General features: G+C 36.4%; 38 protein-coding genes. 10 read left to right on the top strand and 28 right to left on the bottom strand.

Features of this window, described 5'->3' with window-relative positions; translation table 11 throughout:
* Nucleotides 1-1,689: hypothetical protein (locus VMW81_02010; GenBank protein ID HUU49718.1), on the bottom strand; the 1,689-nt coding region annotated here is incomplete at its 3' end.
* Between the two features lie 355 nt (nucleotides 1,690-2,044).
* The gene (locus VMW81_02005) at nucleotides 2,045-3,007 is read right to left on the bottom strand and encodes a hypothetical protein (protein ID HUU49717.1); all 963 of its coding nucleotides are present in this window, start codon (nucleotides 3,005-3,007) and stop codon (nucleotides 2,045-2,047) included.
* A 393-nt stretch (nucleotides 3,008-3,400) separates the two neighbouring features.
* Between VMW81_02005 and VMW81_02000 the strand changes: the two genes are divergently transcribed.
* From VMW81_02000 to uppP, 4 genes are read left to right on the top strand one after another with little or no spacing between them, the layout of a single operon-like run.
* A complete protein-coding gene (locus tag VMW81_02000; GenBank protein HUU49716.1) occupies nucleotides 3,401-4,762 on the top strand; it encodes a phosphomannomutase/phosphoglucomutase in 1,362 nt (453 codons plus the stop codon).
* Between the two features lies 1 nt (nucleotide 4,763).
* Entirely contained in the window at nucleotides 4,764-5,378 is a 615-nt protein-coding gene (locus VMW81_01995; protein ID HUU49715.1) for a YqaA family protein, read from the top strand.
* A gap of 13 nt (nucleotides 5,379-5,391) precedes the next feature.
* A complete protein-coding gene (locus VMW81_01990) occupies nucleotides 5,392-6,462 on the top strand; it encodes a mannose-1-phosphate guanylyltransferase (protein HUU49714.1) in 1,071 nt (356 codons plus the stop codon).
* On the top strand, nucleotides 6,462-7,313 hold the full coding sequence (gene uppP, locus VMW81_01985) for an undecaprenyl-diphosphatase UppP (protein HUU49713.1): 852 nt from the start codon (nucleotides 6,462-6,464) through the stop codon (nucleotides 7,311-7,313). Before VMW81_01990 ends, uppP begins: the two co-directional genes overlap by 1 nt.
* Here the strand turns inward: uppP and VMW81_01980 are convergent.
* The 13 genes from VMW81_01980 to VMW81_01920 all read right to left on the bottom strand — a co-directional run bounded on the left by VMW81_01980 (nucleotide 7,264) and on the right by VMW81_01920 (nucleotide 19,129).
* Nucleotides 7,264-8,592: a HEAT repeat domain-containing protein gene (locus tag VMW81_01980; protein ID HUU49712.1), complete on the bottom strand. Its 1,329-nt coding sequence runs from the start codon at nucleotides 8,590-8,592 to the stop codon at nucleotides 7,264-7,266. The genes uppP and VMW81_01980 overlap by 50 nt on opposite strands.
* Before the next feature lie 71 nt (nucleotides 8,593-8,663).
* Nucleotides 8,664-10,016 carry an acetyl-CoA carboxylase biotin carboxylase subunit gene (accC, locus tag VMW81_01975; GenBank protein HUU49711.1) on the bottom strand — a complete coding sequence of 451 codons (1,353 nt, stop codon included), beginning with the start codon at nucleotides 10,014-10,016 and terminating at the stop codon, nucleotides 8,664-8,666.
* A gap of 22 nt (nucleotides 10,017-10,038) precedes the next feature.
* Nucleotides 10,039-10,506, bottom strand: coding sequence for an acetyl-CoA carboxylase biotin carboxyl carrier protein (gene accB, locus VMW81_01970; GenBank protein ID HUU49710.1), 468 nt, complete (start codon nucleotides 10,504-10,506; stop codon nucleotides 10,039-10,041).
* A 22-nt stretch (nucleotides 10,507-10,528) separates the two neighbouring features.
* The gene (gene efp, locus VMW81_01965; protein HUU49709.1) at nucleotides 10,529-11,092 is read right to left on the bottom strand and encodes an elongation factor P; all 564 of its coding nucleotides are present in this window, start codon (nucleotides 11,090-11,092) and stop codon (nucleotides 10,529-10,531) included.
* Complete coding sequence (gene aroQ / locus VMW81_01960) at nucleotides 11,089-11,538, bottom strand: type II 3-dehydroquinate dehydratase (protein HUU49708.1); 450 nt, start codon at nucleotides 11,536-11,538, stop codon at nucleotides 11,089-11,091. The genes efp and aroQ overlap by 4 nt, the downstream gene beginning before the upstream one ends.
* 355 nt (nucleotides 11,539-11,893) lie before the next feature.
* Nucleotides 11,894-12,970 carry a 3-dehydroquinate synthase gene (aroB, locus tag VMW81_01955; GenBank protein ID HUU49707.1) on the bottom strand — a complete coding sequence of 359 codons (1,077 nt, stop codon included), beginning with the start codon at nucleotides 12,968-12,970 and terminating at the stop codon, nucleotides 11,894-11,896.
* A gap of 3 nt (nucleotides 12,971-12,973) precedes the next feature.
* A complete protein-coding gene (gene pilQ / locus VMW81_01950; GenBank protein ID HUU49706.1) occupies nucleotides 12,974-15,016 on the bottom strand; it encodes a type IV pilus secretin PilQ in 2,043 nt (680 codons plus the stop codon).
* A gap of 7 nt (nucleotides 15,017-15,023) precedes the next feature.
* On the bottom strand, nucleotides 15,024-15,533 hold the full coding sequence (locus VMW81_01945) for a pilus assembly protein PilP (GenBank protein ID HUU49705.1): 510 nt from the start codon (nucleotides 15,531-15,533) through the stop codon (nucleotides 15,024-15,026).
* Nucleotides 15,534-15,538: 5 nt separating this feature from the next.
* Nucleotides 15,539-16,165 carry a type 4a pilus biogenesis protein PilO gene (gene pilO / locus VMW81_01940; GenBank protein HUU49704.1) on the bottom strand — a complete coding sequence of 209 codons (627 nt, stop codon included), beginning with the start codon at nucleotides 16,163-16,165 and terminating at the stop codon, nucleotides 15,539-15,541.
* A 12-nt stretch (nucleotides 16,166-16,177) separates the two neighbouring features.
* A complete protein-coding gene (locus tag VMW81_01935) occupies nucleotides 16,178-16,723 on the bottom strand; it encodes a PilN domain-containing protein (GenBank protein HUU49703.1) in 546 nt (181 codons plus the stop codon).
* Nucleotides 16,716-17,783, bottom strand: coding sequence for a type IV pilus assembly protein PilM (gene pilM, locus VMW81_01930; GenBank protein HUU49702.1), 1,068 nt, complete (start codon nucleotides 17,781-17,783; stop codon nucleotides 16,716-16,718). The genes VMW81_01935 and pilM overlap by 8 nt, the downstream gene beginning before the upstream one ends.
* A 15-nt stretch (nucleotides 17,784-17,798) precedes the next feature.
* Nucleotides 17,799-17,993 (bottom strand): helix-turn-helix transcriptional regulator, encoded by a 195-nt coding sequence (locus VMW81_01925; protein HUU49701.1) that lies wholly within the window; start codon nucleotides 17,991-17,993, stop codon nucleotides 17,799-17,801.
* Between the two features lie 278 nt (nucleotides 17,994-18,271).
* Nucleotides 18,272-19,129, bottom strand: a complete 858-nt coding sequence (locus tag VMW81_01920; GenBank protein HUU49700.1) for a site-2 protease family protein — start codon at nucleotides 19,127-19,129, stop codon at nucleotides 18,272-18,274.
* 410 nt (nucleotides 19,130-19,539) lie between these two features.
* Here VMW81_01920 and VMW81_01915 point away from each other — a divergent pair, with 410 nt between their 5' ends.
* On the top strand, nucleotides 19,540-19,779 hold the full coding sequence (locus tag VMW81_01915) for a KH domain-containing protein (GenBank protein ID HUU49699.1): 240 nt from the start codon (nucleotides 19,540-19,542) through the stop codon (nucleotides 19,777-19,779).
* 282 nt (nucleotides 19,780-20,061) lie between these two features.
* Nucleotides 20,062-22,011: a penicillin-binding protein activator gene (locus VMW81_01910; protein HUU49698.1), complete on the top strand. Its 1,950-nt coding sequence runs from the start codon at nucleotides 20,062-20,064 to the stop codon at nucleotides 22,009-22,011.
* A gap of 28 nt (nucleotides 22,012-22,039) precedes the next feature.
* Here VMW81_01910 and VMW81_01905 read toward each other — a convergent pair whose 3' ends face one another.
* Nucleotides 22,040-24,457, bottom strand: a complete 2,418-nt coding sequence (locus VMW81_01905) for a PBP1A family penicillin-binding protein (GenBank protein ID HUU49697.1) — start codon at nucleotides 24,455-24,457, stop codon at nucleotides 22,040-22,042.
* Nucleotides 24,458-24,685: 228 nt separating this feature from the next.
* Here VMW81_01905 and VMW81_01900 point away from each other — a divergent pair, with 228 nt between their 5' ends.
* Complete coding sequence (locus VMW81_01900) at nucleotides 24,686-25,978, top strand: replication-associated recombination protein A (protein HUU49696.1); 1,293 nt, start codon at nucleotides 24,686-24,688, stop codon at nucleotides 25,976-25,978.
* Here VMW81_01900 and VMW81_01895 read toward each other — a convergent pair.
* From VMW81_01895 to VMW81_01870, 6 genes are all read right to left on the bottom strand, one after another.
* Nucleotides 25,971-26,636: a uracil-DNA glycosylase gene (locus tag VMW81_01895; protein HUU49695.1), complete on the bottom strand. Its 666-nt coding sequence runs from the start codon at nucleotides 26,634-26,636 to the stop codon at nucleotides 25,971-25,973. The two genes, VMW81_01900 and VMW81_01895, sit on opposite strands and share 8 nt — an antisense overlap.
* 9 nt (nucleotides 26,637-26,645) lie before the next feature.
* Nucleotides 26,646-27,851, bottom strand: coding sequence for a bifunctional phosphopantothenoylcysteine decarboxylase/phosphopantothenate--cysteine ligase CoaBC (gene coaBC / locus VMW81_01890; GenBank protein HUU49694.1), 1,206 nt, complete (start codon nucleotides 27,849-27,851; stop codon nucleotides 26,646-26,648).
* 13 nt (nucleotides 27,852-27,864) lie between these two features.
* A complete protein-coding gene (gene gmk, locus VMW81_01885; protein ID HUU49693.1) occupies nucleotides 27,865-28,470 on the bottom strand; it encodes a guanylate kinase in 606 nt (201 codons plus the stop codon).
* Nucleotides 28,471-28,523: 53 nt separating this feature from the next.
* Nucleotides 28,524-29,402: a YicC/YloC family endoribonuclease gene (locus VMW81_01880; GenBank protein HUU49692.1), complete on the bottom strand. Its 879-nt coding sequence runs from the start codon at nucleotides 29,400-29,402 to the stop codon at nucleotides 28,524-28,526.
* 238 nt (nucleotides 29,403-29,640) lie between these two features.
* Nucleotides 29,641-30,096, bottom strand: coding sequence for an SH3 domain-containing protein (locus VMW81_01875; protein HUU49691.1), 456 nt, complete (start codon nucleotides 30,094-30,096; stop codon nucleotides 29,641-29,643).
* 228 nt (nucleotides 30,097-30,324) lie between these two features.
* Complete coding sequence (locus VMW81_01870; GenBank protein HUU49690.1) at nucleotides 30,325-30,654, bottom strand: hypothetical protein; 330 nt, start codon at nucleotides 30,652-30,654, stop codon at nucleotides 30,325-30,327.
* Nucleotides 30,655-30,961: 307 nt separating this feature from the next.
* Between VMW81_01870 and VMW81_01865 the strand changes: the two genes are divergently transcribed.
* Nucleotides 30,962-31,747 carry a 4Fe-4S binding protein gene (locus VMW81_01865; protein ID HUU49689.1) on the top strand — a complete coding sequence of 262 codons (786 nt, stop codon included), beginning with the start codon at nucleotides 30,962-30,964 and terminating at the stop codon, nucleotides 31,745-31,747.
* 241 nt (nucleotides 31,748-31,988) lie between these two features.
* On the top strand, nucleotides 31,989-34,613 hold the full coding sequence (locus VMW81_01860; protein HUU49688.1) for a PEP/pyruvate-binding domain-containing protein: 2,625 nt from the start codon (nucleotides 31,989-31,991) through the stop codon (nucleotides 34,611-34,613).
* A 161-nt stretch (nucleotides 34,614-34,774) separates the two neighbouring features.
* Here VMW81_01860 and VMW81_01855 read toward each other — a convergent pair whose 3' ends face one another.
* Nucleotides 34,775-36,022, bottom strand: a complete 1,248-nt coding sequence (locus VMW81_01855) for a Glu/Leu/Phe/Val dehydrogenase (GenBank protein HUU49687.1) — start codon at nucleotides 36,020-36,022, stop codon at nucleotides 34,775-34,777.
* 259 nt (nucleotides 36,023-36,281) lie between these two features.
* Here VMW81_01855 and VMW81_01850 point away from each other — a divergent pair, with 259 nt between their 5' ends.
* Nucleotides 36,282-37,286 carry an NrpR regulatory domain-containing protein gene (locus VMW81_01850; GenBank protein ID HUU49686.1) on the top strand — a complete coding sequence of 335 codons (1,005 nt, stop codon included), beginning with the start codon at nucleotides 36,282-36,284 and terminating at the stop codon, nucleotides 37,284-37,286.
* Between the two features lie 48 nt (nucleotides 37,287-37,334).
* Here VMW81_01850 and VMW81_01845 read toward each other — a convergent pair whose 3' ends face one another.
* From VMW81_01845 to VMW81_01825, 5 genes are all read right to left on the bottom strand, one after another.
* Nucleotides 37,335-37,505, bottom strand: coding sequence for a hypothetical protein (locus tag VMW81_01845; GenBank protein HUU49685.1), 171 nt, complete (start codon nucleotides 37,503-37,505; stop codon nucleotides 37,335-37,337).
* A gap of 86 nt (nucleotides 37,506-37,591) precedes the next feature.
* Nucleotides 37,592-38,692 carry an aminopeptidase gene (locus tag VMW81_01840; GenBank protein HUU49684.1) on the bottom strand — a complete coding sequence of 367 codons (1,101 nt, stop codon included), beginning with the start codon at nucleotides 38,690-38,692 and terminating at the stop codon, nucleotides 37,592-37,594.
* Between the two features lie 82 nt (nucleotides 38,693-38,774).
* Complete coding sequence (locus VMW81_01835; protein ID HUU49683.1) at nucleotides 38,775-39,407, bottom strand: RNA-binding domain-containing protein; 633 nt, start codon at nucleotides 39,405-39,407, stop codon at nucleotides 38,775-38,777.
* Between the two features lie 8 nt (nucleotides 39,408-39,415).
* Nucleotides 39,416-41,590, bottom strand: a complete 2,175-nt coding sequence (locus VMW81_01830) for a LysM peptidoglycan-binding domain-containing protein (GenBank protein HUU49682.1) — start codon at nucleotides 41,588-41,590, stop codon at nucleotides 39,416-39,418.
* A 10-nt stretch (nucleotides 41,591-41,600) separates the two neighbouring features.
* A complete protein-coding gene (locus VMW81_01825) occupies nucleotides 41,601-42,245 on the bottom strand; it encodes a hypothetical protein (protein ID HUU49681.1) in 645 nt (214 codons plus the stop codon).
* Nucleotides 42,246-42,463 lie beyond the last annotated feature (218 nt).

Here is a 42,463-nt window from a genome sequence, read left to right as displayed (position 1 = left end):
TAATTCCTTTAATACTAGGCTCTGATCTTCTGTTGCGCTTTTTAACTCCTGCAATGAAAATTTTTGAAAATCTTTTTTTAGAAAAATAAAGAGAAAGAGATTGGAAAAAACTTCACGGCTTATACATGATAGATTCAATATGCTATAATTTGTTGATAACCTGAATCCTACATCAATCAAGTCTCTCTGTATTCCTTCTATCTCATCCTTTCCTCGCTCCAGCTCTTCCTTGATCCTTTCAAAACATGTCTTTCTTTCACTGACAATCTTTTTCCTTTCCTCTATCTCCTTTTGAAGCTCCTCCATCAATCTCTTATGAGAAGAATCTAAAGTGCGATACTCTTCAATAAGAGGGGATGACTCAAGATCTTCTTCCAGAATCGCTCTGTCACCAAGCTCTCGCTTCTTCTTATGAATGAATGCCTTGATAAGAGGGCAATTTTTGTCCAAAGAAAACCGTAACTCCTTAATTCTCTCATTTGCTCTTTCTACTGTCTCCTTATATGTCCCTTCAGTATCCTTTAATTGATTAAGACCCAAAATAGCATCGGTTAAAGAACCCATTCTCTTTTCAACTGAATTGATATCGATGGCCAGCTCATTGATGGCTTCTTCTAAATATTTTCTACAAGATTCATATGAATCGATAATTTCCTCCAAAGTATCGAGCTTGCCTGATTTCTTTGCTCTCTCTTCCTCTAAACTCTTTAGCTCCTCTTTTAACTTTTTTTCTGTCCTCTTACAGTTTTCGTTAACGTGCTCGAAATATTTAATCATCTTTTCACTGGTCTTAAATTTACTCTTGAGATTAGCTAGACTGATTTCTTTCTTATTCAGCTTTTCCTGCCACTCCTTTTTCTCATCCTTTGCCTGACTGTAAAGCCTTTCAAGCTTTCTATATTTTTCCTGTTTCGATTCAACGATTCTTTGGTCAAGCCTTCTAAAATTGTTATCAACATATATCTTTTTTCCCTGAGAATACATCGTCTGAAAAGACTTTATTGATTCGCTACCAATGGAGAGAACCTTTTCAAGTTTCTTTAGCTTTACATCGATTTCTACTGTTTTTTTCTTAAACTCTTCTTGGAAGGATTGATAATCAGAAAGGGCGGTATAGAATTCCTTTTCAAGATTTTTATGATTTCCATATCTTGGTTCTAAAGAAAAGGATATTTTTTCTATACGACTCTTTAAATCTGCTAATTTTTGTTGAAGACCTAATTTCTCATTCTCAAGAGTTTTATATTCTTTCTCTAAGAGGGTCTTGAGCCTCTTTATGCTATAGATATTTAATATCTTTAAACCTCTTTTCTCAGGGGATAGGATATCATTATGATCCGATATCTGGTGAAACAAAAGCTGGGAGAGGATATTGCCTGAATCTTTTTTATTCTCAATGACTCCTTCTTCCTTTAATCTTCTCCTGATTACAAAGATATCTTCTTTCCTATCTTCAGTAACAAGCCCTTGAAAGTAATCTTTTATTGTCTTGGATTCCAGCTCCTTTTTAAGAAAGTCGAAGAGTTCGGGATTACTGAGAAGGCCTCTGGGTGTAATCTCTATATTATCCAAAAAAGAAGGAATTTGCTCCTCTTTTTTAAGAACCTCTGAGATGTCTCCAGCCTCTCTAAGAAATTTTACTCCCTCTTTTTTTAAGATAACTTTTGATATATCAATATTTTCTGACATACCATCCCTTTCGAATTTCAGCTAATATTCCTCATTATATGAAATATCGACAAAACACACCTTAATCTTGAGGATTATTTACCCCCTTTTTTAGCATTTTTTATGCCATGAAATTCCAAAATCTGTTTATCTGATATAAAGATGTAACTATCTGATATTAAAGATATTAATCTATTTTAAATCGGGGTGTTAATGAAGCGTTAAGAATTTGACAATGAAAAAAAATCCTTAAGTGGGCAATTTTGAACCAGTGAGGGAATATTGAATAAAGATGTGGCACGCACATAAGTAAAAAATTTTAAAAAAAATCGTAGGAATTTTTGAATGATGAGGAGAAAAACAAGGATTCTTTTTATCAGATTTTTTCAGAAGGAGGATTAATCTTTTTATGGCTTTTGGTTTTCCCTTCCATTTCCCAAATCGTTTTGAACGACCTTTTAATAAACCAAGGCCATTCTTTACCTGCAGCATGCCATTTCCTTAACCAATCCAAGGTTTGCTTGTCCCCAGCATTGCCTGAGCCAATTGATAGCCCGTTGATCTGATAATCTGGATTTTCATTGATTTCTCTGATCTCTTTTTCTCGTATTCTCTTGGAGACTAAAGAAGCGACTTTTGCTCCAAGGTATTTATCCTCTGCTTTTTTTGTTATGATTACCTCTGCTCCTTTTTGTGTCAGAGAATTCAGAAATCGGTTAAGGGTTGTACCCACTCCATAGTCATCCAGTACAATCCTGCATTGATTGATTTTTACTTTTTGTAAAAAAAGGGAAAGTATCCTTTGGTATCTTACATCCATTATTCTGTTAAAGTTGTATCTGTCTACTTCAGAAGGGGATATCTTTTCTGTAATAAAATCAAATCCAGAACTTCTAAAATGGTCTAATTCTTCAAAAATCTTGTCCCAGTATTCGAAAGTGTGCCTCTTTTTCGTATCTGCAGGACCAACCAACAAATCAACCTTTTCGAAAATACCTTTAGGGAAAATAACTCCAGCGAGAACGGTATGACCGATAATTTCTCCTTTTCCTGTCTCATCCAGGCCCATGAGAAAATCCTTTTTTGGTCTGCTAAAAGTGAATCCCACCAAAGAATCGATCTTTTTCCATGCCTTGTATACAGCAGGATCATTGGAGGGAGAAGGAGTAGAAAAGAGCGTCCCCTTTGTATAATAGGTAAAGGTTGAATCTGAAAACCTAATCCGCCACTCTTCATACAAACTCTTAACCTCTTCAGAAGTCCCACCATTTTCTGACAGGTAAGATTTAATCTCTTCTGAAGCATTTTTCTCAATATTTTTCCATGTCCGACCTTTCATGATATCTCTCCTCAAAATAATTATAGATTTTAACAAAAAGAAAGGCTTTTTTCCATGAGGTTTTTTTAAAGTTCTTTTTTTAGATATAATTCCCCTTTCGATTTTTTAGGTGTTTGACAGGGGAGCAAGGAAATCATGTTTTTTTAATCCCCCCTCTGCTTTTTAGGGGTTTTTCAAGTGAACGAGGAAAAAAGAGGCAAAGTGTCTGAAGGCGAAGCCAAGTTTTTTGCCTCGGCTGAGTGAACAAAGACAAAACCCTGTTAAGAAAAGCAGGCGGGGCGTCCTTCTTTTCGTCCTTTTCTTGGACGAGCAAGAAAAGGACATAACCGAATAAACTCTTGACCGTCCAAACCCTCAATGTTACTATTACTTATCCTATTTTCGAGATAAATCATGAATCCACAAATATTTAGAGAATATGATATAAGAGGCATCATCGATAAAGAACTCAATCGAGATGTTGCCTACGATATCGGAAGAGCATATGGTACTTATATTACCGAGCAAAAAAAAGGTCCCATAGCTGTTGGCAGGGATTTTAGGTTAAATTCCGAAGAATTGAAGGATGGATTGATTGAGGGGATACTATCTACAGGATGGGATGTCATTGATGTGGGATTGGTTCCTACACCACTTCTTTACTATGCTCTCTTTTATTTTGATGCAAGCGGGGGGATCATGATAACAGGGAGTCATAACCCTCCTGAGTTTAATGGGTTTAAGGTTTGTGTAGGAAAATGGACGATCTCTGGAAATGAAATACAGGATATTCGAAAGATCATTGAAAAAGGAGAGTATTCCAAGGGTAAGGGGGAACTATCCTATTCTGATATTATCCCCGAATACATAGACCTTATTTATACAAAGATTAATCTACAAAAAAAACTAAATGTGGTTATCGATGCAGGAAATGGGACAGCGGGTATCATAGCTCCAAAGCTTTTAAGAAAGCTTGGCTGTTATGTAACCGAGCTTTTCTGTGAGCCTAACGGGAATTTTCCGAATCATTTTGCAGATCCAACAGTCCCCAAAAATCTCAAAGATATGATTTCCAAAGTCAAAGAGAACAAAGCAGATTTGGGCATAGCCTATGATGGAGATGGAGACAGGATAGGGGTTGTTGATGAGAATGGAGAAATTCTCTTTGGAGATTACTTATTAATGATATTCTCAAGAGATATCCTTAAGAGAAATCCAGGAGCAAAGGTCGTATTTGAGGTAAAATGTTCTCAGAACCTGTTTGATGATATTAAAAAACATGGTGGAATTCCTATCATGGGACAAGCGGGCCATTCTCTAATAAAAAAGAGGATGAAAAAAGAAAAAGCCGCTGTTGGAGGGGAGATGAGTGGCCATATGTTTTTTGCTGATGATTACTTTGGATATGATGACGCCATTTATGCCTCAGCCAGGCTTTTGCAGATATTATCGAAAACAGAAAAAAAACTATCAGAACTACTTGATGATGTCCCAAAAACATTTTCTACACCGGAAATCAGGATAGACTGTCCTGATAATATGAAATTTCAGGTTGTTGAAAAGATCAAGGCTTACTTTAAAGAACACTTTGAAGTCATAGATATCGATGGGGTAAGGGTAACTCTTCCTGATGGCTGGGGACTGCTAAGAGCATCAAACACCCAGCCGGTCCTCGTTTTACGCTTTGAAGCCAATAGTAAAGAGAGACTGGAAGAGATAAGAAAGATTTTCAAAACAAAGCTAAAGGAATTGGGAGGGCTCGAGTTAGAGGAATGATATGATTGAAAACCTTCTTACATGGACCATTCAGTGGGCACAGACCCCTTTTGGGAGCTTAGCCCTCTTTTTGATAGCCTTTGCTGAATCCTCATTTTTTCCTATTGCCCCTGATATTTTATTAATAGCCCTATCACTCATCAACCCCTCTTTTAGCCTTATATACGCCCTTATTACCCTTATTGGTTCTGTCCTGGGAGGCATGTTTGGATATTTGATCGGTATAAAGGGAGGTAAGCCGCTACTAAAGAGAGTTGTCTCCAAGGAAAAGATTGAGCTTGCCCATAATTATTTTGAAAGGTTTGAGGCATGGGCTATTATTATAGCCGGTTTTACCCCTATTCCTTATAAGGTTTTTACGATTTCTGCAGGGGCTCTTTATGTAAATTTTAAAACATTTGTTATCGCCTCTATCATCGGTAGGGGAGGAAGATTTTTTATTGTGGGATTTTCAATACTCTTATTTGGCAAAGAGATTGAGAGTTTTCTCAAAAGAAATTTTAATCTTGCCTCAATTGTCTTTATTATCCTTCTCTTTGCTGGATTTATTATCTTAAAAAAGCTCCCTCTATTTAATCCTCAAAAGACATTGAATAAAGGCGGTGAGCCAAAGTAAAAGGAGGAGTTTTATGTTTGGTGTTATTATGGCAGGAGGTAAGGGAACAAGATTCTGGCCACTGAGCAGAGAAGCCCTTCCAAAACAGTATCTTAAGATAAAAGGAAAAGAGTTTCTTGTCCAGCTTACCATCAAAAGATTAAAGCAGCTCATTCCCATAAGAAATATACTTGTCATCTCCAATAAAACTCAGGAAAAAGAGATAAAAAAGCATCTTCCCTCTATCCCAGAAGAAAACTTTATATTTGAACCGGTCGGTAAGAACACAGCTCCATGCATAGCTCTTGCTGCCCTCTATCTCAAAGAGAGAGACCCCAATGGTATTATGGCGGTCTTCCCTTCTGACCATATGATAGAAAATCAAAAGAAATTTGTTAGTGCATTATCCCTTGCTGAGGAGATTGCAAAAAAAGGTGACTATCTGATTACCCTCGGGATAAAGCCCAAGAGGGCCGAGACAGGTTATGGATACATCCATTATGGTAAAAAATTTGCGAGGATGAAAAAAACGAATGTTTACAGCGTTTTGAATTTTACGGAAAAGCCAAGCCAAAAAAAGGCTCAAAGATTCCTTAAAGAAAACTCATATCTCTGGAATGCTGGAATATTTGTCTGGAGCATTAACACCATATTGAGGATGTTTGAAAAACATCTTCCAAAAATCTATCAGAGCTTGTTACCTTTACAGAATTACTTCAATACACCCGAACAGGAGCGGGCTATAGCCAGGTCTTATTCAAAGATAAGTGAGATATCTATCGATTATGGAATAATGGAAAAGGCCGATAATGTATTAGTCATACCGTGTGATTTTCCCTGGAGTGATGTGGGAAACTGGAACAGTCTAAAGGAAATATTGCCTAGAGATAAATCCCAAAATGTAATCATCGGAAAACATATCGGAGTGGGAACAAAAGACACGATCATCTACTCTCCTGATAAGCTCGTTGCTACGGTTGGCCTTGATAATCTGATTATCGTTGAAACAAAAGACGCACTTCTTGTATGCCACAAGGATAAGGCGCAAGATATAAAGAAGATTACTGAATTGCTCTCAAGAAGAGGAAAGAAGAGATATCTTTAATGGATATAATAAAGGCAGTCTTATTGGGAATCATCCAAGGGATTACAGAATTTCTCCCCATTAGCAGCTCCGGGCATTTGGTCGTCTTCCAAAATCTTTTTGGTCTCCATCAACCACAACTCCTCTTTGATATTATGGTTCATTTCGGCACCTTAATGGCTGTCTTTTTGGTCTTCAGAGAAGATATTGTAAATATCGTAAAAGAGCTTTATCTTTATGTATCAAATCGTTTGAAAAAAGAGAGCTCAAAAACCTCTGAGAAAAGTTCTTATAATATCAAACTCCTTCAGTTTATCATTATTGCAACAATTCCTACATTTATCATAGGATATCTCTTTGAAAAAAAAGTGGAGGAGCTTTTCTCCTCTCTCAAAATCGTAGGGATAATGCTCCTTATAACAGGTCTTCTCTTATGGCTAACCAAAAGATTTTCAAAAGATGACAAAGACATTCATAAAATGAGTTTTAAAAATGCTCTTGTGATCGGATTTGTGCAGGGTTTAGCAATCCTGCCTGGCATTTCAAGATCAGGCTCTACAATCGCCTTTGGACTTTTTCAGGGTCTTGAAAAATCACTTGCTATAAGGTTCTCCTTTTTACTATCCATACCAGCAATCTTGGGAGCCATGACATTAAAGTTAGGAGAACTCCTTCATCTCGATTACTCATTAATGATACCAAATATTATTGGAATGATTGTTGCTTTTTTGGCAGGATATCTTTCTCTAAAGTTTCTGATTCGTATCATTATGAAAGGAAATTTTTTCTATTTTGCTTATTATTGCTGGTTGTTTGGGTTGTTTACCTTAATTGTTCCTTTCTTTCTTCCTTTTTCTCCTCCTCCCTTTTAAGGGATCCAATTTTCTTTTGAAGGGCATTCAAGGCCTCCTTTGCTGCCATTGAAACCTCCTCATCCTTTTCCGTGCTTAGGAGTTCTTCTAGTATGGAGATGATCTCTTCATCCTCTAAATTTGCCAATGCCTTAACAGCTTCTATCCTGACTTTTGGTTCACCCCCTTTATATATATTTTTCAAAAGAACGATTGCCTTTCTATTCCTGTGCATTCCCATGGCCTCTACAGCATATGCCCGAATATCAGCACCCATCTCTCTATTGGTTGCCACCCCTTTTAAAAATTCAAAGGCCTTTTCATCTTTAATATTGCCAAGGGCTAAAACGACATCTTTTCTTGTCTGAGTATCCCTTTCAAAAAGAGAAATCAAAGGATCAATAATTCTTCTGTCTTCAAATTCACCGAGGGCGTTAATACTGGCTTTTCTGACCTCAACATCCTTATCTTCTAAAAACTTTATAAAGAGATTGAAGACCTTTTTACTGCCTGTCTTTTGGAGCGACTTGATAATATTTTTCTTAAGGGAAGGATCTCGATTCAATAACTCAACTAAAGAATCAACCGTTCTTTCATCACGTAACATGCCTGCTGCGAGCACAGCTTTCTTGCGGACAAAAGGGTCATTATCTTTCAAGCCTTCGTTAATATATTTATAAAGGTCCCTGTTCCCCAGTCTTGCTATGTCTTCCACAGCATAGCCCCTAATTTCCGGATCTTTATCATTGAGTAATCTCGCATATATATCGATACTTTTTGTCTTCTTCTCCTCTATTCTTCTTAATCCCTCTACTGCTCTTTCTCTAACAAAATAAAATCTATCCTTCGCAGATTTATAGAAAAGAGGAAAAAACTCCTTTTTCTCCAGCTGAGCCAATCCACCAATTCCATAACCCCTTTCAATATAATCATCGCTTTCTACCAGATCTTTAAGAAACTTAACTGCCTCGCTATCCCCTATCTGTCCAATGGCCAATGCCGCTTCTTCCCTGACAGTAAGGTCTTTTTTAAATACTTCTATTAAAGGACCAACAGCTCTTTTATCTTTCAGTTTTCCCAGAGCCTGGACAGAGGACCTTCTAACATAGAAATCATCATCTTTCAGCCCTTTATGAATAAGGGGATCTATGGCCCGTTTATCTTTTGATTCAAGGAGATGATTTACAGCCTTTTGACGAATCCGCCAATCTGGAGAATCTAATGCTTTTATCGATCTTTCTACACTCCCGGAACACCCTGAAATAAGAGAGAAAATCCATAGACAAAGAAAGGCTTTCATAAAAAAAATTATTAAATATAAACCTTTCCTTAATGGGGTAAATTTATGAATGGGGGTCAGAAAAATGGAAGTCATTTAAGGGATGAAGCCACTTCAGGTTTTTCAATAAAATCTGTGCAAAAATCCCCTCTAATAAAATCCTTATCCTCAAATACCTTTTGATGAAAAGGGATAGTTGTCTTGATCCCATCTACCTTGAATTGTTCAAGGGCTACTCTCATCTTGGCCAAAGCCTCTGCTCTGTCCCTTCCGTGAACAATGAGCTTTGCTATCAGAGAATCATAAAAGGGAAGGACATAGTAACCCGGATAGATAGCTGTATCGACTCTTACGCCATTTCCGCCAGGAAGATTGAGACCCGTGATTTTTCCAGGGGAAGGAACAAACTTCTTCGGGTCTTCTGCGTTGATACGACATTCAATACTATGGCCCTGAAATTTTATACCCTTTTGAGTAAATCCAAAGGGCTTTCCCATAGCAATCTTTATCTGTTCCTTTACCAGATCAATACCCGTTATCATTTCTGTGACAGGATGCTCCACCTGAATACGGGTATTCATCTCTAAGAAATAATAATTCTTCTCCTGATCCACTAAAAACTCTACAGTTCCAGCTCCAAAATAATTCACAGACTTTGCCGCCTTAACAGCTATACGCCCCATTTCTTTTCTCAATTTCGCGGTCATAATAGGAGAAGGAGATTCTTCTATCAGCTTTTGATGCCTTCTCTGGATAGAACAGTCTCTCTCGCCAAGATAGACCACATTCCCATCTTCATCCCCCAAAACCTGAAATTCTATATGCTTCGGTCTTTTTAAATATTTCTCGATATAGACCTCTGAGCTGCCAAAGGCTTTATAGGCCTCTGTTTTAGCCATAAGAAAATATTTGGTGAGATTCTCTCCGTCATCCACAATCTTCATACCGTTACCGCCCCCTCCCATAGAAGCCTTTATGATGATAGGAAATCCCATCTTCTCAGCCAGTTTCAGGACTTCCTCTGGATTTTCTATCTTTGAGTCACTCCCAGGGATAATCGGGATCCCGGCCTTTTTCATAGTCTCTCTTGCCATGGCCTTATCTCCCATTAATCTAATGCTCTCAGGAGACGGGCCTATGAATTTAATATTGGATGCCTCACATGCCTCGGCAAAACCTGGATTTTCAGCCAAGAGACCGTAGCCTGGATGAATAGCGTCCGCACCGGTAATCTCAGCAGCAGATATAATATTTGTTATGTTCAAATAGCTGTTTATGGTCTCCGGAGGACCAATACAAACAGATTCATCAGCAAACTTTACATGTAGAGAATCGGCATCGGCATCTGAATGGACAGCAACGGTCATGATTCCCATCTCTTTACACGCCCTCAAAACCCTAAGCGCAATCTCGCCTCGATTGGCAACCAAAATCTTACTAAACATATACAAAAAATCTCCAAAAAAATTACAATGGCTCTATAAGAAACAGGGGTTCTCCATACTCTACAGGCTGGGAGTTCTCCACCAGTATTGATGCTACCTTTCCTTTAAACTCAACTTCTATCTCATTCATGACCTTCATCGCCTCAACAATACAGAGGACCTGTCCTTTCTCCACCATATCACCTACTTCAACATAAGGAGGTGATTCAGGAGAGGGGGCCCTGTAAAAGGTCCCTACAATAGGAGATTCTACAGTAACAAGCTTATCATCATGTTCTGTCTTTTTCTCCAAAACCTCCTCTTTTTCTTTTTTTACAGGAGAAGATGTTGCGCTGCTGCCGACATGAGTAAGAGTAGGGTTAAGAACTACCGATGCCGACTCTCCCCCTTTTTTCAATTTAACTTTAACACCTTCTTTCTCGTATTCTAATTCTAAAATCTCTTTGCTTTCAAAAAGATCTATCAATTCTTCTAACTCTTTTAAATCCATACCTACTCCTTGTAAATATTAGTTATTTAACCCTTTCAATATATTCACCAGTTCTGGTATCGATCTTTACAACATCCCCTTCATTGAGAAATAATGGAACCTGCACAACAGCACCGGTCTCTAAAGTAGCTGGTTTATTTCCTCCACTCACTGTATCTCCTTTGAGCCCGGGGGATGTCTTTATAATCTTGAGTTCGACAAAGGTTGGAAGAGTGGCTTCAATAGGCACTTTGTTATGAAAAAGGAGTGTTACGTTTATATTTTCTCTCAGATAATTTTGACTGCCCCCTAGCTGATCTTCTGCAACTGATATCTGTTCATAAGTTTGATTATCCATAAAGATGTAGTGATCTTTATCCTTATAAAGATACTGCATTTCTTTTTCCTCAATATCCGGCACTTCAATCTTCTCTCCAGACCTAAAGGTCTTTTCTAAAACACTCTTTGTCTTTAAACTCTTAAGCTTTGTTCTTACAAAAGCTCCTCCCTTTCCAGGCTTTACATGCTGAAACTCAATCATTAAAAAAGGCTCTCCTCCCAGCTCTATCTTCAACCCATTTCTAAATTCACTTGTCGAAACCATCATTTTTCTTTCCCTCTATTTATCAGCTCAAGTAGAGCATGAAATCCTAATATATAACTGTTCGGTCCAAACCCTGATATATGCCCTGAAACAACATCAGAAATAAGAGACTTTTTCCTAAACTCTTCCCTTCCAAATATATTGGACAGATGAACCTCTACCACAGGAATATCTAAAGTCAGCAGTGCATCCCTTATAGCGATACTGGTATGGGTATAAGCAGCAGGATTGATGATTAATCCATCTATCCTGCCCCTGGACTTTTGGATTGACTCTACGATTTCTCCCTCATGATTTGACTGGATTATTTCCAGATCTAACCCGTTTTTTTTGGCTAAATCCTCCAGTTTCTTATTAATATCTTTTAAGGCAAGATTACCGTAAATCTCGGTTTCCCTGATCCCTAATAGGTTTAGATTGGGCCCATGAATCACTAATATCTTGACCATCTTTTTAAAAATTACTTTAAATATTATAAGTTACAAAAAAAGGGGAAATATAATTACCTCTTCCCCTCAACAATAAAATTACTATGCTGGTTTTTTTAACTATAGAATATATAATCCTTATTAGTCAAGGAAAAATTTTAAAGTTGGTCAATTAGTTTGGCAAAAGTGACTGACCAGTCATGTTTTCTGTACTCAGTATTTAAAGTTTTAAATTTATATCCTTTTGATACAAAAACTTTAATTTTTTAGATACTTATCAAGAAAGCAAACGTTAAAAGAAAACACTGCTAGATAAGGGCTGGAGAAGATTCAAGGTTGCTTTTTTTAGTCAAGAAAAGTGGTATGAAATTCGTATTTAATGATTCCTTAATACCCTCAAGATAAGATTCCGAGATATATCATTATAAATAGCTACCTTGCCGATCTCTTTCATGAGAATGAGCCTTATCTTTTCATCTAAAATCTTTTTGTCTGTTTCAAGAGTCCTTACGATATCCTCTGGCAATAATCCTTCATCTTTTATGGGTAAGCCCAAGGAGGATAAAAGGCCCTCAATCCTTTGAACATCCTTTTTCTCACACAGACCTTTATCATAAGAGATTTGAGAGGCATAAACCATGCCGATGGAAACAGCTTCTCCATGTTTATACCGATATCCTGAAGCCGTCTCTATGGCATGTCCAATCGTGTGCCCAAAATTCAGAATAGCCCTTATATTTGTCTCCTTCTCATCCCTTTCCACAATTTTGGCCTTAATGGAACAAGACCTGCTTGCGAGATATTCTAATGCTTGATGGTCAAGAGAGAGGACTTTTTGTGTATTCTCTTCTAGATAATGAAAGAGCTTTTTGTCTGCAATAATCCCATATTTTACGACTTCTGCCATTCCATTGAGGAACTCTTCCTTTGGGAGAGTCTTTAAAAAAGAAATGTCGATGAAGACCGAAAGAGGCTGATAAAATGTCCCGATAATATTTTTGCCCTGAGGATGATTTACAGCAGTCTTCCCACCAACGCTGCTATCTACCTGGGCCAAAAGAGATGTAGGAATCTGGATATACGGTATACCTCTCATAAAGGTTGAAGCAACAAACCCTCCTAAATCTCCGACAACACCTCCTCCAAGGGTTATCAGGCAAGAACGCCTATCCATTCGTAAAGAAATGAGCTTATCATATAATTTTCTGGCCCAATCTAAATCCTTCGTCTCTTCACCAGCGGGTACTTCGATCAATTCAGGTTTAAAACCGGCCGTATCAACTGCATGGGAAACAAAATCGCCATAGAGTTCTTTTATCCTTGGATTCGTAATAATAGCTATCTTTTTTCCTATTGGTAACTCTCTTAAGCGAGAACAAATCTCTTCAATGATCTCTGTGCCGATATGGATAGGATAGCTTCTCTCTCTGAGATTGACTTTTATGGTTTTCAAAGATTACATCCTATGTTTTACAATCTTAGGTGTGAGAAAGATTAACAGCTCGTCATTATCATCCTGAACAAGCTTCTTTTTAAAAAGCCATCCAAGGGCAGGAATATCTTTGAGAAAGGGGACCCCATCTACCCTATTTTGCTTGGTATTTTGAAAAATCCCACCTATTACTGTTGTATTTCCATCTCTAACCAATACCTCTGTTTTTACTTCGGTCTTGTTTATCGCAGGCTGGCTACCACCCCCTACCTGGGGGACATTTTCACCCTTTGCATCCCTGGTTGCTGTAATCTTCATAGAAATAAAGTCATCAGGTGTAACATGAGGTGTTACCTTAAGGCTTAAAACCGCATCGATAAATACGGTCTCTGTTCCTTGTTGTGAAACCGTAGAAAAGGGTATTCTCTCCCCTGTCAATATTACAGCTTCTTTATTATCTAGGGTCGTAACCTTGGGTGTTGAGAGCACCTTTGCCCTTCCATTCAATTCTGCTGCTGAAAGCTCTATATCGAGACGCTTCAGGTCGTTAAAGATATTACCAATCCCAAATCCGATGGCTGATAGAGGTCCAGTTATGGCTGTGTCGGTTCCAGCAGGAAGGCTTATGATAAAATTGCCTCCTCCTGGGGTATGGGTATTAGAATCGGCACTAACCCCTCCTAAGGCACCAAAATTGAGTCCTGCTTCACCATCAGCATTAACGGGTATATTCTGTTTACCCCCGGTCTGTTGGAGGGCATTTGGCTGGAGCTGAAAATCATTCCTCTCCAAAAATCCACCCCATCTTATCCCCAGTTCCCTTCCGAAATTCCTATTTGACTCTACTATTCTGGTTTCAATCGATACCTGAGGAGTCTGTTTATCCATGACCTTAATGAGTTTAGAAATCTCTTCGATGTTTTCCTCGACATCCTTTAGAATAAGGACATTTGTCCGTTCATCAATCGTAATATGTCCCCTCTCACTCATAAGTTTCTCTATACTTTCCTTCATATTCTTTACACTGGCATAACTTACAGGATAGATCTTTGTTTGTAAAGGTTTTAACTTTTCTTTTGACTCTTTTTCCTTTACGAGTTCCTCTGCCTCTTTGCTCTTGGCCTTGAGCACTTCCTTTCTTTCCTTATTTAACCTCTCTAAGGTAGCGATTCTGATAATATTTCCTTCTCGTTCTTTTCCCAGTGCTTTTGTCTTTAAGATAACATCCAGTGCCTGATCCCAAGGAACATTAGCCATTCTGATTGTTATCTTTCCCTTTACATCCTCAGATGAGATTATATTGAGACCGCTTACCTCAGATAACAGCCTTAGGATATTATTAATATCCGCATCTTGAAAATCCAAAGAGATCTTTGTTCCTGTATATGCTTTTTCAGGCACCCCCTCTTTTTTCTCTTCTTTTATAACCTTTTTTTCCAAAGGGACCTTTTTCTCTTCCTTAAGCCCCTCTTCTTTTTCCTCTTTCACAACAGGTGCCACCTCTTCCTCAGAAGCCTTTTTCTGAGAAAACTCTTTCCCTTCTTCTATTTCCTTTTTTACCTCTTTAATCTCTTCTCTTTCCTCTTTTATTGCAGCAGCGGCCACCTTTTCTTCTGGGTTATCTAGTTTCAAAACAAGGCTCTTATTTTCAGGATAGAGGTTAAATGATGTTTTCTCAGCCAAAAATATGGTGACTTCTACCCCTTTCTTTCCTTCCTTTTCAAGTGCCTTTATCTCTTTTACTACCTTGTTCTTAAATCCTAATGGCTGTGGGAGTGGACCTAAATTGACATCTGCTACGTCTACAACAATACTTAGAGGTTCTGAATTTTCAAAGGCCGTATATTTCGCTAAGGGCTTTGTTCCTTGAATGGTAATCAAGGTCTTATCAGAAAGGGTCTCTCCTTTTACCTCCGTTACTGTCCCTATTTTTTCTTTCTCTTCCATTTTTGTCTCTTCTTTAATGTTAGGTTTCATCTTTTTGGTTTTAGAGGCACACCCAAAGAGAAGAGAAACAGTTAAAAATATCAATCCTATTGATAAAATTAAAAAACGGTTTTTTTTCATCTTTTCCTCACTCCTCCCTCAATTTCATTACTATGTTGATCTTTTTTACCTTACCAAATAAATCGATATCTTTCTCCTGAATCACAATCTTATCTTTTTCTATATTAATCACCCTTCCACCATTTTTACCCATAAGCGAATTGATTCCTACTGAATAGCCCTTTCCATCAGGAGCAAGAATCATGGCTCTATAACTTACTCCTCCTCCCCATACGATTCCTGTAAGCTTGAGCTCTGATATATCATATCTCTGCAACGGCGTTAGAGGGATCTTTTTATCTTTTTTTAAGATGATCAAAGGAGACTTAAAAGGGTCTCTTCTTCCCTTTGGATTATATAGACGACTCTCTCCTCCTTTATAATCAATTCTCTCTATGAGATGAGAATCGGCCTTTGTACCCAATTCTTCACTAAATGACATCTGAGCTATAGCCTTATTAGTAGGATCTGTATCTATGACGTGAAACATAGCCCATCCAAAAAGTATCATCAGAATCACTGTGCTAATATTTTTCATGTCTTTTATCTTTTTCCCTTTTTCTTTCTCTGCTCTTCTTCTCTTTTTTTGATCTCTTCTATTTCTTTCTCATCTAAAAATCTAAAAGCCGTTGCTGTGTATTTGGCTGTTAAAAAAAACTTATCTTCTTCAACCGTGGGTTCCTCCATGTTCAATTCTGAAACATTCACAATTCTATTGAGCTTTGATATCATATCAAAAAATCTTGCTACATCATGAAATTGCCCAAAAACTTCTATATTAACGGGAACCTCAGCATAAAATTCCTTAAAACGTTCTTTCGCAGGAGAAAAAAGCAAAAACTCAAGTCCAGCTCTTCTTCCCAAGAAAGATATCTGGGTGAGCAAATCAGGAATCTCTTTCTTGCTGGGAAGCTGTGCCAAGGCTAATGTAAGCTTCCGTTTCAGTTCTTCTACCTCAGCCTCTAATTCTGGTAATCTCTTGGCATTGAGCTCTGAGTTTTTCAATAAAAATTCTAGTCTAGAAAATTCTTCTTTTAGCTTATGCATCTCTTTAGAGTTTTTCTGATAGAAGAGATAATAGTATCCAAGGAGCAAAAAAGATATCAAAAGGGCAATCAGCAGCCAGCGTTGATATGTGGGAACCGATTTTGCTTTTTCTAAAATCTCCACTCTTTTCTCTCCTTAGTGTGTCGTGTTCATCTGCATTTTTATAGTAAACTCTTTTACCTTTCGCTTCTCAACCATTGTCTGCTTTGCCTGAATGAGCTCTACATTTTTAAAATATCCTGAACTCTCAACATTTTTCATGAAGGTTGCTATTCCAATATTCGTTAAAGAAAAACCCTTCATTTCAATGCTCGATCCTTTTTCTGATAAAGAAATGAGCCATACCTGAGAAGGGATATTCAAACTTATTTCATCTAATAGGCGTATAGGCCCTTCTTGATTTGATTTAAGTTCTTCAATAATATTAATCCTTTTTTCAAGAAGCCCCTTTTTTTTCTGGAACTCTTCTATCTTTTTTGCAATCTTTTCCAAAGGTGCAAGCCGCTCCTTTATGCTGACTATCTCTTTTCTAAAATGCGACTTTTGATTCTGAGTCACTATCAAATGATAAAAAATACCCAGTATAAACAGGGAAAAAAGTACTCCATAGATAATGAACTCCCGTAGTATCCCAATCTGTCTTCTTCGCTGTCTTACATTTAACAGGTTTATCTTAATCATCTACCCTCCTGATTGCCAAACCAACGCCAACTGCTGCAAGAGGAGCTATCTCTTTAATATACTCTCTATCAAAAAGCTTCTCATCAAAATGAATCTTTTTAAAAGGGTTTACGATTTCGACAGGGATATTCACTCTTTGAGAAAAAAATTGATCCATTCCTTTGATCTTTGTGCAACCACCACTTAAGACAATCTTGTCTATATTTTCATCTCCTGTTGCTGACCTGAAAAATTCAAAAGACCGATTAACCTCTTGAAAAATTTCTTCTGTTGTTCTCTCTATGATCCGTCTTGCTTTCTCTTTTGAAATCCCCTCCATTTCAATGCCGAGTTTTATGGCCTCGGCATCTTCCCAGGTTGTTCCAAATTCTTTCTGAATATTTTGTGTGTAGAGGTTTCCTCCTAAAAAGATATCCCTGGTAAAAGAGGTCAAACCATTTTTCAATATATTGATATTCATGACTGCAGCGCCTATATCTACTAACGCTACTATCTCTTTTTCTTTTAAATCATAGTTTACTTCATAGCTATTTTCGATTGCAAAGGCATCAACATCAACAATGACTGGATTCATTCCAGCCTCTAAAATGAGATTGGTATAATCGTCAATCTTTTCCCTCTTAATTGCCACGATAAGCACTTCCATCTGATCGGCTCCCTCTTCTTCCAAGAGTTCTTCGCTTTCCAATATTTGAAAATCTATATTTACATCACTAATATCAAAGGGGATATACTGCTCTGCCTCAAACTCAATGGTCTCAGCTAATTCCTCTTCTGTCATAAAAGGAAGTTTTATCTTCTTTATAATTACCGATGTTCCCGATACAGATGTTACTACATCCTTTGTTTTTACTTTCTGCACCTCGATCAGGTTTTGAATGGTATCAACAATAATACTGGCATCCATGATTGCACCATCAACCACAGCCTCTGGTTGTAATGGCATTACTCCAAAATTTATCAATTCCATTCCTTTTCCCGTTTCTTTTATCTCTACTAGTTTAATGGAATGGCTTCCAATATCGAGGCCAACAACCTCTTTCTTTTTAAAGAAAACCATTTAACTCTCCTTTCTTTAAATAAAAACCTTATTTCTTTCTTCTAAATTGAAACCTAAAGCCCTAATAATTTTTCTTTTCGTATCTAAACGACAACTTTCTCCTTTTTCAATTCTGTCTAGAGTCTGAACAGAAATTCCAGCCTTTCTAGCTAATTCAGATTTGCTCATCATCCTGTCTTCACGGATTTTTCTGACATTATTCTGTTCCATTCCTGATTCCTCCAAATGGGTTTGTCAGATCTAAAATTAATGGCAAGAAAATGAGGAGATTCATGTTTATTTATGATAGGATTTTTAAATTATCAGTTTTCATCTTATAATTTATTATCTGAATAGTCAAATTTTCATTAATTTATATATAATTAGGTATAATTAATAAATTTCTATATTATTGATAATGAATAAGCAATTTTTATACCAAATAAAAACCCCATATTTAGAGAAAATTAAGTATAATCTAAGATATTGATTGTTAGGATTTAATCTTGTTAGACGATAAAGGGAATGGGAATAAACGTGATCAAGAAAATAATGATGGTTATGGCTCCGATGACCTTTCTTTTAAGGTCTAAAGGGGAAAGTTCTTCTATAAGAGAGGGGTGCCTAAAACCAAAAAGAAATATGATTAATGCCCAGAAGAACCATCCCTGCCATAGAATCCCTAGAAGCAAAAGAAGAAAAAATGATATTTTATTTACTGTTTTGTATCTCTTTGTAACAATTGCATATATAATATGGCCACCATCCAATTGTCCTAAGGGAATAAGGTTTAATGCAGTAACAAAGAGTCCAATCCATGCGGCAAAGGCAATCGGATGAAAAGAAACGAGATATGAAGAGGGAAGAGGGCCGAGAAGGGTTTTGGTCAAAAAGGAAATGAGCAGAGAACTTCCGACAGTAACTTGACACCATGGTGTTACTTCATTGACGATGTGAGAGGTCTGTATCTCAGAAAGTTTAATGCCGATGATCACCGCGGGTAAAGCTATGAGAAATCCTGAAAGGGGTCCAGCTACTGCAATATCAAGTAATGCCTTTCGATTAGGCACAGGGCTTTTCATTCTGATAAACGCACCAAAGGTCCCAACCAAGGGATGGGGTGAAGGAATAAAAAAAGGCGGGGTTGCTTCTACCCCATGCTTTTTTGCCGTTAAATAATGACCTAGTTCATGGGCACCGAGAATCAATATCAAGGTAAAAGAAAATGGAATTCCTTTATAAAGAAGAAAAGGGTTCTTTACTAGCTCTAAAAAGCCAGAACAATTCTCCTGCCAATACCCAGCAATTAATGTGGTGAGGATGGTAATAAAAAAAAGGAAAATATTTATTACAGGATACTTTTTCATACCAAAAGATATATTTTTTAGAATTTAATATACTATTGATACAAGCCTTAATCAAGACAGAAACCATAAGTTATCTTTAAAAAATATTGTTAAAAAAGCTTGACAAAAAAAGCAAACGATATTATTTTTATTTATTATTGGCTTACATCTATTGATGCTTCCAACTAATCGCCATTGGACGCGAAGAAAGAGTTTGCATATTGATAAGGGTATCAGATAGAACAGGACAGACGGTTTATTTCAGGGATAAAGTAACATAAAACCGCAAGGGTAAGAGACTACTTTTGCGGTTTTTTTATTTTTTATCATAAGGAGGTGATTATTAATTTAAGTGAGATATTTTAGATTCAACCTGTTCTGAAATATAACAGGAGGAAATTTTTTAAACATTAATTAAGAGGTGAATAACGATGAATGATGTGAAAGAGCTGATTGAATATATTGCGAAAGCTATTGTTGATAAACCAGAAGCTGTCGAAGTCAAGGGTGTAGAGGGCGAGAATTCAACCGTCATAGAATTAAAGGTAGCGAAAGAAGACATAGGAAAGGTGATAGGGAAAAAAGGAAAAACAATTACTGCTTTAAGAACTATTCTCAGTGCTACAAGGGCACAAAAAGACAAGCGACAGGTGCTTGAGGTGTTGGAATAGTAAAATTCACCTCACCCTTTTTATCATTTGTCAGTCAGTATGAAATTTTTTTAAAATTGACTGAACAAGCATGTTTGCATATCCTCCTTTTTATATAAATAGATCTCCCGTATGGGAGATCTATTTATATCTCACCTAAATATATATTGGGGATTAAGCGGATGGATTTTTTATGGATTATTTGGATCACTCCTTTTCAAAAAATCATTTTACCCATTGACACACTCCATTAATTAATAGTATATTGATTATCAATATTTTCTGCTAAAGAGAAAAAATACAATGTATTATAAAAAATCAATTGTAGCTCTTTTAAATTTGATAATCCTATATTTTCTCGTTGGATGTGCTCCTTTAGAGATAAAAAAAATCCCTCACGAAATTCCAAAGGAAAAAGAAGTCGTATTAGAAAAGGACTTCAGTTATGCTGAAGATTTATATAAAAGCAAACAATATGATGTGGCCTTAGAGGCTTATAAGACTTTTATAAGTAGCTATCCTAAGAATCCTTCCGTCGATAATGCCCTTTTTAGAATTGGAGAGATTCTCTTTGAGAAAAAAGATTATTCCGAGGCCTTAAAATACTACCAAAGAATACTCGATAATTTTTTCACATCTGAAATCTACAGTGATGCTGAATATAAAATAGGTCTTTGCTACTATTATCTTGGGCTTTTTGAAAGATCTATTGCAACCTTAACGAAAATCCTACCCCAATTTCCTGAATCTCATAAAAAAGCAGAAATTAAAATTTTTATTGCTAAAGCATACGCCCATAAGAAAAAATATATCTCAGCAATCTCAGAATACAAAGAGATACTGGTCTTAATAGAAGAAGGAGGTTTGGCCGAAGAATCAAAAAAGTCCATAATTTATCTTATTGAGAAAATGGATAAGAGATCTTTAGAGGAGATTATAGAAAAATACCCTAAAGAATTTCCCATAGGATATGCCCAGTTCCAACTCGGAGTGTTATATTTTCAATCAAAAAAATATAAAGAGGCCAAGACGGCTCTAGAGGGTTTTCTTGTTTCTTTCCCAAGGCATAAATACAGAAATAAAGCAATGGAGATGTTATCCGTATTAGAAACACCTTATGTAGGAGATAAAACAAAAATTGGGGCCATCTTACCATTATCTGGAAAAGGCGCCCTAGCAGGACAAAAGATTCTACACGGGATTCAGTTAGCCTTTAGCAATTTAGAACTGGATCCTGCAAAGGAAAGATTTCAATTGATTATTAAAGATTCTGCTACAAGTCCAAAAAGGGCAGCAGAAGCTGTATCAGAGCTGGCTATAGAAGATAAGGTGATAGCGATCATTGGTCCTGTTTTTAGTGACACTACTAAGGAGGCTGCCCTCATTGCAGATAGATACAAGATACCTATTTTTTCCCCTTTTGCTCATGCCAAAGGGATTACAGAAATAAGCCCCTATGTTTTTAGAAATAGCCTCACAAATGAAATGCAGGGAAAGACCATTGCTGAATACGCCTATAATAATTTGGGTTTGAGAGCCTTTGCCGTTCTTTATCCAGATAACCCTTATGGTAAAGAATTGAGAGATATTTTTATCTCTCATGTGATAAGGTTAGGAGGGGAAATAAAACATGTTGTACCTTATGACCCAGACTCCAATGATTTTAGCAAAGAGATAGCAAAGATTGGTGGCCTTGAAGACAAGAAACTCAGAGAACTAAAAGCTGAGCAAACTGCCACATCCCCCCCCAACCCCCTATTAGAAACGAGCAGGATCAATCCTCAAGTCGATTATGATGCAATCTTTATCCCTGGCTATTATGATAAGGTAGGATTGATTGCTCCAGCATTGGAGTTCTTTAATGTAACGAATATAACCCTTCTAGGAGCAAATGGTTGGAATTCTCCAAAGTTAGTATCCATTGGAGAAAGGTATATAGAGGGTTCTGTGTTCTTAGACGGCTTTTTTATTAACTCACCTCTTCAATTTGTAAAGGATTTTGTAAAAAATTATAGGTTAACCTTTGGTGAAGATCCTGATATCCTCTCTGCCCAAGCCTATGATGCCACAGAAATCATCCTTAAAATTCTAAAGACCGGGATTGAAACTCGAGAGGGATTAAGAGAGGAATTACTTAGAATAAAAGATTTCCCTGGGGTCTCAGGGGCGACAACAATAACATCTTCAGGTGATTCAGAAAAGCTCCTCTTTATTCTCTCTGTAAAGAATCGAGAGATTATCCAGATAAATTAAGATAAAAAAGAGATTTTTCAGTCCTTTACTATTCGCTTTCTAAATCGAGTTTAAAAAAATCCTTAGATGAAAACTCCTTACGTGTGTATTCCTTTGGTTCTGTTCCTTTTAAAAAGGGTTGAAAAACAGCATTTTTAATATCCGGTGTGGCCAACAAGCCGTTTTGGGGATCGATTTTTGCGAAGATAACATTCGATGGAACTGAATAATTCCTAATAGGTTCATTCTGCAAAATCATCTTCATAAAGTTTACCCAAATAGGCGCAGCCACTCTTGAACCTGTCTCATTCTTACCTAAGGTCTTCTCTCTATCAAAACCTACCCATACACCGGCAACCACTGTTGGGGTGTATCCGATAAACCAGCCATCAATATAGTTATTGGTCGTTCCCGTTTTAGCGGCCACCGGTCTACCTAATGCTTTTGCCTTCCAACCCGTACCCATTTTAACAACATCCTGAAGAAGACTTGTGGTAATATAAGCCACCTCTTCGGAAATCGCCCTTTTGGTAACCGGCTTATTTTCTTCTATGATATTATCTGTCGAATCCTTCACCATTCTTATGAAAATAGGTTCTGCCCTCATACCGTGATTTGCAAATACTCCGTAAACTGAGGTCAGTTCCAAAAGGGAGACGCTCGAAGAACCCAACGCTAAAGACAGGTCATGATTTAAAGGACTCATTATCCCTAATCTTCTCGCGTAAGATATGATGCTATTCACACCCAGCTTTTTAAAAAGCTTAATGGTTACCACATTTCTGGAATGTATTAAGGCGGTGTGAAGGGTCGTGGGACCGTAAAATTTCTCTTCGAAGTTTGATGGCTTCCATTTCTCATCATCTTTTTTTTCTTCATCAAAGATAACTGGAGAATCTATAATAACATTAGCGGTTGTATAACCCTTCTCAAATGCGGCTGAATAGATTATAGGTTTAAAGGCAGACCCCGCCTGTCTTAAAGCCTGTGTTGCCCTATTAAACTGGCTTTTTGTATAATCGTAACCACCGACCATTGCCTTAATATAACCTGTTTGAGGATCAACGCAAACCAAGGCACCTTGAACCAATGGTTCCTGCTCTAATGAAAGTACTGTTTCTCCAACCCCTGAATCAATTTTTTTTATCTCAACATCGATGATATCACCTGTCTTGAGGGCTTCCTCGGGAGACTTTATTTGGCGATTTAACGCATCAACCTCTGGGTCAGGACGTCTAGCCCAAAGCATATCTTTTAAAAAAATAACACCTCTACCACTGTGAAAATCGATAAAAACCCTATCATGATCTACTCCAACAACAACCCCTTTTACTCGCTCACCACTTCTCAAAGGAAGCTCGTGTTTCTCTTTAGCTATTAAATTATATACTTGATCCCAATCAATTTGATTTTTATCTTTTAAATCTATGTGGGCTAAAGGACCTCGATAGCCTATTCTCTTATCTACATCCTCCAAACCCTTACGTAAGGATTTCTGGGCTTCTTTTTGGAAATCAAGATTTAAAGTCGTATAGACTTTCAAGCCCCCTCTATACAATCTCTTGCCTCCGTACATCCTTCCAAGATATCTTCTTATATGCTCAACAAAATAGGGTGCTTGTTCATCTCCTTTGCTTAAACCCGTTAGTTCAAAGGGAGCTTTTAAAGCCTCTTTTGCACTTCTAACAGTTACAAACCCCTCTTCTGCCATTCTTTTTAGAACATGCTCTCTGCGATCCCTAGCTTTTTTCAAGCTTACATATGGAGAGTATATATTTGGTGCTCTGGCCAAACCTGCAATTAATGCCGCTTCTGCTAAATCAAGATCTTCTACATTTTTCCCAAAATAGGTCTTCGCTGCAGCCCCGACACCATAGGCCCCATGGCCAAAATATATTTGATTAAGATAGAGCTCTAAAATCTCTTGTTTAGAAAAATATCTTTCCAGCCTATAAGCTAATATGGCTTCTTTTAACTTCCTCTTAAGGGTCTTTTGGGGAGTTAAAAACATGGATCTGGCTAATTGTTGAGTTATGGTGCTTCCCCCTTCAACAACCTCTCCAGCCTTTATGTTTGATATGAGAGCCCTTAATATTCCATAAATATCTATACCTATGTGTTGATAAAAACGGGCATCCTCAACTGCCAATGTGGCTTGCTTCAAAAAAGAAGGAATTCTTTCAAGAGGAACCAGTATCCTCTTCTCAATAAAAAATTCCTTTATAACCTCATCATTATCTGAGTATATCTTAGTAATTAAACTGGGTGTATATGTCTTTAACTGCCTTACATCGGGAAGATCTTTTGATAGGAAATAATAAGCGGAAAGACCAGATCCCAAAAAAAAGAAAAGAGCCACAAAGAAAAGTACAAAAAGAGATCTCAGCCCACTCTTTTTCTTCCCTCTCTTTGTGAGATAGTAACTCTTTGGAAGCTTGAAAGTAAATTTATCTTTCTTCTTTTTCATATTTGAAAAACTTCGTGCTTTTTTATTGTATAGATAATAATATATTTACAAAAATATTTCAAGGAAGGAGAAATATAAGGGTGGCTCTAAGAATTTAAGAAAAAGTAAGATTGGTCCAAATCCTTCTACAATAATAGTATTTTGTTTGACAAATATTCTTGATAAAAATATGATTAAATTTCAAATCTCAATTTTATAAAACTACAAACCTTAAAAACCTTATTCATAATGGATAACAGACCATTAGCTGACAGAATGAGGCCTTCTACTCTCGATGAGTTCATTGGCCAAGAACATATCTTGGGAAAAGGCAAGGTTTTAAGAAGGGCTATCGAAAGTGATGAATTTCCCTCTCTTATCCTCTGGGGTCCTCCTGGAAGTGGCAAAACCACCCTAGCTTATATAATATCACATATGAGAAGGCAAAATTTTATCTCCTTCAGTGCAGTAACCTCAGGAATTAAAGAAATCAAAGATGTGTTCAAGGATATCAAAGATAACCTGAGTCTTTTTCATAAAAAAACCATCATATTTATAGATGAATTTCATAGATTTAATAAGGCCCAGCAGGATGCCTTTCTCCCTTATGTGGAAAAAGGAATAATCTTGCTGATTGGATCTACAACTCAAAATCCCTCATTTGAGATCATTTCCCCCCTTCTCTCAAGATGTCAAATCTTTATCCTCGAAGCATTAACAGTAGAAGAGATAGAATTGATCCTCAATAATGCAATCAATGACAAGGAAAGAGGGTTTGGAAAATTCAAAATCGAAATTAAAAGAGAAACGATAAGATATTTAGCCACCATTTCTAATGGTGATGCTAGGATTGCATTAAATAACCTTGAGTTATTATTCTCTATCGCACCAATTGATGCTAAAGGAATCAAGCGTATTACCAGAGAATTCGCTATAGAAAACATTCAGAAAAAACATCTCCTCTATGATAAATCCGGAGAAGAGCATTATAATCTTATCTCAGCTCTCCATAAGAGTATGAGGGGGAGTGACCCTGATGCTGCTTTGTATTGGTTGGGCAGAATGTTAGAAGGAGGAGAAGACCCTCTCTATATAGCGAGGAGAATAATAAGGTTTGCCTCTGAAGATGTAGGAAATGCAGACCCACAGGCTTTGGAGATATCTGTTGCGGCAATGCAAGCCGTGCATTTTATAGGACAGCCTGAAGGCGATCTCGCTTTAGCTCAAGCCGTGATATATCTTTCTCTAGCCCCCAAAAGTAATGCAGTATATAAGGCATATTCTGATATAAAAAAAGATATCAAAAAAACAATCTCTTCACCTGTGCCGAAACATTTAAGAAATGCCCCTACATCCCTAATGAAAAAAATAGGGTATGGCAGGGGTTACAAATATCCCCATAATTTTCCCGAGAGTTTTGTGTCTCAAGATTATCTTCCAAAAAATTTAAAAAATAAACGATACTACTTCCCTACAGATAACGGCTATGAAAAGGAGATAAAAAAGAGGCTTGAGGAATGGATAAAAAAAAGAGCTAAATAATCAATTGGTTGTATTCTTTTTGAACCAACTGGATATCTTCCCACGCCTCTCTTTTTTTTAAGGGATATCTTAAAAGATACGCTGGATGATATGTTGGTATGAGTTTGATATTTCCGTATAGATGAAAACGCCCCCTGAGAGTGGAAATGGGGTCATTCGTCTTGAGAAGGGCCTGTGCAGCAAAAGTCCCCAGGGCACAGATAATCTTTGGTTTGATAATCCTTAGCTGTCTTAAAAGATAAGGTTCACACGATTGAATTTCATCCTCATTTGGATTTCTATTCTCAGGAGGTCGACATTTTACTATATTAGCAATATAGACATCTTCTCTCTTTAAATCAATTGCCTCAATAATCTTCGTTAGCAACTGACCAGCCTTGCCAACAAAGGGCTTACCTTGAATGTCCTCGTCCCTGCCAGGAGCCTCACCTATAAATACTAACCTAGCATCCTCCCTGCCTTCTCCAGGAACAGCCTTTTTTCTGTTCTGATGAAGGCGACATTTCGTGCACTTTAAAACTTCCTTTTTAATTATTTTTAACGAGTCAGAAAAATAACTTTTCTTAGATGAAATCTCAAAAAGTTCTATTCCTGATAACTTTTGATACTCTAAAAAAAGCTTTATATCGCTAATGAGCTCTCTTATCTCTTCTTTCACAATGAAGTATTATCTCTCCTTATCCTGAATTATCTTAATGGTACTATCTAATATCTCTTTGGCAAGGAGTTCTTTTGTCATCACAGGAAGGTCTTTTATCTCTCCATCCCTAAAGATAAGAAAAGCCTTATTCAAATCACTTTGAAATCCAATATCTTTCTTGCTAACATCATTGGCAACAACCAGGTCAAGATTCTTTCTTTTTATTTTCTCCTTCGCATTCTTTATGATATTCTCTGTCTCTGCAGCAAATCCTATTAAAATCTTATTACCCTTTTTGGAACCCATCTCCTCTAATATGTCGGGAGTCCTCTCTAGCTCTAATACGATATTCTCGCTTTCCTTTTTTATCTTATGAGATACACTTTTTTTAGGTCTAAAATCAGATACCGCTGAAGCCTTTATGACAATATCAGCGTTATTAAAATTATCCATTGCTTCTTTCCTCATCTCTTCTGCCGTTCTTATGGATATAAGGTCAATATCATGAGGCTTCATGAGATGAGTTGGACCACTTATCAAGATCACCTCCGCTCCTCTCCTCTTAGCCTCTTTAGCTAAGGCATAACCCATCTTTCCTGAGGATAAGTTCGTTAGGAATCTTACGCTATCCATCGGTTCCTGAGTAGGTCCTGCTGTTATCATGACTTTCTTATTAAGAAGATCCTGTTTTCTTTTTAAAACATCTTCTACCTTTTTTATAATTGTTTCTTCATCTGCGAGACGCCCCCATCCAACTGTATCACAGGCGAGTTCACCATATCCTGGATCAATAATTTCGATGCCATTAGCTCTCAACTTATCGATATTATGCCTAACTGTTTTATTCGCATACATCTTCTCATTCATTGCCGGAGCTATTATTATAGGTCTATCAATACTTAGAAAAAGGGTAGAGAGAAAATCATCTGCAATCCCATTTGCAAATTTTCCTATGATATTGGCAGTAGCTGGTGCTACGAGGAGAAGGTCTAGCTCTTCTGGTAGAGATATATGCTCTATTTCTTCTTTATAGTCCAGAGAAAACATATCGCAGATTACAGGATTTTTTGAAAGGGTTTGGAGAGTTAAGGGTGTGATAAATTCTTTCGCGTTTTTTGTCATAACAACTTTTACCCTTGCCCCTAACTTTATCAATCCTCTAATTATTTCAGCTGATTTATAGGCAGCGATACCTCCTGTAACACCTAAAACTATCAGTTTTTCTTTAATCATTTATTTCCCTTTTTTAAAAGAAATCTGAAGGAAATATGAATCTGCGGGTCTTTAATCTCTCTGCAATGATAATAGATTTCAATTGGTGAGTGGCATCATCCAAATCTCTATTCACCAAGATATAATCATACTTATCATAAAAGGAGAGTTCTTTATCAGCATCTATCATACGTTTTAATATCTCTCCCTCAGAATCTGAAGCCCTTTCTTTTAAACGTGCGCGGAGAGTCCCTAATGATGGAGGTAAAATAAAAATAAAGATAGCATCTCTATCCTTTAATTGTTTTCTTAGTTGCTCAGATCCTTGAACATCGATATCCAATATAAGGTCAATGCCTTTATCAATATTCTCTTTTATTATCTTTATAGAGGTCCCATAATAATTGTTATGAACCTTTGCCCACTCAATAAATTCACCTCTTTTAATCTTCTTTTGAAATTCCTTCTCGGATATAAAATAGTAGTCTATTTTATCCCTTTCTCGAGGCCGTGGCATTCTAGTAGTATAAGACACAGAATGTTTCAAACCTTCAATCTCTTCCACAGCCCTTTTACAAAGGGTGGTTTTTCCTGAACCTGATGGTGCTGAAAGAATAAAAAATACCCCCTTTTTAGCCATTTCTGAACCCTTTCTCATTATAAAAATTGTCTTGATTCCCTAATAAGTCTTTCCTATTCAACGTTTTGAATCTGTTCCCTGACCTTTTCGAGTTCACTCTTAATCTCTATTACTAAATTTGAAATCAATAAATCGCTAACTTTAGAACTAAGAGTATTTACCTCCCTATTTATCTCCTGTATTAAAAAATCCAGTTTCCTTCCAATGAGCTCTTCCGTTTTAATCAAATTAAGAAACTGATCGAGATGATTGTCAGTTCTTATAACCTCTTCTGTTACATCACTTTTATCTGCCATTATTGCCACTTCTTGTGAAAATCTATTTTCATCGATGTCTAATTCGTTTAAAAGACTTTTGATTCTCTCTCTTAATTTTGCGCAATATTTATCCATGATTTCTGGCAGTCTTTGTTTTAATCGGTCCAGATATTTCTTGATTAATTGAATTCTTTTAATAGTATCTCTATAAATGGCCTTCCCCTCTTTTATTCTCATATCCTCTAAAGATTTCATGGCCTTTTTTATGGCATTTTCTATTAAGTTCCAGATTTTTCCCTCATCCTGTTTCCTCTCTTCTATCTTCCAGATATCCTTTAATCTCAATATAGTCTGTAAATCCAAATCACCTTTTATATTAAATCTCTTTTTAATCTTACTTAAAGCATGAATATACTCTTCAGTAAGTCTATAATCGATATCCAGCTTAATAAAAGATTTATCAAAAAAATCTATTGTTATAAAAATATCAAAATGTCCCCTTGAAAATCTTTCTTTAATCAATTTTTTTACAGAATTCTCGAATATATTGAACTGTTTCGGCATACGAACAGAGATATCACAGTATCTATGATTTCCTGAATTAATCTCAACAGTACAGTGACCAATCTTATTCTTATATTCTCCTCTTCCATATCCTGTCATACTCTTTATCAAATTTTCTATCCCCTTTCTTGTAACATACTTAAATATAATAACTTACATTATAGAATTTTATCTGTTTTGTCAAATAAAATATCCCCAAATACTTTAAAAATAAGAATCTTTTTGATCCGGGGCTTTTGATAAAAGAAGATTTTATTATTACAATCGTTTTAAAAAAAGGAATAAATAGTAAAGATTAAATGATTTGAAATTTCTATTTCGAGGTCAAGGTAGAATTTAAAGATAAGACCTATTCAACAGATAAGCCCCATACACTATCTTTATAAATCCAGCCACTATCTCCTTCAGAATCAACTACTTTTAACCACCTATCTTTCTGCTCTATAACTTTAAAAGGATACCCTTTTTCTACTCTCCAGAGAACATCAAAAGAACTCCCTGGTTTTGATCTTATCTCTGCGTTTTTCTTTATTATGATTACAGCCTTCTCTTCTCTCACTAAAGTTTCGTATACCCAACCTATATCACCTTCAAAATCTCTTACTATATACCATTTTTTATACTTACATAACACCTCGAAAGGAGTATATTTTACTGCAGACCATAAAATCTCATATTGTGTGCCCGGTCCAGATCTGATATTTGCCTTCTCTTTATCCACCATAATCATCTTGGCATAAACGATAGACTGATCTAAGAACACAATCAGTATAAAGAAAACAAAGAATATTATAACTTTTTTCATATTCCTTAACCTGATTAAAAGATTCTTAACGAAATAAAAATATTGATTAATAAGGGTTTAGAAAGTTTACACTGTGTTAAATACAGGGGAGTAGATTGAGACAGAATTCGATTCTGTTAGCCTTAACACGAAATCTATCTTAACACACGCACTCCTATAGATATTAAAAAAAGTCATCAGAATTCTTATTTTATAGTGTTTTTTAAGTAAACCCCTTTCTAATAAATTTTACTTTATTTCAGCATCCACATATTTCTTCTGGACTATTTTTAGATGGGGCATAGCTAATCCTGAAAAATATTTAGCCCTCTCAAAATTTGGCCCTTTTCCTTTCTTATATGCCTTCTTTGCCTGTAAAGCATATTTTTCGCCTAGGGTGTAATTATAGACATCATAGGCCTTGGTATCAGAATACTTACAAAATACATATATAGACCACATCTCATTGAATGCTTCCTTGGCAACATCTTCTCCACTCATAACAGTGGATGTAAAAATGAAAGAAAAAGCTACCACGGAGAAAAGAAGAACCATAAATAATCTTCTTATTTGGTTCACCTCCTTTTCCTTATTAAAAAAGATTAATAAAGATAACTTACTAAATTTAAACTGATCAATTGAAATAGATAATCCAGATGGAATACCTTAAGATTTTCGAATAGAAAAAACATAACATTTTAAAAATGAAATATTATTTTCTAACAAAAGAAGAATCCTGTCAATGTTCTTTTGCGAATTATTATTTTTTAAAAAAATATCCCCATTTGACTTAAGTCAATGTCGTTTTGTTATTGAGCTTATATATTTACCTTAGAAATTAAAAATAAAAGTTTTTAAGCAAAATAAATGATAAGGAGAAAGAGATATGATAACAAAGCAGAAGAGAAAGATTATAAAGATAGATGAAGAAAAGTGCGATGGATGTGGCAATTGTGTGGTCTCTTGTGCCGAGGGTGCTATTAAGATTATCGATGGCAAGGCAAGGCTTATAAGCGAGAAGTATTGTGATGGATTGGGCGCATGTCTTGGAGAATGCCCCAGAGGTGCTATTACCTTAGAAGAGAAACAAGCAGAGGAGTTTGATGAAAAGGCAGTGAAGATACACCTAGAAAAAAAGAAGAGAGGAAAAACGAAAAAGCCCTCTCATCCACAATTTTCTGGCTGTCCTTCCAGCAGGATTATGGAGTTTGCAAGACCAAAGATTGAGGATAATGGAAAAAAGGATAGAGAGACAACACCATCAATGTTAACCCAATGGCCCATAAAGATTGCTTTGGTCCCTCCTGGTGCCCCTTTTCTTGAAAATGCAGATCTGCTCCTTGCAGCAGATTGTGCCCCTTTTGCATTTGCCGGCTTTCACAGGGATTTTATAAAGGATAAAGCAGTCATTATTGGGTGTCCCAAGCTGGATGATCCTGAGTTTTACAAGGAAAAAATCACTATGCTTCTTAAGTCTTCTAATATAAAGAGCTTGACAGTAGTCCACATGGAAGTTCCTTGTTGTCATGCTCTATACTATATTGCCAAACAGGCAATTGAAGACTCTGGCAAAGATATTCCTCTTAAGAAATGGGTCATAGGGATTAGGGGAGATAAAAGAGAAGAGGAAAGTAACCCGATAAAAAGAGGAGCCTGCAACCATGATCATTGAAAACAGCTTTAAAATCCTTAACTATTTTCATCACAATATTTAGTCAGATTTCTTAAGACTCCACCGACTGCGTTTGAGATTCAAAATATCGAGGATAATCTTCTTAATTCCTAAAATCATTTTAATAGACGACCCCTTCCCAATACTTTAATTGACTAGAGTAAAAGAAGGCTATACCTTTACTTTTTTTTATAATATATAATATAATAAACAAATAATCTTTTTCAAAAAAAGTTAAAAAATGGATGAGAGGGAATCAAAAACAATACCTAGTGGTTTAAAGCCTCTGGATGAAGTCATACAAGGATTGCGTCTGGGTGATAATGTAGTCTGGCAGGTTGATAATTTAGAAGACTATCTGTATTTTACAGAGCCATTCTTGAACCAAGCAATACTCAATGGTTATAAATGTGTCTATATGAGATTTGCCCCTCACGAGCCAATTCTTAAGCCTCGAAGTGGTCTTGAGATAATCAATGTTGATCCAAAACCTGGGTTTGATTTTTTTAGCGGTGAAGTGCATAAAATAATCAAAGAACGAGGTCGGGAAGTATTTTATATATTTGATAACTTATCTGCTCTTGTGGTTGAATGGGCTACAGACGAGTTATTAGCAAACTTTTTCCAGGTAACCTGTCCTTATCTTTTTGAGCTTGATACAGTAACATATTTTGCACTTACGCGAGGTCAGCACTCTCATAGTGCAGTTGCAAGGATAAGAGATACAACGCAGGTATTAATAGATATTTGCAAAGTAAAGGACAAAAGATATCTCCATCCGTTGAAGGTTTGGGATCGGTATTCCTCGCAAATGTTTTTACCTCATGTTATTTCAGAAAAAGTTTGGTCCCCCATATTTAGCAGCGGTGATGCAGCTGAGGTGACTACAATTGCTCATAAAAAACCACTTGATCCTGATATTCATTCTATTGCTCCATGGCAAAGCGTATATAGAAAATTGATTCAATATTGTGAAACTGGTAAGCAATTACCTGAAGAATCACCAGAAATTGCCACTTTAAAGAAAGAATTTTCGAGGATGATGGTAGGAAACCATCCGGAATTCAACCGACTTGTTGATCAATATTTTACATTAGATGACCTCTTTAATATTCGTGATCGACTTATTGGTTCTGGGCGTATCGGAGGCAAGGCTGCCGGGATGTTGCTAGCAAGGCGCATCCTTTCAGATGATAAACGCAAAAGAGGTCTTGCCGAGGTAATGGAAGATCATGACTCTTTCTATATTGGATCTGACGTTTTTTTCACTTTCCTAGTAAATAACGACCTGTTCCGACTGCGATTACAGTTGTCGAGTAAGCCCCGGTTTTCACATGAAGAATTTAAGGAGGTTGAACAGCGTTTCCTTGCAGGAAAATTTCCATCAGAAATAGTCGAGCAGTTTCGCAACATGCTCGATTATTTTGGACAGGCACCGATTATCGTAAGGTCCAGTAGTTTGCTGGAAGATAGTTTTGGAAACGCATTTGCCGGTAAGTATCGAAGTGAATTTTGTGCCAACCAAGGTAATCCACACGATAGATTAGAGGTTTTTTTACGTGCAGTAAAACTTGTCTTTGCAAGTGCATTGAACCCGGATGCTCTCTCATATAGACGCAAACGAGGCCTGGGAGAAAGTGATGAACAGATGGCAATTCTGGTCCAACGCGTTTCAGGTGTGCCTTACAAAAACTTTTTCTTTCCGACTCTTGCAGGTGTAGCACTATCTCGAAACTTATACGTCTGGACAGACCGTATTGATTCTAAAAAGGGACTTATTCGTTTAGTCTTTGGCTTGGGTACACGAGCAGTGGATCGAGTGGGAGGCGATTATCCAAGGATGATTCCCGTTAGCAATCCAAAATTGAGACCTGAGTCTGGTATGAAAATCGTGAAGTATTCACAGCACGAGATAGACCTTATCGACTTGAAGTCAAATAAATTTATGACTCGATCTGTTACTGACACACTTGCCGATTTGGACTATCCCAATCTTTACCTGCTTGTTTCTGTAACCAAAGAAGGTCACCCATATGATCCTATTACAAGCCACGTAGACGGTTCAGCGCAGAATCTTGTTTTCACTTTCAACAACCTTATCAACAAAACAGAATTTGTAAGTATTACTGGAGAAATGGTAACTGAATTAGAAAGGGTATATGGTCACCCTATAGAAACTGAATTTACTGCATCGCTGGGGAAAGACGGACGTTTGAAAGTTAATCTGCTTCAGTGCCGGCCTATGTCTATACCAGGAATATCAAGTCCAGTGATATTTCCAGATAACATACCCCAAGAAAATATCCTGTTCAAATCAAATAGATTTATCAGCAGTGGGGTGATTAGTCATATACGTTATATCATATATATCGATCCAAAAAGCTATGCTGCAATTGAAACGGTTGATAGGAAGAAATCTTTGGGACGTATCGTAGGAAATATCAACGCGCATCTGCGTACTGCAGAAGGTAAAGTAATGATGATGGGACCGGGGAGGTGGGGTAGCAGTAATATAGATCTGGGGGTCAATGTAAGCTATGCAGATATTGACAATGCTGCGGTTCTCGTAGAAGTAGCTCGCGAAGAAGCGGGACATGTACCAGAAGTCTCCTATGGAACTCATTTCTTTCAGGATCTGGTAGAAGCTCATATCATCTACCTCCCTATTTATCCTGATGACGAGAAAACCGAGTTTAATAAGAGTTTTTTTGAACGCTCTCCGAATATACTCAAAGAAATGTCAACCGATGCTTACAAATTTGAAAATGTGATACATGTGATCGATGTTTGCTCTGCAGCCAATGGTAGTTATGCAAAAGTTGTTGCCGAACCAAATACTCAGCGAGCTCTTTGTTTCTTAGAATAGAAATTAAAATCAAACGCTGCTTCTTTTTTTGACAAAATATTTGACCAACTGAAGGCAAAGTGCTTAAACACAAGCAAGGTTTATAATAAAGGAGGAGGGTTCTTTCTGACAAAATTATTTTATAATGGCTGGAAGTACTGTTAATCACAAATAATCTGAGACTATGCCCATCCCCGTAGTCTCACTGCTTCAGCTACGCGCTTAACAGCAACAATATATGCTGCCTGTCTCATATTAATTTTGTATTGTTCTGATGTCTCTAAGACGGTTCGGTATGCAGCTGTCATCTTATTGTTCAGACGCTTATGAACATCCTCTAATTCCCAGTAATACATATAAAAATTCTGGACCATCTCAAAGTAGGATACAGTTACACCACCGGCATTGCACAAGAAATCTGGTATAAGATGAACATTATTTTTATAAAGAATATCATCGGCCTCAGGAGTAGTAGGCCCGTTTGCAGCCTCGGCAACAATTTTGGCTTTAATATTTCCAGCATTCTTTTCTGTAATAACATTTTCCAATCCTGCTGGCCATAAAACGTCCACATTCAACTCAAGGATTTCTTCGTTTGATATAGCTTTTGTATTTCGATAACCAACAACAGAGCCCGTTTTATTTTTGTGTTCTTTGACCTCTTCAGAATCCAAGCCGTCTTCATTATAAATTCCACCCTTTGAGTCGCTTACAGCAACAATCTTACATCCAAAGAGAGATTCACCCAAGCTTGCAGCAAAATACCCGGCATTTCCATAGCCCTGTATTGCTACTGTTGCTCCTTTCAAATTTAGACCCAGTTCTTTGGCTGCTTCTCGAACAGTATACCACCCTCCTCTTGCAGTAGCATCATCACGCCCAGCAGACCCCCTTAATTCTAAAGGCTTACCAGTTATTACACCAAATTGATTCTTTTCAGAAAGCTTAGAGTATTCATCCATCATCCATGCCATGATCTGTGGAGTGGTATAGACATCAGGGGCAGGAATATCTTTGTCAGGTCCTATAATTCTTGCTATCTGGTCTATAAATCCCCGGCTTAAACGCTCCAATTCCCCTTCCGACATCTTCTTTGGGTCACAGATAATCCCCCCCTTTGCTCCTCCAAGGGGTATATTTACCAAGGCACATTTCCATGTCATCCAAGCAGCCAAGGCCCTGATTGTATCAATGGTTTCATCAGGATGGAATCTTAAGCCACCTTTTGTGGGTCCTCTTGCATCATTATACTGTACCCTAAATCCTCTAAACACCTTTATAGTTCCATCATCCATGCGAACAGGTATGGTAACATGAAGTTCTCTCATCGGTTCCCGAAGAAAGGCATGCATGCCGGGATCGAGATTAAGAATCTTTGCAGCTTCATCCAATTGTCTCTGGCTAATTTTAAAGAGATTAACTTCCGACATTATCAATCTCCTCTATTTTAAGAATTTATTTTTAAAAAAACGGTAAGAAATTGCCAGTAAATATATATTACATGAATTCGTTTTATGTCAAGAAATTTATTTGATTAAAGTTAATTTTTTCTATATCATTCAAGAAAAGAATATTTCTTTATAAATAATTAACGGCAATATTGCCTATATAATAGTTAACAAAATCAAAATTTTAGGTAATAAATACATTTATTACCATATCATCAAATAATATTTTGGGGTAAAAATTATGGATATTAGGATTGAGAGAAAAATTATTGCTATGCTAAGAGTCTTAAAGGATGCCAGAAGACCCCTTGGAAGCACCAAAATAGCTGAAAAGATAGAGAATTATGGAATCAATCTTAGCCAAAGAACCGTGAGATACTATCTCGCTATAACAGATAGACTTGGGCTTACAAGAAATCTTGGAAGGAGGGGACGAGAGATAACTCCTGCTGGAGAAGAAGAGCTAAAGAGTGCCTTGGTCATAGATAAGGTTGGATTGATTGCTTCAAAGATAGATACGATATCCTATAAATTGTCATTCTCACCAAAGACCCTGAGAGGTGACATCATCCTTAACATCTCCCTGATTGATAAAGAGGATTTTAAAAGATCTTTAAAATATATCCTCCCTGTCCTTGAAAAAAGGCTTGGAATGGGAGAATTTATTGTCTTCCAAGAACCAGAAAATCAATTAGGAGAATACTATGTTCCTCCTTTGAAGATGGCTATAGGAACAATCTGCAGTGTAACTATAAATGGAATACTGCTCAATTACGGAATACCTGTAAGATCAAGATTTGGAGGACTCCTTGAAATGAGGGATGGAGAGCCTCTTAGATTTACAGAGATAATCAGCTATGATGGTTCTTCACTTGATCCTCTTGAGATTTTTATTAAAGGAAATATGACAACCGTTAATAATGTTGTTTTGACAGGTAACGGACTCATCGGCGCAAGTTTTCGAGAAATTCCTGCTGTAAGTATCGCAGAAGTAAACAAGATAAGAAAAAAACTCGATCAAATTGGTCTTGGCGGTATTTTAATCATAGGAAAACCGGGCCAGAATCTCCTTGATATCTCTGTCCACGAAGGAAGGGCTGGAATGGTTGTTTTTGGTGGCTTAAATCCTCTTGCAGCAGTGGAAGAAAAGGGTATCAAGACTCAAAACCTCGCAATGGGCACCCTCTATGAATTCAAAAAAATGAAACATCTCTCCAGCATAAAAAAAGGAGAAACGGCTCCATAAAACCATTCCTCCTTTGAAAACTTCAGTTTTTATCCGAAATCAGAAGCATTACACCTTACGCCAGATATCGATATCACCGCAGTCTGAGCACTTTGGAAAAAATTCTCCTTCTTTTAAATCTACTTTTACCTTCTTACCCAGACTTTCATCACAGACATCACATTCATAAGTTCCTCTTTCAAGGACCTTATCTCCTACTTGATAAATTTTCTCTTCCATTTTAACTCTTCTCCTTTCTCAACACTGTTATATATAACTATCTTTCTAATAAAAATAATAATATCTGTTTTTAAAATTCCAAATCTTTACGAGGTACTTTTATTATCTTTTATCCATTTCTTAAGATATTTCATAGGATCACCCCTTTTAAACTCCTCCCCTTTAAAAAAATTAACTGTTCTTTTTAAATTATGGTTAAATATTTCAAAAACCGTATAATAATTTTCTAAATCAATAAGATATTGACTCAACGCAAGGATAAAAGCATTGTTTAATCTTGCCTTTCCATAGAACTTGATATAAGTTTCAGTTTTAAATCTTCCTTTTAGCCTCCTCAGTTCTTCTTTAGAATCCCTAAATATTCTTTCTCTACCCTTAAGCTTCTCCTCTTTAGAGATAACAAGGCTATAAAATTCCTCTAAATTTTTATAAACCCCTTTTAAAAATTTCGAAAAGAGGAGATCATCATGAATCATCTCTTTAGCCATTTTATAATCTTGTGCATCTTTGCCATACTTAAACTTCAAAAACTCCAGCGAACCCTGATTTCCAATAAAAGTTGCAACACCCTCATTAAACTCTGGATATTCCTTTAAATATATTGTGGCATGTACAAGCTCATGGATAGCAAAATTAATAAGCTCTGAATCGTCATATTTCATCATAGAAGACAATACAGGGTCTTTGAACCATCCCAGCGTACTGTAGGTCGCTACAGGTCTAAGATATGTATCTAAATCCATCTTTTTAAGTTTTTCTTTTTCTTTCAAGGCTTCTTCTAAATCAAAATAACCTTTATATAACATGGTCCCTAAAAAGGGAAATTTCCATTGATAAGGCTTAAGTTTATATTTCGATGATGCTGATACAACATAGCTAACAAATTCCCTGTTAATATCGGCGTAGGTTGTATAATTTTCTGTCTTTTCAAGGCCAAAATTCTCTTCACCAAATCTTTTTGCTTCAAGAATCAACCTTAATTTTCTTTTATGCTCAAAACTAATAGATTTACTTTCTAAGACTTCTTGAATGGGTTTTCTTTTATGAATGATTTCAAATTGATTATGAATAAGATGATGAAAATATCCTATGGTACAGCCAGAGAAAACAAAAATGACAAGGATATTTAACAAGAAGAAATATATTATTCTTCTTCTTCGTTTTCTGACGGTTTTAGGTTGAAGCATTTTATTCTCCTTACGCATAACGAGACTCAAATATAATAAAAGGAAATGATTAGGTCAATTAAAGAAACATTACTTGGGGTTTTTATTCAAAGGATAGGGTATAAAAGTTCTCTTTTTCCAGGGTATGAATTCTTAGAAGGCCTTTCTTGACCAGTTGAACGAGGATTCTTGAAGCTCTCCTTTTGGAAATATTAGTAAACTTTTTGAATTCTTTAAGGGTTATTTTCTCATTCTTTTTTAAATATTCTATTAATTTTTTTTCATTGCTATCAAGTTTTATCTTTTCCCTTTCATAGAGATATTCATCTTTCATGCTCCTTATGACATCTCGACTCGCTATCAGGTTTTTATCTCTTACTCTTATATAGATCCTCTCATCATCTGATTTAGTAATACATCGATATGGCTTATTCTTTCCCTCATCAATCTGAACAATCAATACCGATTTATTATTCAAAGAAGCTGTGTCTATCTTTAAATCAACAGGCGGAGAGCAATAAACCTTTGATGCGACCATTAAAGCCTCGTTTTCCTTTTTTATGGAGTCTACGCCAACCATTTGTCCTTTGTCATCAACGCCGATAAGGAGGTAGCCTCCTTTTGTATTTGAAAACGCAACGATTTCTTTTGCAATTCTTTTGGGAGAGGATATCTTTTGTTTAAACTCAACTGAAAAGCTCTCGCCTTTTTGAATTAAGTTAAAGATCTTATTCATACTTTTATCTAATCTTCTATAATATAAATCTTCAACTTATCTTTAGGTATGATTTTTTCCTTAGGGCTTAATCCATTATAGCTTAATAGGTGAGACAAATTTACATTATGTTTTTTGCTGATATCTGATAGGGTGTCTCCTTCTTTTACTTTGTAATAGATCAGTTTTGCATTTTTATCTGTATATATCTTTAATTGAGTCCCTGGATATATCCTTGCGTTGCTTAGATTATTCCACCGCATAATATCACGGTAGTGAACAATAAACATTTGGCCTATATCATAAAGGGAATTTCCCTTTTCAACCTCATAACGAATGAGATTTTTCCCTTTTTTGACTTTTTTGGCTATTTCTGTAGTAGAGGCTGGACTCCCCCTATAGATGGTTAATACCTGTCCAGGTTTTATTCGATGACCTGAAAGGTCGTTCCAATCCGCAATCAATTTATAATTGACATTAAACTTCTTCCCTATCTCCCAAAGAGAATCCCCTCTTCTTACCGTATATCTTAATTCTCCATTACCATTGACTTCCTTTTCCTTCTTATAATAAGACGCTATTTCCCCCCCTTTATATATGGTTAAAACCTGCCCTGTCCTTATTCTATAATTTGGCAGATTGTTCCACTTCGCAATCAATTTATAATTGACGCCAAATTTCTTCCCAATCTTTGAAAGTGAATCTCCACTCCTTACTCTGTATCTTATCTTCTCTTCATCATATTTTACTCTGTTCTGATACGAATCTGTGATATCCTTTAGGGCATAGCTTTTCCCATGAATTCTTGTAAGTTCTCTTTCTACGGCCTGTTTGGTTCCATAAGGAACAGCAAGAAGGAAATTTCGAACCCTTGAAGGGGTATATTTGCTGTTTCCATCCATGTCTGGATTTAACTTTCTAATAGTGTCTATTGAAACATTCGAGATTTTTGCTATTTTTTCTAAAGTAATCTGTCTGTTAAGAGTAACTGTTTCAAACTTAGTACCATCATTAGGATCAAAAAAACCAAACCTTTTGGGATTTTTCCCTATAATAGCAGAAGCAATGATTCGGGGAACGTAATCCTGGGTCTCTTTTCTTAAACAGTTTCTGATACTCCAGAAATTTCTTTGTTCGAAGGGATCATCAAGTCTCTTGAGACATCCTTGTATCCTCATCTCTCCTGCATTATAAGAAGCCATGGCCAGCATAAAGGATCTCGAACCAAAAATAGCAACAAGGTCTAAAAAATATTTTCTTGCTGCTAATGTGGATTTTATTGGATCATATCTTTCTTCAATATATCGATTACTTCTCAGTCCGTAAATCCTTCCCGTAGATCTTATAAACTGCCAGAGCCCTTTGGCCCTGGCCCGGCTTACAGCCAGAGGGTTGAATCCGCTTTCCACAAGTGCCATATAGGCCATATCCTCTGGCACCCTCTTTTGAGCAAATATAGTTTTGATCAAGGGGAGGTATTTTACAGACCTTCTCAGAGCCTTTTCAAAAAATTCTCTCTCATCTGTCTGATATGCGTTTATAAAATGTTTAACACTCGAAATAAATATATCAGGCACGACATACTCATCCTCTCCGAATTCAGCCATGAGGCGAACAATTTCATTTTTTATGTACTCGTCATCAGAAAGATCCGTAACATCCTTTTGAGCAGCCTCTGCTTTCTTTTGTTTTTCTATGTCTTCCATTAATTCTTCAATAACGATTGTCTCGTCCATTAGTCGAATCTTTTCTCTTGACTCTTCAATCTCTTTTTCTGCTAACCTTGGTTTATCTACTTTTTCTCCTCGTAGTCTTGAATAAATCTGAGACAACTTATATCTTTTGTATCTTTCAGGGAGACCTATTTCGAGAAGCTCCAGATCTTTGTGACCGGGAGGGAGGTCAGCTTTTGATAGAAGATTTAAGGCAAGATCAAATCTCTGCTTTGCTTCTTTATCATTTCCCTGTTCATAGAAATTTAATCCTTCGATAACATATTCCTGAGCCCTCTTTATCAACTCATGATTTGTATCTTGTGGTTTTTGGATGAAACTTAAGTCTCCTTTGCAACCAGATAGCAAGATCACAAATCCGAAAACAAAAACTAGTAACAGTATTCTATTTAGAGATAGCATATCCTTTTTCTTTCCATGTCTAAAAAAATTTGTTTCTAATCTCTTTAAAAATTTGCCCTTTTTTGCCATGATTCCCTATTTAATGCATAAACATTTTATCTGTTAACTGAGGATTTAGGATAATCTCTCTCACATTTGCAAAAATCTTCTTCGAACCACTAGCATAACTTACAGCTGAATAAGGATAAAAGATACCATCTATCTTTTTAAAATTTCCATATTCTTTTTCCAGCTCTGTAATTTCATTATCCAGATTTATGAAACCTTTGACTCTTTTTATTAAATAAGTCTTTGGATCTATATACAGAACAATTTTTTTATTTTTTCTATTGGATATTTCTAAAACCTCAAATATTTTGTCCCCTCTTTGTTTTAAACCTGAATAACTTACATCATTTTCGGGAGATAATAATTCAAGAGGGACATTTATTGTTCTGAAACTAAAAAGCATTACATCTAAAGGAGGGCCCTTTACCTCAACAAAATCTCCTCCAACACTCTTCCATCCTCTATCCTTATTTAATATCAAAACCTCATAAGAATCCTTGTATCTGATTTCTATCTTAAACCTGTCTGGATATTGTATGTAAATTCTGCTTGTTCCTCTTTTCTTTTTAAAGAGAGCGTTTACTTCCCCATCTATTATCATATTCTTTGTATTTCTTAAGTTATCCTCTCCACCGTAAGCCTTGAGTACATTTTTAACCAGTACTTCTTTACCCACCCCTTTTTGAAAAGAGATGCCGTTACACACAAAAAAAAACAAAAAAAGGGCCAGAAGAAAAGAAGACAATAATAATTTTTTATATTTACTAAACATTTTAATTTTTTGAATCATACACATTTATTGATTTCTTGTCAAAAAAAACATCCGTTCTTATTGTTAGCCAAGCATAGCGATTTTAGCCTCAAATGGTATTTAAATAAAATCAGAAATCATTC

The sequence above is a fragment of the Nitrospinota bacterium genome, from assembly GCA_035528715.1.
Classification (GTDB): domain Bacteria; phylum JADFOP01; class JADFOP01; order DATKYB01; family DATKYB01; genus DATKYB01.
This window is presented reverse-complemented; position numbering and strand designations above follow the sequence as displayed.

What these genes read in the sequence shown, in the direction of transcription:
- VMW81_02005 (HUU49717.1), bottom strand. Translation starts at nt 3,007, where the DNA reads ATGAAAGGTCGGACATGGAAAAATATTGAGAAAAATGCTTCAGAAGAG.
- VMW81_02000 (HUU49716.1), top strand. Translation starts at nt 3,401, where the DNA reads ATGAATCCACAAATATTTAGAGAATATGATATAAGAGGCATCATCGAT.
- VMW81_01995 (HUU49715.1), top strand. Translation starts at nt 4,764, where the DNA reads ATGATTGAAAACCTTCTTACATGGACCATTCAGTGGGCACAGACCCCT.
- VMW81_01990 (HUU49714.1), top strand. Translation starts at nt 5,392, where the DNA reads ATGTTTGGTGTTATTATGGCAGGAGGTAAGGGAACAAGATTCTGGCCA.
- uppP (HUU49713.1), top strand. Translation starts at nt 6,462, where the DNA reads ATGGATATAATAAAGGCAGTCTTATTGGGAATCATCCAAGGGATTACA.
- VMW81_01980 (HUU49712.1), bottom strand. Translation starts at nt 8,592, where the DNA reads ATGAAAGCCTTTCTTTGTCTATGGATTTTCTCTCTTATTTCAGGGTGT.
- accC (HUU49711.1), bottom strand. Translation starts at nt 10,016, where the DNA reads ATGTTTAGTAAGATTTTGGTTGCCAATCGAGGCGAGATTGCGCTTAGG.
- accB (HUU49710.1), bottom strand. Translation starts at nt 10,506, where the DNA reads ATGGATTTAAAAGAGTTAGAAGAATTGATAGATCTTTTTGAAAGCAAA.
- efp (HUU49709.1), bottom strand. Translation starts at nt 11,092, where the DNA reads ATGATGGTTTCGACAAGTGAATTTAGAAATGGGTTGAAGATAGAGCTG.
- aroQ (HUU49708.1), bottom strand. Translation starts at nt 11,538, where the DNA reads ATGGTCAAGATATTAGTGATTCATGGGCCCAATCTAAACCTATTAGGG.
- pilQ (HUU49706.1), bottom strand. Translation starts at nt 15,016, where the DNA reads ATGAAAAAAAACCGTTTTTTAATTTTATCAATAGGATTGATATTTTTA.
- VMW81_01945 (HUU49705.1), bottom strand. Translation starts at nt 15,533, where the DNA reads ATGAAAAATATTAGCACAGTGATTCTGATGATACTTTTTGGATGGGCT.
- VMW81_01935 (HUU49703.1), bottom strand. Translation starts at nt 16,723, where the DNA reads ATGATTAAGATAAACCTGTTAAATGTAAGACAGCGAAGAAGACAGATT.
- pilM (HUU49702.1), bottom strand. Translation starts at nt 17,783, where the DNA reads ATGGTTTTCTTTAAAAAGAAAGAGGTTGTTGGCCTCGATATTGGAAGC.
- VMW81_01925 (HUU49701.1), bottom strand. Translation starts at nt 17,993, where the DNA reads ATGGAACAGAATAATGTCAGAAAAATCCGTGAAGACAGGATGATGAGC.
- VMW81_01920 (HUU49700.1), bottom strand. Translation starts at nt 19,129, where the DNA reads ATGAAAAAGTATCCTGTAATAAATATTTTCCTTTTTTTTATTACCATC.
- VMW81_01915 (HUU49699.1), top strand. Translation starts at nt 19,540, where the DNA reads ATGAATGATGTGAAAGAGCTGATTGAATATATTGCGAAAGCTATTGTT.
- VMW81_01910 (HUU49698.1), top strand. Translation starts at nt 20,062, where the DNA reads ATGTATTATAAAAAATCAATTGTAGCTCTTTTAAATTTGATAATCCTA.
- VMW81_01905 (HUU49697.1), bottom strand. Translation starts at nt 24,457, where the DNA reads ATGAAAAAGAAGAAAGATAAATTTACTTTCAAGCTTCCAAAGAGTTAC.
- VMW81_01900 (HUU49696.1), top strand. Translation starts at nt 24,686, where the DNA reads ATGGATAACAGACCATTAGCTGACAGAATGAGGCCTTCTACTCTCGAT.
- coaBC (HUU49694.1), bottom strand. Translation starts at nt 27,851, where the DNA reads ATGATTAAAGAAAAACTGATAGTTTTAGGTGTTACAGGAGGTATCGCT.
- gmk (HUU49693.1), bottom strand. Translation starts at nt 28,470, where the DNA reads ATGGCTAAAAAGGGGGTATTTTTTATTCTTTCAGCACCATCAGGTTCA.
- VMW81_01875 (HUU49691.1), bottom strand. Translation starts at nt 30,096, where the DNA reads ATGAAAAAAGTTATAATATTCTTTGTTTTCTTTATACTGATTGTGTTC.
- VMW81_01865 (HUU49689.1), top strand. Translation starts at nt 30,962, where the DNA reads ATGATAACAAAGCAGAAGAGAAAGATTATAAAGATAGATGAAGAAAAG.
- VMW81_01860 (HUU49688.1), top strand. Translation starts at nt 31,989, where the DNA reads ATGGATGAGAGGGAATCAAAAACAATACCTAGTGGTTTAAAGCCTCTG.
- VMW81_01855 (HUU49687.1), bottom strand. Translation starts at nt 36,022, where the DNA reads ATGTCGGAAGTTAATCTCTTTAAAATTAGCCAGAGACAATTGGATGAA.
- VMW81_01850 (HUU49686.1), top strand. Translation starts at nt 36,282, where the DNA reads ATGGATATTAGGATTGAGAGAAAAATTATTGCTATGCTAAGAGTCTTA.
- VMW81_01845 (HUU49685.1), bottom strand. Translation starts at nt 37,505, where the DNA reads ATGGAAGAGAAAATTTATCAAGTAGGAGATAAGGTCCTTGAAAGAGGA.
- VMW81_01840 (HUU49684.1), bottom strand. Translation starts at nt 38,692, where the DNA reads ATGCTTCAACCTAAAACCGTCAGAAAACGAAGAAGAAGAATAATATAT.
- VMW81_01835 (HUU49683.1), bottom strand. Translation starts at nt 39,407, where the DNA reads ATGAATAAGATCTTTAACTTAATTCAAAAAGGCGAGAGCTTTTCAGTT.
- VMW81_01830 (HUU49682.1), bottom strand. Translation starts at nt 41,590, where the DNA reads ATGGCAAAAAAGGGCAAATTTTTAAAGAGATTAGAAACAAATTTTTTT.